Raw genomic sequence first — 43,204 nt, 5'->3', positions numbered from 1 at the left:
GTGAGGTAGCCGCGGATCAGCTCCACCAGCGCCATCATCGGCACCGGGTTGAAGAAGTGCATGCCGATGAAGCGGTCGGGGCGCGAGGTGGCGGCTGCCAGCTGCGTGATCGAGATCGACGAGGTGTTCGACGCGATGATCACTTCGGGCGCCAGCATGTCGTCGACCTGCTTGAGGATCTTGAGCTTGAGCGCGTGGTTCTCGGTGGCCGCCTCGATCACCAGTTGGGCGCTCTTCAGGTCCTCGTAGTTCGTCGAGCCCTGGATGAGCGCCAGTGCGGCTGTCTTCTGCTCGGCGGTGAGCTTTTCTTTCTTGATGAGGCGGTCGAGGCTGCCCGACACCGTGGCCAGGCCCTTGTCGACCGCCGCCTGGGCGATGTCGACCATCACCACATTCACGCCGGCCACAGCGCAGGCCTGCGCGATGCCGTTGCCCATCGTTCCGGCACCGATGATGCCGACCGTTCTTATCGTCATATGTCAGTTCCTGTCACAGACACACGCTGCACTCACCCAGAGGGCAACAGCGTTTGAAAGGAGAAATTTCGGCCGCCGGGGCTTACCGGCATGCGCTGATGTCCGGCGCGTCAGTCTGCTCATGGTCCGGTCTTCCAAGATCCACGACCGAGGGTCGGTACCCGGAGACAAATGCGCCGCGCGCAAAAGCCGCTATCTCTGATCTTGACTCAGTGTAGGAAGTGCCGGCCGCAGGCGTCCATGGCAATTTTCGAGAACTCGCGTCCCCGTTTTGCGAACGTTGGGCGCCCAGTCGATCTGCGCAGTATCAGATGGCTTCGCGGGGTAGCGTCGAGGCGCTGGTCCACCCGTCGACATGCTTGAGGAGCAGCTTCGAAAGCTTGGCCAGGCGCGGCCTTACATCGGCAGCAGGACCAACCAGCGTCACAGAAGCGACCACATCTCCCGTTCGGCCACGCACCGCAGTCGCGAGCCCCATCCGCATGCTGGTCGGGTTCGCATTGGTGGCGATGCGCGTTTTTGCGATCCCGCCCATCTCACCGAGGAAGACGTCCACCAGATTGGCCTCTTCGCGAGAACGCCTGCGCAAGTACGACTCGCGCTCGAATGGCGATCTGGCAGCCAACAGCGCCTTGCCACCCGCGGTGGAAAGCAAGGTTCGGCGAATGTTCGAGCGCGCTTCAAAGCCGGCCGCCTGATCGCTTCCCGCCTCGGCGATGTAGATCAGGTGGTCACCAGCCTGTACGCCCAGAAACACAGCTAACTTTGTCTCCGCATGCAACGCCGCCAAGTCTTCGTGCGTCACCGACCCGGCACGGATATGGCCGCTCGCAAGCGTGAGCCCATAGACGGCAGGCCCCAGGTAGAAGCGATGCTGATCCTCGTAGAGCCAACCCTTGGCCAGCAGCCCTCGGATAAACCCGTGCACGGAGCTCTTGGCAGCCCCCAGCGCTCGCACCAGTTCGGCAAACGTCATGCCCGGGTGATAGACCACCTCTTCCAGGATCTGCGTGACGCGGTCCACGGTGCGGTGGTTCTGCGGATCCGACGCCTTCTCCCGCAAGGGCTGCTCCATCTGGTGATTGCTTTCCTTTGGCTTCATCGTTGCGCCAGCTGTTGGACTCGCGCCAGTTTAAGGGAGGTGTGCAGCTCCCGATTCCGCTAGACAACATGCCCAGAAGTGCACACCGCCCAGGAAAGGGAACCACCGGTGAATCGCGCGCCCCGTTTCCAGATCGAACACCGTCTTCGAAAAACAAGCAGACAGCGTCCCGAAAAAAAGCATGGCACCACAGCCGCCCGGTTTCCTAGACTGATCCCACTTTCCGAAACCGGCACCAGGACCTCACCATGACGGCAGCCTCCGACACCAAGATAAACACACGCCCCGCACACCCCGATCTGGCCATCGATCTGGCGCGCTTTGCCTCCAGCCTGGATACTGCACGGCTCGACGATGCCGTGGTCCAGGCGGTCAAGACCAACATCCTCGATACCCTGTCCTGCGCTCTGGCCGGGTCCTCGGCCAAGGCCATCGGCGAGGTTTCCGGCCTGGTCCGGGAATGGTCAGGCACACCGCAAGCAGACATGTTCGTCTTCGGCGGCAAGTTCCCAGCGCACCACGCAGCATGGGTCAATGGCGGCATGTCACACGCGCGCGACTACGACGACACGCACGATGGTGCAATCCTGCATGCGGGGGTCAGTACCGTGCCAGCGGCCATTGCGGCTGGCCAGCTGCGCGGAGGCCTTTCCGGCGAGGATCTGATCGCGGCTGTCGCGGCCGGCCTGGAGGTCACCTGTCGCCTGGGCGTTGGCGTAACCGTCGACATTGTCGAAAGCGGCTTCATCTACACCTCGCTGCTGGGCTACTTCGGGGCCACGGCCGCTGCTGGCCGCGCGCTGGGCCTGAACGAGGAGCAGATGCTCAACGCTTTCGGCATTGTGTACAGCTCGGTGGCGGGCAATCACCAGGTCACGCGCGATGCCTCGCTGATGAAACGGTTGCAGCCCGGCCTGGCCGCACAGGCCGCAGTGGTGGCCGTGCAGCTTGCCCAGCGCGGCATCCGCGGCGCGCAAGGCGTGTTCGATGGGGCAGATGGTTTTATCCGCGTCTACCTGCAGGGACGCGTCGACCGGGAGGTCGTACGCAAGGAACTGGGCAGCCGCTTCGAATTTCTGAACCTGAGCTACAAGCCCTATCCCTGCTGCCGTGACACGCACGCCGCCATCGATGCGGCATTGCAACTGGCAAAGGAGACCGGCCGCCCCGCCGACGAGATCGAGAGCATTCGCGTCGGCGTGACGGCACCGGGATATCAAATGGTCTGCGTGCCAGAACATGTGCGATTGGCCCCTCGGACCATCGTCGAGGCACAGTTCAGCATTCCGTATGCGGTGGCGGCCGCGTGGATCGACGGCCAGATCGGTATTCGCCATTTCTCCGACGAAGGCCTCAAGCGCAGCGACATCCTGGCACTGACCGCGCGCGTGCAGCCCTACGTGGACGAGGACATCGAGCGCGACTGGAGCCGCTTCGTCACGCCCGCGCGGGTCATCGTGAAGTTCTGCGACGGCCAGACCGCAGAGACACGCGTGGACTACCCGAAAGGCCACCCGAACAACGCGATGACGAAAGCGGAATTCGCCGCCAAGTCCGCGGACTGCGCGACCTTTGCAGCCCGCCCCCTGCCCGACGACACGTCGAGCCGCCTGGCGGCTGCTGTGGACCGACTCGAAACCATCCAGGACATCGCCGAACTCGTGAGCCTGATGTCCTGACTCACCGGGGCCACGCCCCTGCCAGCAACGCCGGCGCAGACCGGCCCTCGGAGACACTGCAATGCTCGACTCACCCGCTGCCTACGCGCTCACGCGGCGCCACGCTCTTGCGCTCGGCGCTTGCGCGCTTCTGCCATCCTGGAGCCGCGCGCAAACACCCTGGCCTCAACGGCCGATCAAGTTGATCGTGCCCTTTGCAGCGGGCGGCAGCAACGACAGCCTCGCTCGGCTGCTGGGCATCAAACTGGGAGAGCGGCTGGGCCAGCCTGTCATCGTCGAGAACAAGGGCGGCGCCGGAGGCACGATCGGTACGGAATTCGTCGCCAAGGCGGCGCCCGATGGCTACACGCTGCTGCTGGCGTCCACCTCGATCACGACCAACGCGGCAGCCGGCAAGAAGCTGCCCTACGACCCAGTGAAGGATCTGCAGCCGATCGGCCTGATCGCTCAGAGTCCCCTGGTGATCGTCGTGTCCAACAGCCTCAAGGCCAACTCGCTGCGCGAACTCATCGCCCTGGCGCGCGCGAAGCCGGGCGGCATCAGCTACGGATCGGCCGGCACGGGCGGGACCAATCACCTGGGCACCGAACTGTTCGCCTCGGCCGCCAAAGTCCAGCTCATGCATGTGCCTTACAAGGGGATCTCGCTCGCCTTCAACGACCTGATGGGAGGCAACCTGCAGATGCTGGTCCCCAGCGTGCCTTCGGCCATCGGTCAGATCCAAGGCGGGAAGATACGTGCTCTGGCAGTCACCGGACCGCAGCGCTCGCCCCTGGCGCCCGACATCCCGACGGCTTCGGAAGCCGGTCTGCCGGGCTTCCGCCTGGAGGTCTGGTTCGGATTGCTCGGTCCCGCGGACATGCCGGCCAGCGTCGTCAAGCGACTGAACGAGGAGCTTCATGCCGTGCTCGCGACGGCCGAGGTCAGGGAAGTCCTCGCACGCGAAAGCTCCACCCCCCGCCCGAGCACGCCCGAAGAGTTGGGCGCGCTGATTCGCACAGACCTCGCGCGCTGGACTCAGCTCATCAAGGAGCGCGGCATCCAGGTGGACTGATCCCTGCGGAGGACGGGAAGTCGGACGCCGCCTTCAGGCGTCTGGCGGACGCGTCCGATCGAATGCCGGTTCGTTCCTGGCGAAAGAAGCCAGCCAATGCACGAGTCCCGGACAGGCTTCGCGCCACGCAACGGGCTGGCGACGGTCCAGGAATCCCAGTGCGCATGCCAAACCGATCGACACCGCATCGGTGCGCCGCGGATCGGGAGGGGCTGCCTCGAACATGGCCAGCGCACGTCCGATCTTGCTGCGCTGATGTTCCAGCCATGTCTTCGATCGCATGGCCGCGTCATGGTATCGCTCTTCGTAGATCACCAGGGCGCCAGCGTCGATGATGCCGTCGGCCAGCCGCGTGCGCGTGAGCATGTCGATGCGTTGAGGCCCATCGAGCGGCAGCAGCCGGTCCGTCCCTGCGACCAGTTGCAGGAACTCGAGGATCACGCTGCTGTCGTAGACGGCTGTGCCATCCGCACGCAACAGGCAGGGGTACTTGCCCAAAGGGTTCTGCTGGGGCAGAGGGTCGTTCGGGTCGGCCGCGTCGATCGGAAGCAGCGTGACGCGATCGACCAGCCCCAGAACGTCGACCACCATGCGCACCTTGCGCACGAAGGGCGAGGTCCATGAAGAGCGAAGAACAAAGGTTTCAGCGGAAAGGGACATGAGGACGCACCCGCTTTCAGTGGAAGGAGCGCCCACCGTCCACGGCCAGCGCAGCACCCGTGATGTAGGACGACTCGACGCTGGTCAGGAACAGGATGGCTCGCGCGATTTCCTCGGGCTGTGCAAGCCGCCCGAGCGCGTAGTTGCCCACGTTGCCCTGGACGCCCTCGGCCATCGGCGTATCCACCAGCCCGGGACACACGGTGTTGGCGCGAATGGACGGAGCGAGTTCGGCCGCCAATGCGCGCGTGAGATTCAGGACGCCGCCTTTCGAGGCCGAATAGGCCGTGCGATCGGGGGAGTTCGGCAACAGCGACTGGCCGGAGCCAAGGTTCACGATGGTGGCATGCGCCGCCTGCTTCAACCACGGCAGGCAGCAGCGCACGACGATGTAGCTGCCCGTGAGGTTGATCTCCAGCACGCGCCGCCACTGCACAACGTCGACCCCCAGCACCGAGCCCCGCAGCATCACGCCGGCGGCATTGACCACGCCATCGATGCCGCCCATCGCAGTTGCGCCTCGCTCGACCGATTGCGCAACTGCGCCCTCATCGGTCACATCGGCCTCGAACACATGGGCATGAGTCTCCCGTGCGATGCCCTGCAGGCCGTGCGCGTTCCGGTCGAGCAACGTCAGGGCCGCACCTTCGGCGGCAAACAGCCGTGCCGTGGCCTGCCCGATGCCGGAGGCGGCCCCCGTGATCACGATGCGGCGGTCGTGGAGGCGTTTGTTCGTTTCTTGCATGGTGGGTGCGCCTATTTCTTCGGGATGCCGGCTTGCTTCACCAGCCGGCCCCATCGGTCGATTTCCGAGTGCACGAAATTGCGCAACTCGCCTGGGTTCATGACCATTGGCGTCATGGCCATCTTCTGCACGGCCTCCTTTGTCTCTTGTTTCGAGAGACTCTTTCCGACCTCCTTGCTCAGCCTGTCGATGATGGCCGGGTCGGTCTTGGCGGGTGCGAACAGCGCCGCCCAGGTCACGACCTGCATGTCCTTGTAACCGGCCTCCGCCATCGTCGGCGCCTTGGGAAGCAGGGGATGGCGCACGCTGCCTGTCACGGCCAGGACCTTCAACTGTCCGCTGTTGACGAAGCCCATCGATGAATAGGGATCGCCGAGCAACGCATCGATCTGACCGCCAACGAGATCCGTCAGGGCCTGTGGCGTCCCGCGATATGGCACCAGCGTGATCTCAATTCCGGCGGCGGATTGCATCAACGAGGCGGCCACCTGACCGGACGTATTTCCGCTGCCGAAGCTCAGTGGCTTGCTGCCGGACCGCTGCTTGGCCACCTGCACGAAGGTCGCCATGTCGTCGGCCGGAAAATCTTTGCGCACCAACAGCGTCAGTGGGATGCTGATCAGCCCGGCCACCGGCTCGAAGTCCTTCTCGGGATCGAAGGCCAGATGGGAATAGAGCGTCTTGTTGACCGCATGCGCGGAATTTGTGCTCATGAGCAACGTATAGCCATCGGGGGCCGCGCGCTTCACATTCATCGCGGCGATGTTTCCGTCAGCGCCGGCCTGGTTCTCGATGATGACCGGCTGGCCCAAACCCTTGCGGAGGTCTTCCGCGATGACGCGCGCGGTCCCATCCGTTGCGCTGCCGGCCGGAAACGGCAGGATCAGCTTGATCGGCCGGTCCGGATAGACCTGTGCCGAGGCGCCAGGCAATGCCGAGGCGAACGCCAAACTGGCGAGAAACGAACGCAGAATTGGATACATGGCTTTGTCTCATTTGTTCATATATATGAACTTACTTTCTTTTATACGAACTACTTTATGAGAGAGGCGGAGAAAATGTCAAGCCTCGCACCAATTGCGAGCTGTGCCATCGCGCACTCACAAGAAAGAGCCGACGCTCAGGAAATGACGCCCTCGCTTCGCAGCGCCGCAAGCTCCTGTGTCGAACGGCCGAGCCAGGTGCCGTAGACAGTCTCGTTGCACGCCCCCATCGGCAGGCTCGGCTCGATCGGGCGGCGCTGCGTTCCCTCGAACACCAGCGGCGAGTGCATCAGCACCACGCGGCCAAGCTCCGGGTGCTCGATCCATTGCAGGTTGCCGCGCGCGTGCATGTTCTCGTCGACCATCACCTCGGGCAGGCTGCGAACGGGCGCGCAGGGCACCTTGGCTGCCAGCATTCGCCGCGCCACGTCGTCGCGCAGCTGTTGTCGGGTCCATTGCTCGATCAGTTCGTCCACCGCTTCGCAGTTCTGCACCCGCGCCGTGCGCGTTGAAAAACGAGGGTCGTCCTTCAGGTCGCTGCGGTCCATCACTTCGAGGATGGCCCGGAAATGATGGTCGGCCGGCGCGTTCAACACCACGTGACCATCGACCGTGGCGTAGACGTTGTAGGGCGATACCCCCAGCCCGCCGTGCCGGTTGCCCGTGCGGGCGGGCGCCTGTGCCCCGCGCGCATGCAGCATGCCGAGGTTGGACGCCAGAGAGGCATAGGTCGCGTCCTGCATGGACACCTCGACCACTCGGCCCTCGCCCGTGCCCTCCCGCTCGTACAGTGCCGTCATGATGGCCGCATACAGGTGGATGCCCGCCATGAAGTCGCACAGCGCAGCACCCGATTTCACGCCAGGCTGATCCGGGTGGCCCGTGGAATCGATCACTCCGCACATGGCCTGCATCACAAGGTCCATGGCCGGGTAGTCACGATACGGTCCTTCCCTGCCGTACCCCGAGCTGGAGCCATAGATGAGCCGAGGGTTGATCTTGTGCAGCTCTGTCGCACCAAGGCCCAGGCGATCCATCACGCCCGGTGCGAAGTTCTCTACGAGGATGTCTGCGCGCTGCACCATTTCCCTGAGCAGCTGCTTGCCCTTCTCGGACTTCAGATTCAAGGTCACGGGTTGCTTGTTCGAGTTGAGCATCGCAAATGGCAGTGCGACACCGCCGAGGTCGCCCCGGCTGCGCAGGTTCTCGCCCGTCAGGGGCTCCACCTTGATGACGTCGGCACCGGCCATGGCCATCAGGAAGGTGGCGTAGGGCCCGTTGTAGATGTGCGAGAGGTCGATGACGGTGATGCCCGACAAGGGGTAGCGCGTCGTGAGGTCAGACATGGAAGGCTCCGGAAGAATCAGTGGGAGGGTTGGACACCCGCTCGTGCGAGTAGTCGCTGGGCGGAACGCAAGTGGGGGCGGTCGAGCATCCGGCCGTCCAGGACCAGCGCGCCGGCCGCCGGCCGTGCTTCGAACGCTTCGACGACGCGCCTGGCCTGCGCGATCTCGGCTTCCGATGGCATGAAGGCCGCGTGAATGGATGCGATCTGATCGGGATGAACGGCCACCTTGCCCGAGAAGCCATCTCGTTGCGCTTCGTCCGCTTCGATTCGCAAGCCTGCGGGATCGCGAAAGTCCGTGTAGACCGCATCGAAGGCTGGCACCTGCGCCGCCGTGGCACCGAGCAGCGTGAGCGCACGCGCCATCTGGTAAGGCGCGGTGTAGCGTCCCGATGCATCGCGATTCACATTGGCGCCGATATCGGCCGCCAGGTCCTCCCCTCCCCAGAACAACCCACACAGGCGAGGTTCGGGCTGCTGTGCGTAGCTTCCCAGATGGAACAGGCTGGCTGCGGTCTCGGTCACGATCGGCAGAATCCGGATCGCGCCGACGTCCACCCCGGCGCGTGCTTCGCGCTCGCCCAAGAGCACGCTCAGCCGCACGAGCTCCTGGGCGCTCTCGCACTTCGGCAACATCACCCCGTAAGGTTTGGCGCGAACTACCGCGTCGAGATCGGCTTCGGCCAGGCCTGTCGACAGCGCGTTGATGCGCACGAACAGCCGCATGCGCTCGCAGTACCGTGCGACGAAGTCGCCGCAGAGCGCCCGTGCCCGTTCTTTCTCGGGCGCCGGCACGGCATCCTCCAGATCCAAGATCAAGGCATCGGCCTCGCTGGCAAGTCCCTTGTCGCACTTGCGTGCGTCATGGGCAGGGACGAAAAGAAGAGAACGCATACCGGGGGCCTTCCTGTGAATATCTTTCTGCAGCAACGGCGCGCGGGCTACCAGGCATTGGTCAGCACGGAAAGCAGCTCGCTGGCGTCACGCACGGGACGCGGGTTGCCTTGGACGAACCAGTCGTCCATCGATATCTCAGCCAGTTCGGGCAGCGATGCGCGCGTGACACCGATGTCGCGCAGACGTCGGGGCGCACACAGCTGCTCAAGGAGCTGATCGAGGGCCTGAATCACCGCATCCGCGGGATCCGCTTCGCGCACCGGCCGGCCGAGCGCAGCGGCCAGCTTTGCGAGGCCGGAGATGGCCGCCTGCGCGTTGAAGCGGACGACATGGGGCAGCAAGATGGCATTGGCAAAGCCGTTGTCAACATGAAAACGGGCGCTGACGGCATGGCCGAGCGGGATCGCGATGCCAGCACCGGTGTAGTCCGTGGCATGGCCGCACATCAGCGAAGCAAACATGAGATCGGAACGCGCCGCCGCCTCATCGCTCGTCCCCATGCCCGCGAGCCCCTGTGCGATCAGCCGCGTGGCGTGCATCAGAAGTCCGTCGGAGAACGGATCACCCGCGAGGGACATGAGTCCTTCGAGCGCCATGGCCAGCGTGTTCAGCGCTGCACTGATGACCAAGGTGCCCGGCGGTGTCTTGAGCAGATCGGGGTGAACGAACACCGCCTGCGCCCGCGTCTTGGGATCGAACAATGCGAGGCGCTTACCGTCCACTGGATCGAGGACGGCGCTGCCCGCTTTCAGGGTCGCGGTCGTAGGCGTCGTCGGCACGACCAGTTGCGCCAGCTTGGGGGCCTGCAGCCGTGGGCTGAACAGCGCGCCATCGCCATTGCGCACCGTGCACAGATCCCTCGCATCGCCCGGCTCCGCCAGCAGAATGCTCGCGGCGCGTGCCGTGACCACGGCAGAGCCCCCCCCCACCGCTACCACGGCATCCGCGCGCAGGCGCTTCAATTCCTGCACCGCAACCTCCACATCATCCAGCGGGCTGTGCGCCTTCACGCCTGCGAACACGCCGGCGCAGCGATCGCCCATGGCCCGGCGAACCGTGTCGAGCGCGGCACCCTCGCGCACCAGCGAGGCGCCGCAGAAAACCACGGCACGCAGGCTGCCCACTCGCGCCAGTTCGCCATGCAGCGCGGCCAGACTGTCCGCCCCGTCGAACAGCCGTAGCGCAGGAACGAAGTGCTGGCCGCGCCGCATCAGAAGGTTCCCTGCGACAGGAATCCATCAACCGGATCGAAGTCCTCGACCAGCTTCTTGCCGACCAGGTCCTTCAGGGCCTCGGTGGCACCACCGCCCAGCGTGCCATAGCGCACACCGCGGTAGATGCGAGAGATCGGGTAGTCGTTCGTGAAGCCATAGCCCCCATGCACCTGCAGCGCCTCGCTGGCCACGCGGATCGCCATCTCGTTGACGAACATCTTGGCAATCGCGGCCTCGTGCGGATTGGGGAAAGGATCGGCCGTCAGCGCCGCGCGATACAGCAGGCTGCGGCCCGCCTCTATGTCCCTGTACATATCGGCCAGCTTCCACTGGATGCCCTGGAACTCGGACACGTGCTGACCACGAATGGTGCGCTCGCGCACGTAGCTGATCGCCTCCTCGAAGGCCGCTTCGGCCATGCCCAGCGAGATACTGGGATTCAGGCAGCGCTGGGTGTTGAAAGCGGTCAGGAGTCTCTTGAACCCTCCTTCGCGCAGCAGCACGTTCTCCAGCGGGACCTCCACGTCGTGGAACTGGATCTCCGCAAGGTACTCTCCACCCATCGTGTGATAGCGCGCCGTCACCTCGAAGCCGGGGGAATCGCGGTTAAGCAGCACGCAGCCGATCCCCTCGCGCCCGGGTATCCCGTTGATGCGCGTGAACACCACGAACCACTGCGCCTCGTTGGCCTTGCTGATCAGGGTCTTGACGCCGTTGACCACCGCACGATCGCCCTTGATCACGGTATTGGTCTTGTAGTTCGGTACGTCCGTTCCGGCGTGCGGCTCGGTCATACACACGGCCAGTGCGATCTCACCGGACGCTACCTTCGGCAGGATGACGCGCTTCATGGCCTCGGGCGCATACGTGGAGATCACGCGGGTCTGGACACCCAGGCTGCTCATCACCCCCATCGCAGTGGGATAGCAATTCTTGGCGACCTCTTCAAGCACAAGGGCTGTATCGAAAACGGGCAGATTGGAGCCACCGTACTCTTGCGGAATCGACATGCCCAGCACACCAATGGCGGCCAGTGCCTTCAGATTCTCCGCGGGGTAGGTTCCGTCCAGGTACTTGATCGAATTGCCTTTGAAATTCTTGTCCTTGCACAGGTTTCGCACGGCACCGATCAGGGCACGCTGGTCCTCTGTGAGAAGCAGTCTCTGGTTGTTCATGTGGGGTCTCCTCTGGTGGTGGACGCGATGTTGAAGCGGCCTGAATGGATGCCGGCCTGAGCTGTGCGACTCGGCAGCTTCGAGTGCGATGCAGTGTAGAAATCGACGCCTCGCGATGTCCATGGCGATTCCTTGAACCATGTGTGCTCGAAATCCGAACCATCCGGTGAGTGCCCCACAATTGGCCACGTCGCCTCGCGCATTGCCTCACGCAAACGCTTGGCGTCTACTACCGTTGGAGACACATCGTGATGATTGACCTTGTTCAACTTCGCACCTTCGTTGCAGTTGCCGAAGAGCAGCATCTGACGCGGGCAGCGGAACGCCTGCACATCAGCCTCTCCGCCGCCAGTGCGCATGTACGCGCGGTGGAATCCACGTTGGACACACAGCTGTTCGTGCGCGCCAGCCGCCGGCTGGAGCTGACCCGCGCCGGTCAGTTGTTGCTCGAGAGGGCAAGGTCGGTTCTGAACGAAGCCACGCTGTTCTCGTCGTTCGCACGCGAACTGTGCGGCAAGATCGAAGGTCGCCTGGTCGTGGCGTCCAGCAGCGACCCTTCGTACAGCCGCATCGGTGAAATCATTCAGTCATTGCGTGTGCGACACCCGCTGGTGACAACGGACCTGCGTGCGCGTCCCTCGTCAGGCGCGCACGAAGGTCTCAAGACGGGCGAACTGGACATTGCGCTGCTTCTCGGTCGCCCTGCCGACAGCAGCTTCAACTACTATGAGCTCAGGACCATCATCTTCCGCGTTGCCGGCCCCGCCGCCTGGAAGGATGAAATCGAAAACGCCACCTGGGCCCGACTTGCTGGCCTGCCCTGGGTGACACCGACCGACAGCAGCATGGCCTACACGGTGATCCTGAAAGAGCTGTTCACCGACCGGGGGCTGACGCTCAATTCGGTTGCGAGCTTCGACAATGCCACGCTGGGCCGCGCGATGCTGGAAGCCGGCGTGGGCCTGTGTCTCGTTCGCGAAGACTACGCCCTCGAAGCCGAGCGACACGGCGACATCGCGCTCTCTCCTCTGGTCAAGGTCGCATATCCAAGCTACATCGCCCACCTGGCAAGCCGACGCGATGACCCGCTGATCCGCGCATTCCTGGACGCGGCATCGGACATCTGGCCAGACCTGCGCCAGGCCAAGCCATTGGCCTAGTGTGGCGACAGGCTGGCGCTTCCTGGAGCATCCGGCAGAACCGTCGACAGGTGCCGGCCGCTTCACAAAATCCGCAGCAAGCGTCCCGGAAATGAGCATGGACATGGTGCAAGGTCGATTTCTAAACTTGTTCGCATAACAAGGAATCGTGGGCCTCGCCGCGTTCCACGGCACCAAGGACCGGAGACATCGCAATGAAACGACGTGACGCCCTCAAGCTTTTCGGATTGACTCTGGCGTCTTCCGGAACTCACGCGCAGCCAGCGGGGGGGCGGTCCATCCGCATCCTCGTGCCGCTGGGACCGGGAACGCCGAGCGATTCGGTCACCCGTATCCTGACGCCCGGCATGGGCTCTTTCCTGGGACAAACGGCCATCGTGGACAACAAGCCCGGTGCCAACGGAGCAATCGCAATGCAGGAGCTCATTCGCTCCAACCCCGATGGGTCGACACTGCTGATGGGCTCCATATCGCCGCTGGCCATCAACGTGGCGCTGGTCAAGAACCTGCCTTACGACCCGCGGCGCGATCTGAGCTGCATCGGCGGCACCTACATCGGCAGCCAGGCCTGGGTCGTCAAGAGCAGCTTCCCGGCGCGCACGTTCGCCGAACTCATCGCGCACGCCAAGCAAAACCCCGCCAAGGTGCGGGCCGGCCACTATTCGTCGCTGACGCAGATCCAGTTCGCCACCTTCAACGGCAAGGTGCCCGGCGGCGAGCTGCTGCTGGTCCCGTACAAGTCGACGTCCACGACCTACACCGACTTCCTCGGTGACATCCTGGATCTGGTCATCATGGACCTGGCAACCGCCTTGACGCAAAGCAAGGGCGGCAAGATCCGGATACTGGGCGTCACGACCCCACGCCGCAGCCCCTTGGCCCCGGATTGGCCAGCGATCTCGGAGACCATTCCGGACTTCGACTTCTCGACCTGGTCGGCCCTCGTCGGCCCACCCGGCATGCAGCGCGAGACCGTCGAACGCATCAACGCGGCGTTGCGCCAGTCGCAGCGGCAGCCGGAAGCGATCAAGAAACTAGCGGAAGGCGGCGTCAGTCCGTGGGAAACAACGCCCGCCGAATTGAAGACGCGCATCGACACCGAGGTTGTCAAGTGGATTCGCCTGGCCCGCGAAGCCAACATCCAGCCCGCCTGACGCGCACGACAGCGAACACGCGACAGCATGCACACCATTTCATTGCAACAGTTGCGGTTCGCGGATCTGATCCGCGCCGACGAAGTGATCGCCTGGCCGCAAGGCCCCGGCGAACCCCTCGCGCTTACAGAGCTTCTGGTCACGCAAGGGCCGATGCTGCAACGCCCCACCTTGCTGTTCGGCCTCACTCAGTCGAACACCCTGCAGCCCGAACTCGGACGCGACTTCAAGTTCCGCGCGCTCAACGGGGCCGGCAACAGCCGCCGCGTCACCGCGATGGCGGAGATATTTCCAGCGCACCTGAGCGCGCTGCCCGGCCTGTTTCGAACGGGTGGACTGCAGGTAGACGTGTGCCTGGTGCAGGTCAGAGCCCTGCCGGACGGTGGATTCACGTTGGGGGTGATCTGCGACTTCACGCGCGCCATGATGCAGCGATCGCGCCTCGTCATCGCCCTGCTCAATCCCGCCTTGCCGTGCATGGGCGGGGAGGCCCGCGTTGAAAGCGCAGACATCGACGTGCTGGTCGATGGAGACGACAGAATCATCGACCTGCCCGACCCAGTGCCCACGAGCGTCGAGCGCAACGTTGCACGACACGTTGCCGAATTGATTCCCGACAGAGCCACCGTGCAGTTGGGCGTCGGCACCTTGCCCGTGGCCGTCGCCGAGGCCCTGCGTGATCATCAAGGGCTGGGTGTCCACAGCGGTGTCCTGTCCGATGCCATCATCGATCTGATGGAACGCGGCGTCGTGACGAACGCGCACAAGGGCATCGATGTCGGCAAGACCGTGACCGGTGGTCTGTTCGGCACCCAACGCCTGAGGACCTTCGCCGAGCGCTCAGGACTCTTCGACATGCGCAGTGCCGACTACACGCACCAGCCCGCGGTGATGGCCAGCCTGTCGACATTCCACTCCATCAACTCAGGCATCGAGGTCGACCTGAGCGGCCAGGTCAACGCGGAGGTGGCTGGCGGCCGCTACCTTGGCGCCGTTGGCGGATACCTGGACTTCATCCGCGGCGGCGTTGCTTCACCTGGCGGGTGCTCCATCATCGCGTTCCCATCGACCACGCCGAATGGCCGACATTCGCGCATCGTGGCCAGTCTCGGCGATCGTCCCGTCACAGCGCCGCGCAGCGATGTGCATCTGATCGTGACGGAATACGGCACAGCCAATCTGCTCGGCTGCTCGTTGCCCGAGCGCGCGCGCCGTCTCGTCCGCATTGCCCATCCGGCCCACCGGGAGGCGTTGGCGCGCGGCCTGAACCCGCTATGAAAGGAATACCCTGTGATGACCGATGGACCGGAGGTCGCCCTGGAGTCTTTGGGCGACGATATCTATCGCATCCGCCTGAGCCGACCCGAGCGATTGAATGCGCTCGGCGTGGGCACAGTGCAGGCACTGAGCGCGTGCGTGGCCGATGCGTCCGCACGCCATGCACGCGTGCTACTCGTGCAGGGTACGGGCCGGGCTTTCAGCGCGGGCGCTGACCTCAAGGAGCGCAGTGACATGGACTTGGCGGGCAAGCTGGCGCACAACGCGGGGATTCGTGCGGCGATCGATTCGCTGGGTGCTGCGCACTGTGTGACCGTCGCAGTGATCAACGGCCTCGCCCTTGGCGGCGGAACAGAGCTGGCATTGGCCTGCGACATGCGCATCGCCGCGGCGGGCGTTTCCCTGGGCCTGACGGAAAGCCGCATCGGTGCCTTTCCGGGCGCAGGCGGCACGCAGCGCCTGCCACGCTTGGTCGGCGTCAGCCGCGCGCTGAGGCTCATGTTGACGGGCGAGCCCGTGACCAGCGAATACGCCCAATCCATTGGGCTGGTCGACGACGTCGTTGCAGCCGATGCACTCGACGCCCATGTCGACAGCGTGGCCCGATTGCTGGCCAGCCGCTCGGCCACTGCGCTAGCCACCATCAAGCGGCTGGTCTATCAGGGGATCGAGCTACCGTTGGCTGCTGCGCTGCAGGTCGAGCGCGCTGCGCTGCCCGAAATCCTGAACTCCATCGACTATGCGGAAGGACTTGCCGCGTTCGCAGAGAAGCGGCAACCCAGGTTCACTGGCGTCGTACGGTAGACCGCGCTGTCGACTCGGCGCAGCGGCACCCGGACGGGCCGCAGCAAAGCTGCTGCCTCGCATCACAGCGTTTTCGCGTAGAACGTTGTCAACTTTTCCATGGCGGCGTCCACATACTTGGGGACCCAGTAGGTTTCGATGTGCGTGGCACCATCGATCTTGAAGAACTCCTTGTCCTTCGTGCCCGTAGCCTTGGCGAACGCATCCTCGCTCATGTACAGGCTGTCGGCCTTGCTGCCTGCGATCATCAGCAGCGGCTTGTTGATTAGTTCGATCTGATGAGTCGCGTCGAAGCGCATCAAGTCAAGCAAGCTGCTGGTGGTGTACTTGAAGGTTGAGTTGGGATGCGCGTGCGTCTTCCAGTAATACTCGTAGCCTTGGCGGTACATCTCGAATGGCAATGCGGCGATCTGTGCGTCCGTCATGTCGGCGTCCCCCGAATAGAGCACAGTCCCGCCGGCCGCTTCCTGGGCGCGCGCAGCCGAAGCCTGTTGCAGTCGCTCCTGGATGGAGTCCAGTTGCGAATCCTCGAAGCCATTGCGCCGCACCCGTCCGGAGTTGAACATGCTCAGCGTCGCAATCGACCTGAAGCGCTTGTCGGTCTGTGCCGCAGCCAGCGAGTAGCCGCCACCGCCGCAGATACCAAGCAGACCCAGGCGTGCGACATCGGCGCCCGCATAGCTGGAGATGAAGTCTGCCATGCCGTGGATGTCCTCGATGCGGAATGCAGGCTTGTCCACATTGCGCGGCTGACCACCGCTCCCGCCCTGGTACGCGGCATCCGCGGTGATCGTGATGTAGCCCTTTTCCGCCAAGCGCTGGGCATACAGGCCAGCGACTTGTTCCTTCACCCCGCCGTTCGGGTGCGCCACCACGATGGTGGGGTATTTCTTCTTCGGATCGTAGTTCGCAGGGGTGTACACGTTCGCTGCAATATCCAGGCCGTCGAGCTTGTACCTGACCGGATGGACGTTGACTTTACCCGGTTCGTTTTTCGAGATCGCGCCGTCGTAGGCCAAGGTGAACGCATTCTTTTTGTGGTCGGCCGCCTCGGCTTCGCCTCCCGACATACCAACCATGGCAGCCATGAAGGTCGCCTTTAGAACTGTGTGTTTCATATGCATATTGCTTGAGATGGAAGACGCGCGCTCCACAAAGATGCTCAGAGATCGGCACGACTGTCGTTCGTGCCTTCCGGGATTTCCTCGTATGCCTCGCCTCGCTTCTTCGCCGCGCTCGGTGCGCTTTTCTCGTCAGTCCAGCTTTTTCTCAGCGAGAAACTTCGAAACCAGGTCGGCAATCTGGACGTTGTTGAGGTCCGACATGGGGAAGTGGGTGTTGCCCTTGATGCCGGCCTCCGGCAAATGCACCACCGTCACATCGCCCCCATGGCGATTGACGACGTCGCGCCACAGGCGGGCCATTTGCAGCCGGGCGCGCCAGCTGTCCTGGGCCGGGAGATCCATGCGCTGTTCCGGGATGTTGTCACCATAGAAGATCAGGATCGGGATCCGCGTCAGCGCCATGAACTGTGGCAAAGAGGTGGCCTCTCCTCGCACGGTGTCGAACGCACTCGGGATGGGCGCCGGCACCTCGCCCTGCGGAAAGATGAAACTGCTGCCAGGCTCGAAGGAGACGATGGCCTTGACCTTGCTGTTCTTCATCGCGGTCAGCCAGCCCGGTCCACCACCCTGCGAGTGCGTGAAGAGGATGCCGGGGCCGACCTTGTCGAACACCGCCGACACCCCGTCGGACACGACGTTCATATCGAACGGGCCGGTGTTCGGCGTCATGGCTCGGAAGAACTGGTTGAGCGTTTCGGGGCTGCGGTCGACCTGCACGCCATTGAAGTAGTTCGGCCACAGCCCGACGCGGAATTGGTTGAACCAGAGTTGCTCGTCCGGAGTCGGCTTGAGGGTGGCTTCGACCATGCTGCGCCCGGCATTGCCGCGCCGCGGCTGATCGATCAGGTACACGCCGAACCGGCGACGCAGGAAGATGTTCTGGAAACCTTCGCGGCCATCTGCCGTGGTTTCCCATGTCTTGGAGAACTGGCCTGCGCCGTGCCACATGACGATCGGGTACTTCCGTGCATTCACGGGAAGTTGATAGAACGCGTAGGCATGGTCACCGTGGTAGCTCTGCCCCTCCGGCGCCATGGGTTTGCGTGGGTCGAAAGTGCCTTGCGCAGTGACCATCGTGCCGCCTGCGGCGAAACTGCCTTGCGCTTGAATCATCAAAGGGCCCGCAGTGCTGTCGGGGGCATTGGACTGGGCCGCACAGGCCGCGAGCAACGTCGCCAGGGCAATGGTCAATAGGGTTTTAGTGGCTTTCATGTTCATCCTTCCGATGTGGCGGCAGTCAATGCCTGCGTCAGTGCTGCGCCTGCACGTTTGGCGGCCTGCTCGTCGCCGCTTTCGGCCAACCCCTGGACCAACTGGCGCAGCTGCGCCGCGCTCAGCCCCACCCGCATGCTGGCACTCATGTGCGAGCGCAACTGCGCTTCCACGCCCGGCGTGGCCGCCAGCGCACCGACCGTGGCCAGTTCGCGGCTTTGCCAGTCGAGGTTGTCGCGCTCGAAGATATCGCCGAACAAGTGGGCCTGCAGAAACTGATTGATGACGGGCGCGAAATCGAACACCGGGCCCTTGACGGGAGCACCTGAAATACGGGTCTGGTTGGCCGTGCCCGCCGCCAGCAAGGCTTCGCCGGTGGGCGGGACACGGCTGGGTTCGCGTCCTGGCGCGTCCTGGATGCCGCGCTGCTTGCGGTCCTCCAGCACCTTCATCAATTCCCCCAACGCATTGAGGCTGCGCGGAAAGCCAACGTAGGCATACAACTGCACCAAGATTTCCTTGGCCTCGCCGATGCTGAGGCCTGCATCCAATCCCCGATTCAAAGCGGCGTTGAGCTTGGGCATATCGCTCGTGGCCATGAAGGCTGCGATCGACGGGATGGCTTGCTGCTTGGCGGAAAGTGCGTCGGAAGCCGATTGCGTGGTACTCATGGCTAGTGGTTCTTCCGTGTTTTGGGCGGCGCGGCTCGGCGCAATCGCCAGTACCAGGACCACGGCGGCGGCCAGCGCGACAGCCTCGCGATACCTGGGGGACGTTCTACGGATCATGGTCATTTGCTCCATCTGGCGCATGTTCTTGGCTGCACGCCAACAGGCCACGGCCGCGTCATGTTGAGACGAAAAAGGCAAATAAACGCGTGAATCACGGCCTGTCTTTGCTCCTCCTCGACTGAGAGAAGGATCGTACGGAATGCGGTGGCTTCGAGTAAGCCCGAGATCGCGCATTCACTGCTGAGCCGAGCTCATGAATGGCCGGGCACGGCAACGGGTGCAGGCTCATCCTGAGCTCGTCCCGCAAAGGCGCCTCCGGTCTACTCCCGATATCGCAATGCCTCGACGACGACGGCCATGGCACGAGAAGATTGGCGTCGGCTCGGGTAGTAAAGGTAGTAACCCGGATAAGGCTTGCACCAGTCGTCCAGCACTCGGATCAACCTTCCCGCCGCGATGTGCTCCATCACCATGTCTTCGGGAATGAAGGCCAGGCCGTAGTCCGCCAGCGCCGCCTTGACAATGGGCGAACTGCTGTTGAACACCCATTGGCCGCTCACGCGGAGCTTGACCTCCTGGCCGTCCTTTTCGAAGTCCCACGGGAGAAATCCCCCATGAGTCGGCAGCCGCAGACTGATGCAGTTGTGCTGAGCAAGTTCGTGCGGAGAACCGGGCCGCGGACGCGTCGCGAAATATCCAGGCGAAGCGACGACGGCAATCCGCAAGTCCGGACTGATGCGCACCGCGATCATGTCCTTGGCCACCTGATCGCCCAGGCGCACGCCCGCGTCATAGCGGGCCGCGACGATGTCCGACAGGGTGTAGTCCACAGTAATCTCGACATTGATTTCGGAGTGACTGTGCAGGACTCCGGACAGCTTCGGCCAGAGGATGCTGTTTGCGGCGTGCTCGGCCGCCGTGATGCGGATAGTCCCGACGGGCTTGTCGCGCAACTCCTCCACGGCTGCAACCTCCGCATCGATTTCGTCGAAACGCGGTGCCACGCTGAGATACAGCCTCTCACCTGCTTCGGTGGTGGAAATGCTTCGTGTCGTGCGTGCCAGCAGCCGCACACCCAGGCGTGTTTCGAGTCCGCGAACGGCATGGCTCAACGCGGAAGGCGAAACTCCCAGCAGTGCGGCGGCCCGGGTGAAGTTGCCTTGACGCACGACATGAACGAAGGCAATGACGTCGCTGAAGCTTTCAATGGCCACTTGCAGCTCTCCGCGTTACGCCCCAGTCGCAAGGGCTCATGACTCTTCTGCCGGATGGCGCAGCGCGTCGATCAGCACAGCCATCGCGCGGGACAACTGCCTGCGCTTCGGGTAGTAGAGGTGATAGCCGGGGAACGTCGGAGACCAGTCTTCAAGGACCTGCTTGAGCTGCCCCGTCGCAATGTATGGTCGCGCCATTTCCTCTGGCAAATACCCGAGTCCGAAGCCAGCCAGCGCAGCATGGAGGATCTGCCTTGTGCCGTTGAAGACGAGCTGGCCCTCGACCCGCACGTTGACGTTCTGCTCGCCCTTCTTCAGCTCCCAGACGTAGAGGTCGCCGTGGCTCATCAGGCGCAGATTGATGCACTCATGACCGGTCAGGTCCTGCGGCTTCACGGGCTCCGGGCGCTCCTGGAGATAGACGGGTGAGGCAACAATCGCAATACGCATGTCGGCACTGATGCGCACCGCGGTCATGTCGCGGGCCACTTCGTCGCCCAGTCGCACGCCCATGTCATATCGCCGCTCGACGATGTCAGTGAAGCGAGATTCTGTGTTGACCTCGACCTTGATCTGAGGGTATTTTGGAAGCAGCATGGCCAGCCTGGGCCACAAAGCCGTCTCGACCGCATTTTCTGTCGCTGTAATGCGAATGGTGCCCGCGGGCTGGTCACGCAACTCGCCCACCGCAGCCAGTTCCGCCTCGATCTCGCGGAACCGCGGAGCAGTATTTAACAGCAGTCGCTCTCCAGCATCCGTGGGGGAAACACTGCGCGTGGTGCGGGTCAGCAGCCGGACTCCCATCTTGGTCTCGAGTGCACGAACCGTGTGACTGAGCGCGGATTGGGACACCCCAAGTTGCGCGGCTGCGCGCGTGAAGCTCTGCTCGCGCGCCACTGCAATGAAAGCCAGCAGGTCGCTGTAGTTCTCTCTCGGCATTAATGAAGTCACTTCACAAGTCTTTGCCAATTCTGCCATCTAGTCGCGATGGCACGCGATCACTATATTGATTGCAAGCAGAAGTCGTGCGTCTGCGCGGATGACGAAGCGGATTGCTCCGCCGCAGGAGAAACACATGCAAAAGCGCAAACTTGGAAATGGCCGCCTTGAAGTCTCGGCCCTCGGCTTCGGTTGCATGGGGCTGAGCCACGGCTATGGTCCGGCCACGGGCACACGGCAGGCCATTTCTCTGATCCGGGCCGCAGTTGATCGAGGGGTGACCTTCTTCGATACGGCCGAAGTCTATGGCCCGTATCTCAACGAAGAAGTCGTCGGCAAGGCGCTCGCCTCGGTACGCGACCGGGTGGTGATCGCCACCAAATTCGGCTTCACCTTCGGCGACGACAACAAGCAGCAGATCCTCAACAGCCAGCCAACGCATATTCGCTTGGCCGTCGAAGGCTCACTCAAGCGCTTGAAGACCGAAGCAATCGACTTGCTCTACCAGCACCGGGTCGACCCCGATGTGCCAATCGAGGACGTGGCCGGCACAGTCAAGGACTTGATTGCCGAGGGCAAGGTCAAGCACTTCGGGCTGTCCGAAGCCGGCGCTCAAACGATCCGCCGCGCGCATGCGGTGCAGCCTGTGACCGCTCTGCAAAGCGAATATTCGCTGTGGTGGCGCGATCCCGAACATGACATCCTGCCGACACTCGAAGAACTCGGCATTGGCTTCGTCCCATTCAGCCCGCTGGGCAAAGGCTTTCTCACCGGCGCCTTCGGCACTGGCGCCAAATTCGGCAGTGATGATTTCCGCAGCATCGTTCCGCGCTTTTCCCCCGAAGCATTGCAAGCCAATCAGGCCCTGGTGGACCTGCTCGGCCGGATCGCAAGCAACAAGGGTGCGACAGCGGCGCAGATCGCGCTCGCGTGGCTGCTCGCGCAAAAACCGTGGATCGTGCCGATCCCCGGCACGACGAAACTGCACCGGCTGGAGGAGAACCTGAGCGCTGTTTCCGTGAGCCTTTCGGACACCGACCTCCACAATATCGAAAGGGTCCTCGCGGAAGCCAGGATCCAAGGTGATCGCTATCCGGCCGCGCTGCAGGCACGTGCAGGGCAATAACCCTATGGAGTCCCCACGATGGCATCGACGCACGACGCGGTCCGGCGCACGATGATGACGGCGTTCGCCTCGCTTCCACTGAGCAGCAGCGCAACAAGCGCCGCCCAGCACGGTGAGACGCGGCAAGCGTGCTCGAAGACCCTAGTGGCCTACTTCTCCCGGTCGGGCAACACGCGCGTCGTCGCCGGCCTGATCCATCGCGCGCGCCGCACCGACCTGTTCGAGATCAGGCCCGCACACCCCTATCCCGAAGACTATCTGGAGACAGTCGAGCAAGCTCGCATCGAACGCGACGGCGGCCATGAACCCGCCCTGGAGGCCAGGGTCACCCGAATGGCGGACTACGACACCGTCTTCCTCGGGTTCCCGATCTGGGGCGAAACAACGCCACCGGTGATCCGGTCCTTCCTGTCTGCGCACAGCCTGTCCAACAAGGTCTTGATCCCGTTTGTCACCCACGGTGGCTACGGGCTCGGCAACAGCCCATCCGTTCTTGCCAGCCACGCGCCGAAGGCGCGATTGTGCGACGGATTCGTCATGGAGGCGGATCAGGAGCGCCGCACGATGGATCGCGTCACCGGCTGGCTGGACGGGGTCACGATCACGCAAGGCAAGTAGCGCTCCGGCGCAGGCATCACCAAAGGAGCAAGGAATCATGAAGCATCGCAAGCTCGCAAATCAATTGGAAGTCTCGGCCCTTGGCTTGGGCTGCATGAGCATGAGTGCCCTGTATGGGCCGCCGGCCGACAGGCAAGAAATGATCAAGCTCATCCGTGCGGCGCACGAACGCGGCGTCACCCTGTTCGATACGGCCGAGTCGTACGGGCCGTTCGTCAACGAGGAGCTTGTCGGCGAAGCGTTGGCGCCGATCCGCGACCAGGTTGTCATTGCCACCAAGTTTGGCTTCGACATTGACCTGGCGACCGGTGAACGGCTTGGCGGCACCAATAGCCGGCCTGCGCACATCAAGGCCGCTACAGAAGCGTGTCTCAAGCGCCTGCGCACCGATCGCATCGATCTGCTCTATCAGCACCGCGTCGATCCCGAAGTTCCGATCGAAGATGTGGCCGGGGCGGTCAAGGATCTGATCGCCGAGGGCAAGGTCAAGCACTTTGGCCTTTCCGAGGCGGGCGTGCAGACCATCCGACGCGCACATGCCGTGCAGCCGCTGACGGCGGTGCAGAGCGAGTATTCGCTGTTCTGGCGAGGGCCCGAGCTGGAACTGCTACCGGTCCTGGGCGAACTCGGTATCGGCTTCGTGCCATTCAGCCCGCTCGGCGCCGGCTTCCTGACCGGCAAGATCGACGAGAACACCCGGTTCGATCCGACGGACTTTCGCAACAACGTGCCGCGCTTCTCGCCCGAGGCACGCAAGGCCAACCTCGCCCTGGTCGATGTCGTCAAAGCCCTTGCCGAGCGCAAGAGCGCCACGCCTGCACAGGTGGCACTTGCCTGGCTCCTGGCCCAGGCGCCCTGGATCGTGCCTATTCCTGGCACGACAAAGCTCCATCGCGTGGAGGAGAACCTGGGCGGCGTGGACCTCGATCTGAGCGCGGACGATCTCGATCGAATCAACGAAGAAGTGTCGAAGATCCAAGTCCAGGGCGAACGCCTGCCCGAGGCTGCACTGAAGATGACCGGTCGATGAGCTCTCGCTCGATCACGCAGGCTCATAGGCGTTCTCGCTGCGTTTTTCGGCGCCACCCGGGGACGACATCATGAAGAAGGCAACTTGGCGCTTCCACGCTCGGAAGTTGGCTGGAGGGATGCTGCCCATAGCCCTCGCATCTCCATGCACCGACGCCGGAGAAATTGCGCCAACTGTGACCGAGAAAATCACGACTCGTGCCACCCGGGAAGATTCCGCCAAAGGCGGGCATATGCACTTGCGTACGGATGACCACCTTGCCGACCTGCTGGGCCATCCCGCTTTTCGGGGTTTCAGCCGTCGGATGCTGCCCTGGGATGACCGAGCCTACGACGAGGCAATGCCTTTGCGGAACATCGGCGAACTCCTGCCGTATCACAGCCATGTTGATCCCGACCTCGTTGTCGCGTCGCTGAATCGCATGGTCGATGATGCCAATGCGGGGCACGCCGTTTTCTACGACTTCTACACGGATGCCCAGAAGCAGGCGAACCCGACGCTGAAGAATACGGGACTGTTCTTCTTTCGCGGAAGGCCCGGCGCACCTTTCGCCGTCGTTGCGCCCGGCGGCGGGTTTTCCTATGTGGGATCGGTGCACGAGGGATTTCCTTACGCTGCGGAAATCAGCCAACAAGGATTCAACGTCTTCGTCCTGAAGTATCGCTCAGGGCAAGGCGGCAGGGTGGCCACCGAGGACCTGGCCGCGGCGATTTCGTACATCATCCGCGACGCACACACGCTACAGGTGGGCACGACGCACTACTCGCTATGGGGCAGTTCCGCTGGCGCTCGCATGGCTGCGGCGATCGGCTCGCACGGCACCGCCCGCTTTGGCGGTCTGCCGCAGTCCAGGCCTTCTGCCGTTGTGATGGCCTACACCGGGCACACCGAAGTTACAGCGTCCGAGCCACCCACCTTTGTCGTCGTGGGCGACATCGACGGCATTTCCCCGCCCGCCCTGATGGAGACGCGGGTCGCCGCGCTCCGAGGAATGGGAACGCCGGTCGAGTACCACAAGTATTCGGGGATCGGTCACGGATTCGGCACGGGTCAAGGCACCAGTGCACAAGGTTGGGTCGGCCAGGCCGTTCGGTTCTGGGAAAAGGAAATCAACAAGGCACCATGAGTCAGTCCATGAGAACAATCGCACCGATGAGCGCTGTGGTCACATTGGTCGCCTGCGTGGCCCTCGTGCCCGCTTGCCAGGCACATGCCGAGCCCACCCGCGTCACGTTTCCCAAGCTCGACGAGTTGGTCCATTACACAACGGTCAGGCGCGGCAACGTAACCGAGCACATTTCGACCACACGCTCAGCCCTCGAGGCGATCCAGAAAGGGCTGCCGGTGCCGAACGGCACGCATTTCGTTCTGGCCGACTATCGCGACGAGAAGATCTACCGGTACTTCGTCATGGAGAAAGGTGCTGGCTGGGGCGCTGACTTCGAAGAGCGCCGACGCACCGGTGATTGGCAGTTCCAATGGTTTCAGCCTGATCGCCAGATCAACCTAAAGGAGAACACAGCACGCTGCATGTCCTGCCATGCAGCACAGAAAGAGCGGGACTACCTGTTCACAGCAAGGCGCCTGTCGGAGTTTCGCGGCACGCCCGTCGAATAGCCATCACCCAGAGGTACCGTCCGTTGAATCCCGTTCTCCTGTTGAAGATGGTGCTCGACTGCGTCGCCGCCGGGTTGCTGCTCTTCGCCTTCGCCTACTTCTGGCAAGGCAACGCTGCACATGAGCTGGCTGGCGTGGGCATCTTCTTGCTGGTCGTCGTTCACAACCTACTGCATCGCCGATGGTTCGCCGCGCTTTCAAGGAAACAACGCGAAAGACGCGGGAAGTTCAACATCGCCGTGGCCTTTGTTCTCCTGGCCGGCATGTTGGTGCTGCTGATCACGAGCCTGACGATCTCCGAGACGCTGTTTGCCGGCCTTCGTCTGGATGGCGATGTTTCAGCTCGGCAGATTCATGCCGGTGTCGCCTACTGGTTGCTGCTCGTGGTCGCCGTCCACCTCGGCTTGCGCTGGCCTCTGCTGACGGCTGTCGCCCGCAGATTGCTGGGGATCGAAGGAACGAACGTAGCCCGCACCGTAGTGCTTCGATTGATTGCAGCCGGCATCGCGTTGCAGGGCGTTCGCAGTGCACTCGCATTGAACCTCCAGGCCAGGCTCCTCTTTCAAACGTCGCTGGACTGGTGGAACTTCGAGGAATCGGTTGCAGGATTCTTTGGCCATTGCATGGCTGTCGCCGGCCTGTGCACTTTCATCACCTACTGGGCCATGCAATGGCTGCACCGCCGCAGACGCATGATCGATGCTGGATGCCTGGCGGCAAGAGGACCGGATAGCTGATGAACTGCAGCCTGAAGAAACCGCTGGAAGAATGAACACGAAATTGCCTGTGGCTATCGCTTCCGCTACGGAGCCGGACCCCATCAAGGTCACCCGTGTGGGTGCTCAGCCTTCCAGTGCCGGCACGGGAGAGAACTTCACCGGCCCGGATCCGTTTGGGGGGCGGCATCGTGACCTTCGAGCCCGGTGTGCGCACAAAAGGTCAGCAACACAATATGGGCGGTGATGATCAAAGGCAACGGTTGCATGAGGCGCATGAGCGTGCGAAGACGTCGCGCCGTCTGGACTGCCGCCTGACCTGAGCCGAGAAGGCCAAACCTCCGCGACGAACGAGCGCCGCGACCAAGTTTGCTCTCTCGCTCACCTGCTGATCCGGTGTGCTGCCGAGACTCTTGATCGTCCGCAAAAGCAGCAGCTCGTCTTCAGAAAAAGCCGATGGACTGCTTATTGCCTCATTTCTAAACTGGGTCTCACGCATGAAGGCACCGACCTCATGCCAATGCCCCGAGTGAATCGGTTCGATCGGAACTCCAACCGCTCTGGGTACGCCGGCCAACGAAGCCGGCAGCTGAAGAAGACGCGGAGATCGCCGAAGAGGTGATCTCGACTGTAGCGCCGCCTCGAGCGCTGTTGATTCCAGCTTAGAAAAACGGAGACAAGGATCCATGAAGAAAATAATTCTGCTGCTTCCCATCGTGGGAGCGGCAGTGGCCGCCCATGCGCAGTCGTCTGTCACCTTGCAAGGGACCGTCGACATCGGAGTGAACTATGTCAAGGGCTCCCGAACGAGCCTGACGCAACTGATGAGCGGCGGCAATGCCACCAGCAAGCTGGTCTTCCGCGGCATCGAAGACCTTGGTGGAGGCATGTATGCAATGTATTGGCTCGAGTCCGGCTTCAACGCGGACAACGGGACCTTCCAAGCGTCCAACACGAACAACCAGCCCAGCGGCGCGACGCCGGCAAACGGCATGAGCTTCAACCGCCGATCGATCGTCGGCATCGGTGGGTCCTGGGGCGAAATCCATCTGGGTCGGGACTGGTCGCCCAGCTATGAAACCTACACCGGCAAGTTCGACCCCTTTGCGCTGGGGGTGGGTCTAGGGCTGAACTACGCAGGCGGCATCAATCCGAACCAGGTGCGGGCGTCCAACGCCATCGCCTACATCTCCCCAAAGGTTTTCGGAGGCTTCAGCGTCAACGCGCAGCATTGGCGCGGCGAAAACGCCAGCGGCACTGCGACGTCCGGCGACGGAACCGGTGGCGGGGGGCGACTGATGTACGACAACGGCCCATTCGCTGCTGCAGCGACTTTCATGCGGACCAAGTATGCCGCCGGAAGCGCCATCTACCGGAGCTTGGCGGGTGCTTATGACTTCGGTCCGGCGAGGTTCTCGTTCAACGCAAACAAGGATCAGCAAGGAACTCTCAAGCAGAGCGGCTGGATGGTGGCCTTGACCGTCCCGATCGGCGTCACCCAATTCAAGGGGTCCTATTCCGGGATTCGCACAAACCAGGCGGGCGATCCGGAGGGCAAGAAACTGGCACTCGGTGTCGTCTACAACCTCTCCAAACGCACGGCTGTGTATTCCACGCTCGCAGTGATCCGCAACAGCGGCGGCGGGACCTACGCGTTCAGCGGGGTCACGACAGCGCCGAACCGTTCCTCCACCGGCTTCGACCTGGGGATCCGTCACCACTTCTAGCCGACAGGCACGGGGGTCGCTCCCTGCGTGGATGGATGGATAGTTTCACTTGGACAGTAGACGGCGATGAATCAGCGGGGTCATCTCGTCCAATGAAGCACCTCCATGAACATCTCTCGCAGATCCCTTCTCATCACCTCGGCTTCGCTTGCTCCTTGGAGAAAGACCCTGGCGCAGGAGAACTACCCCCAGCGCTCCATCAGGATGGTTGCCGCCCTTCACGGCGGGTGCAGCACGGATCGTTGCCAAAGCGCCCAATGACGGCCATACGCTGATGATGGGCGGCAACTCTTCGCACGCAGCCAATGTGCACACGCTCAAGAACGCGGGCTACGACCCCATCAAGGACTTCACGTCCATCACCCAATTGAGCATCAATCCCCTGTTGCTGGTGGTGAACTCCGAACTTCCGGTGCACACAGTACAGGAGTTCATCGAGTACGCGAAAGAGCACCCTGGAAGGATGAATTACGCAACCGGCAACTCGGGAATGCTAGTCGCTGCGCAATTGCTGAAGACGCAGACCGGGATCGATGCGCTGGCGGTCAACTACTCCGGGGGCTGCTCCGGCCACAACCGACCTGCTTGCCGGACGCATCAACTTCACCATGAACGACCCTGTCGTTTCTGCGCCTTTCATCAAGAGCGGGCAACTTCGCGTTCTCGGTGTCACGTCGAAGCAGAGACTCTCCATGCTCCCAGACGTCGCGCCTCTGGCCGAGCAGAGGTTGCCCGACTACGACTATGCCTCCTGGTCTGCAATGTTTGCGCCGGCAGGACTGCCTCCGGACATCGCTCGCAAGCTCCATCAAATCTTTGCCAGAGTGATGGCCGATACGGCCATACAGAAATTCGCGAAATCCGCAAGGATCATCCCGCTTGCTTCGACACCCGAGGGAGCTCCATGCGTATGTCCGAGACCAGATCAAACTCTGGGGTCGATGGGCCAGGGAATCCGGTTTGACGCCGAGCTGACCGCGGCGTCGCAACGCCTTCGCCCGTCGTTTTGAAAACAAGGATGCGGCGTACATGAAAAAGCCATGGACGCACGGCATGTCTGTTTTAGATACTCGGAGCCAGTGCACAAGCACACGCCTTCATGAAAACGTGGAGGCCGTCTCCACTGTCTCGAAGTCCTATGCATCCACATCAGAAGTCAGTTCGCTCCAGTCTGCCCTTGCTCCAGACGTGCGGCTGCGATGAACAACCAGTCAATCGTGGAGAGCAACGATGAGCTATCGTGCGCCCGTCAAGGACATGCTCTTCGTCATGCGGCATCTCGTGGACCTTGGCCACATTTCGGCGCTGCCGAACTTCGAAGATGCCAACCTGGAAATAATCGAAGCGATTCTGGACGAATCCGCAAAGCTGTGCGAACAAGTCATTGCGCCCTTGAACGGGATCGGCGACCGCGAGCCGGCGCGATGGAGCAACGGCGACGTGAGTGCCACGCCGGGGTTCAGGCAGGCGTTCGAATTGTTTGCCCAAGGCGGTTGGCAAGGCCTGGGGCATCCGTCTTCCTGCGGAGGCCAGGGGCTACCCAAGCTGGTCGCAGCCGCGTGCGCGGAGATGCTGCAGGCGGCGAATGTCTCCTTCGGGCTGTGTCCCATGCTGACCGACGGTGCCATCGAGGCGCTGATCACCGCAGCCACTCCAGCGCTACGCGACAAGTACGTGCCGAAACTGATCACAGGCGAATGGACAGGCACCATGAACCTGACCGAGCCGCAAGCTGGCTCCGATCTGGCCGCGGTGCGCACGCGTGCCGAGCCGCATCCGGATGGCAGCTACCGCATCTTCGGAACGAAGATCTTCATCACCTGGGGCGAGCACGACATGACGGACAACATCGTCCATCTGGTGCTCGCCCGCCTGCCCCACGCACCACCCGGGGTCAAGGGAATCAGCCTGTTCGTGGCGCCCAAGTTCCTCGTGCGGGAGGACGGTAGTCTCGGCGAGCGCAACGATATCCACTGCATCAGCATCGAGCACAAGCTGGGCATCAAAGCCAGCCCCACCGCTGTGCTGCAGTTCGGCATCGAGGGAGGTGCAAGGGGCGAACTCGTGGGCGAACCGCACCAGGGCCTGAAGTACATGTTCATCATGATGAACGCGGCACGTTTTGCTGTCGGTCTACAAGGCATCGGCGTGGCCGAGCGCGCCTACCAGCAGGCTCTGGCCTTTGCGCGCGAGCGCGTGCAGGGCCGTGATCTTTCTGGCAAGGGCGAGCCTGTGGCCATCGCGCAGCATCCCGACGTCAAGCGCATGCTGTTGACCATGAAGGCGCTGATCGAAGGGGGCCGCGCCCTGGCCTACGTCGCCGCTGCGGCCAGCGACGTCGCCCATCACACGGCCAACGAGACCGAGCGACGCAACAGCCAGACACTGTACGAATTCCTGGTCCCGGTGGTGAAAGGCCATTGCACGGAAATATCGGTCGAGGTCGCAAGCCTCGGCGTGCAGATCCACGGGGGCATGGGGTTCATCGAGGAGACCGGTGCGGCCCAACACTATCGCGATGCGCGCATCCTTCCGATCTATGAAGGCACGACGGCAATTCAGGCCAACGACTTCGTGGGGCGCAAGACCTTGCGCGATGGAGGTGCCATGGCAAGAACCGTGTGCGCGCGCATCGCGGCCACCGAACGCGAACTGGCGGAGCAATCGCACGAGGATTGCCGTGCCATGCGACAAGCCCTGCGAGCGGGTCGACTGGCCTTCGAATCGGCGATCAAATTCGTGGTGGACCACGGAGGCACGAACCCCGCTGTGGTGTACGCGGGTGCGGTGCATTACCTGCGGCTGGCCGGCATCGTTCTGTGCGGCTGGCAGATGGCCCGCACCATGCTGGCGGCGCTGACCTGCAAATCCGGGGATGCGGGCTTCCAGGCCGCGAAAATCGCCACGGCTTTCTTCTATGCGGAAACGCTGATGCCTCAGGCGCAGGCAATGGCGGCGGCCATGCTCGGCGCGGGCGCTGCAGTTGAACGCGTCAGCACCGAGATGCTTTAGGCATCCGACTACGCGCGTGAACCTCGACGATCACCAGCGAAGCGCTTGCGCAGGAAGCCCGCCAACGCCGCGGATGCGCTGTCTGACACCTCGGCTTTCACGACCAGCCCGATGCCCGGCATGGACGCAGTTTGGGGCAGGCGAACCTCTGCCAAGAGCCCGGACCTCAAGAACGGGTCAGCGACCGACTTTGGCATGAACGAAAGCAAATTGCGCTGATCGAGCAATCGCCACATCAGAACTGGCGCGCGTGTGCTGATGTTGTACATGGGCGGCAGTTTGCCATCCCGCAGAAACAACTCCTCGAAGCCCGCGCGCGCGGTCGTATCCAGAGGTGGTACCAGCCATGTGCTCTGACTCAATTCCGACCAACTCACCCGCTTGCGTCCCACTAGCGGGTGACGAGGTCCGGTCACCGCACAAAAACGGTCAGGCATGAGCGGTTCGAACTTCCAGCCATCGGGCAGCGCCTGCGTGGAACGGCAAAGGCCCAAGTCGACTTCGCCATGAAGCAACTTTCCTCCCAGCAAGGCGGGAGGAGCCTCTTCGATCTCCACGACGATCTGGGGATTCACGTCACAGAATGCCGCGATGCACTCGCACAAAACGGCGTGCAGCGCATTGCCTACTGCGCCGACTCTGACATATCCGCGGATGCGCTCGATGTGCGCAGCGGCTTGCCATGCGGAATCATCCAGAGACCGCAAGATACGGCGGCTGACCGGCAGCAGCCGCTCCCCGGCCTCGCTGAGCCGCATCCCTTTGGCATGCCGGACGAAGAGGTCGACTCCAAGCATCCCTTCGAACTCGCGAATCTGATGTGTGACCGCCGGCTGCGTGAGACCCAACGTCTGTGCAGCCTTGTTCAGCGAACCAAGGTCTGCTGTTTCCACGAAGGCCTGCATGTGGCGAAAACGCCCCTTGGCCTGCAGCCGATTTCGCAACGTCGAGGCGTTCAGAAGCGACATGAGATCGATAGAAGTTTCTTATAGCTGAATCGATTATTTCATTGGATTTTATGCCATTTGCTCGCGATGCTTGATCCCTGAACAGTTGCCCATGGCTTCTGCTTCGATAAAAAAAGGAGACATGGAATGAGATATGCCGCGACGCGCACCGGGCGCAGAGACTTTCTGATTCACGCAGCCGCCACACTGGCGTTGTTCCCCCACGTCGCGAGGGCACAGACGTTCACCGACAAACCCATCACCATCGTGGTGCCCAACGTCGCCGGAGGCGCTGCCGACCTGATCGGGCGCTCCATCGCGCAGCATCTGTCGAAGCATCTCAAGCAGACCGTGATCGTCGATAACGTACCCGGCGCCGGGGGACTTATTGCGTTGCAGAAGGTGCTCCGGGCTCCTCCTGACGGCCACACCCTGCTGTTGGCCAACAATGATCTCGTCACTACCTTGATCGCGAATCCCACCGCCGGGTATTCGCTCAAGAACGTTGTGCCGCTGGCCCGCCTCGCGTTGACGCCGCTCGTCCTCGTTGCCCGCTCGAGCTTGGAGGTGCGCAATCTCGACGACCTGGTGGATCTGGCGCGTGCTTCGCCGGGGAAATTGACTGTTGGCGTCGCGGGCAACACTTCGATCGCCGCCATTGCAGTCACCATGATCGAACGCAGCGCAGGCATCAAGCTCCGTGCAGTCCCCTACAAAGGGGGAGCACAGGCTTTGATGGATCTTGCGGGCGGCGTCATCGACATGGTGGTGACTTCGGCTCCGGCCGCCCTGCCCCAAATCGGGACGGGCAAGATCAAGGCCGTCGGTGTGCTCGCGGACAAGCGACTCGATGTGGCGCCAGAGATCATGGCAGCTGGTGAGTCCCGCCATCTGAAGGGAGTGCACGTGGATGTTTGGGGCGGGCTGGTCGGGCCTGCAAGGATGCCCGCTCAAGCCAGCTCCGCGATACAGGGGGCGCTGCCGGATATCTTCAAGGACCCTGCGTACCAGGAAGAGGTGCGCAAGCGAGGCGACCTGGTGACACCGGCCATGCTGGGCGACGAATTCGCTGCCTATATCAGCAATCAGGAAGCGCACATACGTGAAGCCGGCTTTATCTTCAAGGCGGAGTGATTCGAGATGACAGAAGCGTTCGACAATCTGCCGCTACGCTGCGCCCGCGTAGCAAGCGGTTTGGAATTCCACTACGTGCAAGCAGGTGAAGGACTGCCCTTGGTATTTGTCCACGGAGGCGCAGGCGACTACACCACGTGGAGTCCTCAATGGACCGCGTTTTCGGGCCGATATCGCACCGTATCCTACAGCCGTCGATTCAGCCAGCCCAACAAGAATCCGGAACCGGCGGTAGACCACCACTCTGCAGAGGCCGAAGCAAGCGACCTGAGGGACCTGATCGACGACTGCTGGCATGCGCGCCCGGCCATTCTCGTGGGAGCGTCCTACGGTGCCTACACGGCACTGGCTCTTGCCACATCGACGCCCGACAGAGTGCGAGCACTGGTGCTGATCGAGCCACCTCTGCTTCCTCTGGCCGGCGAGACGACCGATGGCATGAAGCTGCGCGACGCATTCGAGACGAAGATTCAAGCACCTGCGCGACTTGCCTTTGCCGCGGGGGACGACGCCAAGGCCATGAAGACACTCGCAGGAGGAATTGCAGGATCGCCCGCCTCCGACAGTTTCATCGATGCTCGGATGCAGGGCCGGATGCGCAATGTACGCGCTATGAGGGTCCTGACATCTTCCAAGCGTCAGTTTCCTCCTATTGATCCGCGGGCGCTGGCAAGCATCGCCGTGCCGACCCTGCTGATCTCCGGCGAACGCACAGAACCTCTGTGGCGCGAAATCTTCATGACTCTCCAGCGGCACATGCCACATGCGGAATCGGTGGTAATGCCGAATGCGGGCCACGCGGTGGCACGCGATCAGCCCGAGGAATTCAACTCCTGCGCGCTCGATTTCCTGGCTCGACACGGCCTGTTATAGCGTATCAACGAGAGGATGATCTATGACATACGTCGATTGCACGATGCCCAACTCTCTCGCAGATGTGTTGACGGACGCGGCCAAGAGGTACGGAGGGAAACGAGCCCTCGTCACCGGCGAGAGGGACTTCACATTCGAGGAATTGGACGCACTGGCCAGCCGCGTCGCCAACGGCTTGACCTCACTGGGGGTGGAGCCCGGCGATCGTGTCACCATCTATGGCGCCAACTCCTGGCAATGGGTGATCAGCTACTACGGCATCCTGAAAACAGGCGCTGTTGTGAATCCGATCAATGTCATGCTGACGCCTGAAGAGGTGCGATACGTCGTCCGTGATTGCGGCGCCAAGGCGTTGATCGCATCGCGTGAAAAGGGGCTGCCACTGCTAGGGGACGAGCAGCACGGCGAGCTTCCGCAGTTGATTCTGTATGGAGCCGAGCTGCCTTCGAGCGTGACGAGTTTCGATGCGCTGCTGGAGGCGTCCTCTGACCGCTTCCAGCCGCCCACGATAACGACCGATGCGCTTTCCACCATCTGCTACACATCTGGGACGACCGGTACGCCCAAAGGGGCGATGCTTTCCCACCGCGCGGTTCTGATGAATATGGCCATGACCGCCCTCATGCACGGACGTACTGCGAAAGATGTGGTGGTCACAGCTTTGCCATGCCCCCACGTCTATGGCAACGTGGTGATGAACAGCACGCTCCAGGTTGGCGCAACTCTCGTACTTCTCCCCTTGTTCAAGGAACAGGCCGTACTCGATGCGATACAAGGCTACCGGGCCACCATGCTTGAAGGCGTTCCGACCATGTACCTGTATTTGCTCGGCCATCCATCGACAGCACAAACGGACTTCTCGTCTCTGCGACTCTGCACCGTCGGCGGTCAGACCATGCCGACCGCAAAGATGCAGGAAGTTGAAGCTGCGTTGGGCTGCCCGCTGGTCGAACTCTGGGGCATGACGGAGCTGGCCGGATTGGGCACGACTTTCGCCTGGAACGGACCGCGAAAACCCGGATCGATCGGTGTCGCGCTTCCCTATCTTCGCGCAAGGATTGTTGACGCGATGGATGCAAGTTTGGAACTGAAAGAAGGAAACGTAGGAGAACTGGTGATCAAAGGGCCCGCAGTCATGACTGGCTATTTCGGCGATACGCAGGCGACGAAGGAAGCCATCGACGAAGACGGCTGGCTGCACACCGGAGACCTCGCCAAGATCGATTCAGATGGCTACGTCTTCGTGATCGATCGCAAGAAGGACATGATCATCACGAGCGGCTACAACATCTACCCTGCCGAATTGGAGCGCGTGATCGCGGCACATCCCGGCGTAGCAATGGTCGCTGTGGGCTCGGTGAAGGACGAGATCAAGGGTGAACTCGCCAAGGCATATGTCGTGGCCAAGCAGGGAGCTGACACCACTGCGGACGACATCCTCTCCCATTGTCGCGCACAACTCGCCGCCTACAAGGTGCCTCGCGCCGTGCAATTCGTTCCGGATCTTCCAAAGACATCCTCCGGCAAGGTCATGCGCCGAAAACTGCATGAACTTGACGCGCTGACGGGCTGAGCTGCCCCCTTCTCGAGTGACCGACTCTCGCGGACGCGCGCAAAGGTCCCGCCATGGACGATCACAACGATCGACGCCATAGCACCTCTCGGGCGTCGCCATGCGAAGACAACGAACTCGATAGCCACCGCGCACCGGCGTGTCGGTCCACGCGAGAGCCGCCATGTAGACCAACGGACGCCCGTATTTCTTCATCGCCAAAAAGTGTGCACGAGTTGCAGGGACATTCCGCATCGCGACGGCCATCAGACAAGCGGCACGGGCGATCTCGCCGGCCCGGCAAGTGCATGCCCACGATTGGCCGAGCTGCCAAATCTGGGCAGATACGCCACGACCCAACCCTCTACGAAAGGGCCGCACACGATGTGACATGCAAACCAAGTTGACAAAAAGCGCCGAGACGGCCGTCCGCCAGATCCGGCAAGAAGAAATAGAACCCTGGAGACATCATGAAAAGAATCCCTACCGCCTTGGCCCTGTTCGCCGTAGCAGGCGTAACCTTTGCGCAATCTTCAGTGACGCTGTTCGGTGTTGTTGATGCATCTGTCAGCTACTACGCCGCGAATAGCCGAAACCCTGTATCAGGCGTGCCCAGTAAACAGAGTCAGACGGTGCTTGCCAATTCCGCCTACAACTCAAGTCGCCTTGGCTTTCGCGGGACAGAAGACCTTGGTGGAGGTCTTGCGGCGAGTTTCTGGCTGGAAGCGTCGATCAAGAACGACGACGGAAGCCAAGGGATCAGCGCATTCCAGCGCCGATCAACCGTCAGCCTATCGGGATCATTCGGCGAGATCCGACTGGGACGCGACTACACACCGACCTTCTGGAACGACGCAGCCTTCGATCCCTTGGGCATCGTGGGTGTCGGCCAAAACGTCATCGCAAGCGTGAACGGAAGGCTCAGCAACTCTCTCACGGATACGTATGCACGTGCCAGCAACAGCGTTGGCTATTTCCTTCCCGCAAGCCTCAACGGCTTTTATGGTCAAGTGCAGTACTCGCTGCCGGAAAATACAAAAGTCGATGGCGTCGCCGATAGCCGATCCGCCAAAGGCCGATATACAGGCAGCCGCTTTGGCTATCTGAACGGGCCGCTCGATGTCGCGCTGGCATATGGCGAAAGCATCACGGCCGACATCGTGACGAATCGACGGAAAATACAGAGCCTGAGCTTCGGCGCGTCCTATGACTTCGGAGTCGCGAAGCTGTTCGGTGAGATCTCACAAGTGAAAGACCGGAACGCCACCCTTGTGCCTGCGTCGGGTTTTCTTGAAGCCACCGACACGTACAACGGCTATCTGGTCGGCACGACCGTACCGATCGGGCCGGGGCTGATTCGCGTTTCCTACTCGCACGTCAAATCAAAAAGCAATCTCCCGACAACGGCTGCCTTCAACGACGTTCACGAGGCCGAAGTCAACAAGATCGCATTGGGCTATGTCCATAATCTCTCCAAGCGCACAGCTTTGTACGCAACGGTTGCGCGCCTGAACATCCGTAACGGTCAGAACAATGCGGCGATAGCTGGCGTGACCACCGGTGGTGCGCCGGGCTATATCGGTGTGGCCAGAAACGCAACCGGCTACGACTTCGGCATACGCCACGCTTTCTGACACGAACGTGTGCGCCCGTCCGCTGGCGATAGGCGCCCATGTCGACCGAAAGAATCAGCTGCGGGCGAGCGAGGCCATGCGCTTCATGTCGGGCCACGCGCCGCCCGCGGCTTCGATGAACGCGCGTATCAAAGGATCGTTGCCCCGACTGGTCAGATGCGCGATGAACTGCGGGTACTCCGTGCGGGCGATTGGAGACAGGGCGAGATGGCCCTCGCGCACGCCCTCCAGCGCATATTCCTCACGCATGAGCAACATGCCGACGCCTGCTTGCACCAGCGCACGACCGAGCGCAGCGTTGTCGAAGCGGACCACGCTGTTGAGCTCAAGGCCTTTTTCCCCGAACAATCGCTCCAGCATGAACGAGTACGCCAGGTTGGTATCGCTCGGCGTGATCCAGGGAAGATCCGCCAGAGCCGCGAGGTCGGCGTTCTCGATCTTGTCCTTCCAAGCCACAGGGCCTGCCACGAGGAAATTGATCGTGGCGAGCTGGTAGTAGGTGAAGCCCGCGTCCACAGGGCGCCCGAGCAGCATACCGATATCGAACTCGCTGGTTTTGAGCGCCTGACGCGTGCCCGCAGACGCGCGAGCGCACACGTCCACCGTGATCAAGGGGTGCTTTTCTCTTAGCCCCGCCACCACCAGGCCGATACGGCTGGACAACGGATCGCTGCTGGCACCAACGATCAGGTTGCCCTCGATCTTTCCTCGGATGTCGCGCGCGAACGAAGTGAACTCCGCCGCGCCATTGAGCAGCACCTTGGCCTGGCGCAACAGCATCTGTCCGGCACGTGTGAGCTCCAGGCTGCGGTTGGTCCGCACGAACAGCTGCATGCCGAGGTTGTCTTCGATCGCACGCACATGGGCGCTTGCAGCCGACTGGCTGACATGCAGCCGTTCGGCCGCACGGGTGAGATGCTGTTCCTCCGCCACGGCGACAAAGGTGCGTAGCTGCACAAGGTCGATCATCATCAACCCATTTTCCCCAAGGAACCCGCGATGTCTATCGGGGTTCCTTCGAATGCGGCCGATAGAACTGCGGCCAATGCACACGCACCAGCTCCCGCTCCTCACCGTACGCATAGCAACTGTCGATCTTCAGTGGCCTGCCTGCGGCGTCTACCCGTTCGGCGCGCCCACGGTTGACCTGACTCAGGGACTGGAATGCAGTGGTCGCCATCGGAATCAACAACTCCATCAAGTGCGTGCAACTGCGCGAACCGGCCAGCCGGCTGCGCACCTCCTTGCTCCAGCCGCTGGCCATGCGCAGGCCTTTGAGCGATTGCAGCGCCTGACCGCCGTTGTGGCACTCGCCGTAAGGCGCAGCTTCGGTGAATGTCTCCACCGCATGGATCTGCAGGTCCGCGTCATACACGAGTCGCACGCCCATGTCGTGGATCGGCTCGCCGGCGGGCACACGCTCGCCGCCGCGCCAGGGTTCGAAATCATGAGGCTTGCGATCCGTCACCCGCCCCTCAAGCTCGAACAGCCCGTCGCTGCGTCGCCAGGCGCGCATGTCGACGCGCCGGAAATGCAGCTCTTCTTCGCGAGTCGGATGCTGATCGTTCATGGTTTGGCCGCTGTATCTCAGCTGAATCTTGGGGCTCGTTTCTCGAGGAATGCATCCACGGCTTCGGTGTGGTCCGGTGTCTTGTGGCAAACCGCCTGGAACACCGCCGAGAGCTCGAGCACCGTATCCAGCCGCGAATGGATGGCCTCGCGCATCAAGCGCTTGGTCAGCCGCACGCCATGGGCGGCGTTCTGCGCGATTCGGCCCGCCATCTCGCGTGCCGCCGGCAGCAGCTGATCGGCCTCGACCACCCGCGACACCAGGTTCCATTCCAGCGCCTGCCGTGCATCGATCATGTCGCCGGTGAAAGCGAGCTCGGCGGCGCGCGACATGCCGACGATGCGGGGCAGGAGCCACGCGCCGCCGTCGCCCGGAATGATCCCCAGCTTGATGAAGCTCTCGGCGAATTTCGCCTTCTCCGAGGCGATGCGGATATCGCACATGCACGCTAGATCGAGTCCGGCGCCGATCGCATGCCCATTGACCGCTGCGATCACCGGCACCTCGAGGTTGAACAGCGCCAGCGTCAGTCGTTGGACTCCGCGACGGTACTCCTGACGGATGTCCATCTCGCTGACTTCGGCAGACGCCTGCCGCTTCATCTGGCGAACGTCCCCGCCCGAGCTGAACGAGGGACCGTTCGCCGTGAGGACAACGCAGCGGACACCGCGATCGTCATGAATGCGGTCAATCGCCGCGAGGAACTCAGGTATGGCCGTGTTGCCGGTCAGCGGGTTGCGTTGCTCGGGTTGGTTCATCGTCAACGTGACAACGTGCCCCTCTTGCTCATAGATCAGGAATTCGGACATGGTGTTTCTCAAAGTGTGCTGTTGTCGATCACGAAACGGAAACGGACGTCGCCCGCGAGTAGCCGCTGGTAGGCGTCGTCGATGCCGTCCGCATGGATGACTTCCACCTCGGCTCCGATGCCATGCATTGCGCAGAAGTCCAGCATCTCTTGCGTCTCGGCGATGCCGCCACTGCGCGTGCCGGCGATGGACCGGCGGTTGGTCAGCAAGGCCGCAGCGGAAACATTCAAGGGCTTCGCGGGCACGGCAAGGTTGACATAGACGCCATCGCGCGCCAGCAAGCCCAGATAGCGGTCCAACTGGTCGTGAATGGGCACGGTCGAGATGATGAGGTCGAATACGCTGTCGAGTGCAGTGAAGGTGTGTGGATCGGTGCTCAGCCGATATTCGTCCGCTCCGAGGCGCAATGCGTCTTCGCACTTCGCCGCCGACAAGTCCAGCACCGTGGTTCGCGCGCCCAGCGCCCGGGCCATCTGCACACCGACGTGCCCCAGGCCACCGAATCCGATGATCGCGACGTTCTTTCCGGACCCAGCCCGCCAGTGCCGAAGAGGCGAATACATAGTGATCCCCGCGCACAGCAGAGGCGCGGCCTTCTGCAACGCGATGGATTCCGGAATCCGGACGACGAAGCGCTCGTCGACCACCACGTTCTGACTGTAGCCGCCATAGGTCGGCTGGCCATCACGGCCAATCGCGTTGTAGGCCAGGGTGCGCCCCCCGCTGCAATACTGTTCCAGGCCTGCCCGACAGTTCTCGCACTCGCCGCAGGCGTCGACCATGTTCCCGACCCCGACGCGATCACCGACCCGCACTCGCGTGACTTCAGCGCCCACGGCCGCGACGGTGCCGGCCATTTCATGGCCCGGCACGATCGGATAAATGGTCTTTCCGCGCAGGCTGCGTGCATGCTCGACGTCCGAATGGCAGATGCCGGCATAGGCGATGTCGATCAACACATCCCGCAGCCCGGGTGTACGCCGCTCGATCGTGGTTCGAACGAAGGACTGGTCGGGACCGCAGGCGCACCGTGCCTTCGAGAGGATCACTGCGAGCTCCCCGTGAACGATCGGTTTGCTTGGTAGCTGCGCATCACTCAGGCAGGATCTTGGCGTCACGCGCCAACCGCACCCATCGCGTGGTCTCGGACTCGATGAACGACTTGAGATCTCCAGGGCCCATTACCAGCGGTGTCGTTCCGTGATTGGCGAATTTTTCGATCAGCTCTTTCTGCTTTTGCACCTTCATGACCGCATCGCTGACGCGTGCAACCAGCTCACTCGACATGCCGGCCGGCCCGACGATTGCATTCCATGAAGGAAAGTCGAACCCGGGGAGCGTCTCCGAGATCGCCGGCCAATCCGGCGTGGTCGGATTGCGCTTGAGGGACGTGACGGCCAGCGCCCGCAGCTGCCCGGCCTTGACCTGGGCCTGGGCATTGCCGGGGTCGGTCAATGTGGCATCCAGACTGCCGCCGATCACATCGGTGATGGTGGCTGGGCTCCCCCTATAAGGGATCGGCAGCAGTTGCAGGCCGGCCAGATGATTCATCGTCGCGATCTGTGTTTGCACCGCCGTGGTCGAATAGCCGACACTGACCTTGCCAGGGCGAGTCTTGGCATAAGCGATGAACTCCGCGAGCGTGCGGATCTGCGAATCCGACTTGACCATCAGTACGTGGTTCGTCAGGCTCACGCCGGCAATGGGCGTCAGGTCCTTGCGCGGGTCATAGCCCATATTCTTGACGAATGCCACGTTGGCCGCCAGCGGTGAATTCGAGCCGCAAAGAAGCGTGAAGCCGTCCGGTACGGAACGCACCACATCCATCGTCCCGATACCGCCATTGCCCCCAGGCTTGTTATCGACGAAATAGTTCTGCCCGTTGACTGCGCCAACCAGGTTCAGCAGCACGCGCGTCGCATAGTCGTTAGAGCTACCCGCCGGCAGCGGCACCACAACGCGCACCGGGCGGCCATTCGCGGACTGGGACCAGGCCATGCTTTCGGGAAGCGCGAGAGCCACACCGAGCGCCTTGACGAAGCTCCGCTTATTCATTTTTTGTCTCCTTGCTCTTTTCCGGATCGCCGTCTCGCTTCACCCGATGACGGACTTGTATTCCATGAATTCCTCGATGCCGAATCGCCCCCACTCACGGCCGACGCCTGAGAGCTTGAAGCCTCCGTGGGTGCCGCGTTTGTCCAGGGGAGCACCATTGATGCGCACACGGCCGACACGCAACCTGGCCGCGATGCCTCGCGCGCGCTCCGCGTCACTGCACCAGACACCGCCCGCCAGTCCGTACTGGGAGTCGTTGGCGATGCGGATCGCATCCTCTTCGTCGTCGAAAGGAATGATCACCACCACGGGGCCGAAGATCTCCTCGCGGGCAATGCGGCTGTTGTTGTCACCCGAAAAGATGGTCGGGCGCACATACCAGCCGCGCGCAAGCCCCTGCGGTGCCTCGGCGCCGCCCGTCAACATCCGCACACCCTCTTCCTGGGCCGACCGGATGTATTCGCGCACGCGATCGCGCGCTGCCGAAGAGGAGACCGGCCCCAGCGTGGTCGACTCGTCCAATGGGTCGCCCAGCACGTAGCTTTGCGCTTTGCGCACAGCCAGTTCCTCGGCTTCCTGCAGGCGTTCGCGTGGCACCAGCATGCGCGTCAGACCACCGCACACCTGGCCAGTATTGCGCAAGGCATCCTCGATGCCGTCAGCCACCGCGCGCTCGAAGTCGGAGTCCGCGAGGATGATGTTGGGCGATTTCCCGCCGAGTTCGAGGTGCACGCGCTTGATCGACTCGGATGCCACTTCCATCACGCGGCGCCCGGAACGCACCGAGCCCGTCACCGACACCATGTCGATCGACGGATGCGCTGCGATCGCCTCACCCACCTCCGGACCGATACCGCACACCAGGTTGAACACGCCGCGCGGCAAGCCAGCTTGGTCGCACAGCTCCGCAAACATGAAGGCGGTCAATGGTGCGACTTCGGACGGCTTGAGCACGACAGTGCACCCTGCGGCGATGGCGGCACCCGCCTTCGAGATCACGGAGCGCAGCGGTGCGTTCCACGCCGTGATGGCTCCGACCACACCAGAAGGCTCGCGCCGCACATTGGTGTTGCCCACGCTTTCCACCCAATCAATCTCAGCCAGGGACTCGGCGATGATGTCGAGCTCCTCCACTGCGCCCAACGTCTGCGATCTGCGCAGCGCCGTGATGGGGTAGCCCAGTTCACTCACCAGCGTCTGCGTGATTTCGTCGGAACGCGCCTCCGTCAAGCGCGCGAGTTTGCTGAAGATCGCGATGCGTTCGGCCACCGAGGTCCTGGACCAGTCCGGAAATGCACGAACCGCGGCTTGCACCGCACGATCGACGTCCTGTGCAGTTCCGCGGGGCACCGTGGCCACCGGCTCTTCCGTCGCCGGATTGATGACAGTCAGCACTTCGCAGCCCGAAGAGGACACCCACTCACCGTCGATATAGATCTTGTTGCGTTCGATCATTTCTTCACCATGCCTCTTCCAGGATCTGTTGCAGTTCGGTGGCGCTGCGCACCGGCCGGGGATTGCCTCGCAGGAACCAATCGCCCATCGCATGCGCGGCAATGCCGGGCAGTGCCTCGCGAGGAACGTTCACATCGCGCAAACGCCGCGGCACTCCGAGGCCGGAGAAGAGCGAGGAGACCTTCTCGATGACCCGCTGCGAATCGGCCTGCGCCCCGGGGCGCTGCAGATCGAGCGCCGCCGCCACGTCCACCATGCCGGCCGCCGCAGCGTCGGCGTTGAAGCGCAGCACGTGCGGCAGGACGATGGCATTCACGGTGCCGTTCTCGATGTCGTGGCGCGCGCCGATCGCATGGCCCAGCACCGTGGTGATACCGGCAGCC

41 protein-coding genes and 1 pseudogene (1 of these 42 running past the window's edge) are annotated in these 43,204 nt (G+C 62.6%); 20 read left to right on the top strand and 22 right to left on the bottom strand.

Annotated features, from left to right (window positions below):
- Both BLW48_RS29695 and BLW48_RS29690 read right to left on the bottom strand, forming a co-directional pair.
- A partial coding sequence (locus tag BLW48_RS29695; protein WP_256331000.1) for a 3-hydroxyacyl-CoA dehydrogenase NAD-binding domain-containing protein occupies window positions 1–476 on the bottom strand: 476 nt, incomplete at its 3' end.
- Window positions 477–783: 307 nt separating this feature from the next.
- Window positions 784–1,578, bottom strand: a complete 795-nt coding sequence (locus BLW48_RS29690; RefSeq protein ID WP_218137539.1) for an IclR family transcriptional regulator — start codon at window positions 1,576–1,578, stop codon at window positions 784–786.
- A 248-nt stretch (window positions 1,579–1,826) separates the two neighbouring features.
- Between BLW48_RS29690 and BLW48_RS29685 the strand changes: the two genes are divergently transcribed.
- Both BLW48_RS29685 and BLW48_RS29680 read left to right on the top strand, forming a co-directional pair.
- Window positions 1,827–3,257: an MmgE/PrpD family protein gene (locus tag BLW48_RS29685; RefSeq protein WP_093179152.1), complete on the top strand. Its 1,431-nt coding sequence runs from the start codon at window positions 1,827–1,829 to the stop codon at window positions 3,255–3,257.
- Window positions 3,258–3,318: 61 nt separating this feature from the next.
- The gene (locus tag BLW48_RS29680; protein WP_093179150.1) at window positions 3,319–4,311 is read left to right on the top strand and encodes a Bug family tripartite tricarboxylate transporter substrate binding protein; all 993 of its coding nucleotides are present in this window, start codon (window positions 3,319–3,321) and stop codon (window positions 4,309–4,311) included.
- A gap of 33 nt (window positions 4,312–4,344) precedes the next feature.
- Here BLW48_RS29680 and BLW48_RS29675 read toward each other — a convergent pair whose 3' ends face one another.
- The 7 genes from BLW48_RS29675 to BLW48_RS29645 all read right to left on the bottom strand — a co-directional run bounded on the left by BLW48_RS29675 (window position 4,345) and on the right by BLW48_RS29645 (window position 11,330).
- Entirely contained in the window at window positions 4,345–4,917 is a 573-nt protein-coding gene (locus tag BLW48_RS29675; protein ID WP_218137538.1) for a glutathione S-transferase N-terminal domain-containing protein, read from the bottom strand.
- A gap of 70 nt (window positions 4,918–4,987) precedes the next feature.
- Window positions 4,988–5,716: an SDR family NAD(P)-dependent oxidoreductase gene (locus BLW48_RS29670; protein ID WP_093179147.1), complete on the bottom strand. Its 729-nt coding sequence runs from the start codon at window positions 5,714–5,716 to the stop codon at window positions 4,988–4,990.
- Between the two features lie 11 nt (window positions 5,717–5,727).
- Window positions 5,728–6,699, bottom strand: a complete 972-nt coding sequence (locus BLW48_RS29665; RefSeq protein WP_093179146.1) for a Bug family tripartite tricarboxylate transporter substrate binding protein — start codon at window positions 6,697–6,699, stop codon at window positions 5,728–5,730.
- Window positions 6,700–6,836: 137 nt separating this feature from the next.
- The gene (locus BLW48_RS29660; protein ID WP_093179144.1) at window positions 6,837–8,045 is read right to left on the bottom strand and encodes a CaiB/BaiF CoA transferase family protein; all 1,209 of its coding nucleotides are present in this window, start codon (window positions 8,043–8,045) and stop codon (window positions 6,837–6,839) included.
- A 17-nt stretch (window positions 8,046–8,062) separates the two neighbouring features.
- Window positions 8,063–8,938 carry an HpcH/HpaI aldolase/citrate lyase family protein gene (locus tag BLW48_RS29655; RefSeq protein ID WP_093179143.1) on the bottom strand — a complete coding sequence of 292 codons (876 nt, stop codon included), beginning with the start codon at window positions 8,936–8,938 and terminating at the stop codon, window positions 8,063–8,065.
- 47 nt (window positions 8,939–8,985) lie between these two features.
- Complete coding sequence (locus tag BLW48_RS29650; protein ID WP_093179141.1) at window positions 8,986–10,152, bottom strand: iron-containing alcohol dehydrogenase family protein; 1,167 nt, start codon at window positions 10,150–10,152, stop codon at window positions 8,986–8,988.
- The gene (locus BLW48_RS29645; protein WP_093179140.1) at window positions 10,152–11,330 is read right to left on the bottom strand and encodes an acyl-CoA dehydrogenase family protein; all 1,179 of its coding nucleotides are present in this window, start codon (window positions 11,328–11,330) and stop codon (window positions 10,152–10,154) included. The genes BLW48_RS29650 and BLW48_RS29645 overlap by 1 nt, the downstream gene beginning before the upstream one ends.
- A gap of 170 nt (window positions 11,331–11,500) precedes the next feature.
- On the opposite strand from BLW48_RS29645, the gene BLW48_RS29640 reads away from it, so the two are divergent.
- The 4 genes from BLW48_RS29640 (at window position 11,501) to BLW48_RS29625 (ending at window position 15,726) form a co-directional block, all read left to right on the top strand.
- Complete coding sequence (locus tag BLW48_RS29640; RefSeq protein WP_256330999.1) at window positions 11,501–12,490, top strand: LysR family transcriptional regulator; 990 nt, start codon at window positions 11,501–11,503, stop codon at window positions 12,488–12,490.
- A gap of 194 nt (window positions 12,491–12,684) precedes the next feature.
- Window positions 12,685–13,644: a Bug family tripartite tricarboxylate transporter substrate binding protein gene (locus BLW48_RS29635; RefSeq protein WP_093179137.1), complete on the top strand. Its 960-nt coding sequence runs from the start codon at window positions 12,685–12,687 to the stop codon at window positions 13,642–13,644.
- 27 nt (window positions 13,645–13,671) lie between these two features.
- Window positions 13,672–14,922, top strand: a complete 1,251-nt coding sequence (locus BLW48_RS29630; protein WP_093179135.1) for an acetyl-CoA hydrolase/transferase family protein — start codon at window positions 13,672–13,674, stop codon at window positions 14,920–14,922.
- Between the two features lie 15 nt (window positions 14,923–14,937).
- Window positions 14,938–15,726 (top strand): enoyl-CoA hydratase/isomerase family protein, encoded by a 789-nt coding sequence (locus tag BLW48_RS29625; protein ID WP_093179134.1) that lies wholly within the window; start codon window positions 14,938–14,940, stop codon window positions 15,724–15,726.
- Between the two features lie 62 nt (window positions 15,727–15,788).
- Here BLW48_RS29625 and BLW48_RS29620 read toward each other — a convergent pair whose 3' ends face one another.
- The 5 genes from BLW48_RS29620 to BLW48_RS29600 form a co-directional block, all read right to left on the bottom strand.
- Window positions 15,789–16,814 carry an alpha/beta hydrolase gene (locus BLW48_RS29620; RefSeq protein ID WP_218137537.1) on the bottom strand — a complete coding sequence of 342 codons (1,026 nt, stop codon included), beginning with the start codon at window positions 16,812–16,814 and terminating at the stop codon, window positions 15,789–15,791.
- A 165-nt stretch (window positions 16,815–16,979) separates the two neighbouring features.
- The gene (locus BLW48_RS29615) at window positions 16,980–18,062 is read right to left on the bottom strand and encodes an alpha/beta hydrolase (RefSeq protein ID WP_093179173.1); all 1,083 of its coding nucleotides are present in this window, start codon (window positions 18,060–18,062) and stop codon (window positions 16,980–16,982) included.
- A 2-nt stretch (window positions 18,063–18,064) separates the two neighbouring features.
- Entirely contained in the window at window positions 18,065–18,850 is a 786-nt protein-coding gene (locus BLW48_RS29610; RefSeq protein WP_093179171.1) for a carboxymuconolactone decarboxylase family protein, read from the bottom strand.
- Between the two features lie 263 nt (window positions 18,851–19,113).
- Window positions 19,114–20,007, bottom strand: a complete 894-nt coding sequence (locus BLW48_RS29605; RefSeq protein ID WP_093179131.1) for a LysR family transcriptional regulator — start codon at window positions 20,005–20,007, stop codon at window positions 19,114–19,116.
- 36 nt (window positions 20,008–20,043) lie between these two features.
- Window positions 20,044–20,946: a LysR family transcriptional regulator gene (locus BLW48_RS29600; RefSeq protein ID WP_093179129.1), complete on the bottom strand. Its 903-nt coding sequence runs from the start codon at window positions 20,944–20,946 to the stop codon at window positions 20,044–20,046.
- 136 nt (window positions 20,947–21,082) lie between these two features.
- Here BLW48_RS29600 and BLW48_RS29595 point away from each other — a divergent pair, with 136 nt between their 5' ends.
- The 10 genes and pseudogenes from BLW48_RS29595 (at window position 21,083) to BLW48_RS29550 (ending at window position 30,792) form a co-directional block, all read left to right on the top strand.
- Window positions 21,083–22,072, top strand: coding sequence for an aldo/keto reductase (locus BLW48_RS29595; protein ID WP_093179128.1), 990 nt, complete (start codon window positions 21,083–21,085; stop codon window positions 22,070–22,072).
- Between the two features lie 18 nt (window positions 22,073–22,090).
- On the top strand, window positions 22,091–22,690 hold the full coding sequence (locus tag BLW48_RS29590; protein ID WP_093179126.1) for a flavodoxin: 600 nt from the start codon (window positions 22,091–22,093) through the stop codon (window positions 22,688–22,690).
- A 37-nt stretch (window positions 22,691–22,727) separates the two neighbouring features.
- The gene (locus BLW48_RS29585) at window positions 22,728–23,720 is read left to right on the top strand and encodes an aldo/keto reductase (protein ID WP_093179125.1); all 993 of its coding nucleotides are present in this window, start codon (window positions 22,728–22,730) and stop codon (window positions 23,718–23,720) included.
- A 70-nt stretch (window positions 23,721–23,790) separates the two neighbouring features.
- The gene (locus tag BLW48_RS29580; RefSeq protein ID WP_093179123.1) at window positions 23,791–24,846 is read left to right on the top strand and encodes an alpha/beta hydrolase; all 1,056 of its coding nucleotides are present in this window, start codon (window positions 23,791–23,793) and stop codon (window positions 24,844–24,846) included.
- Between the two features lie 8 nt (window positions 24,847–24,854).
- Window positions 24,855–25,337, top strand: a complete 483-nt coding sequence (locus BLW48_RS29575; protein WP_093179170.1) for a cytochrome P460 family protein — start codon at window positions 24,855–24,857, stop codon at window positions 25,335–25,337.
- 23 nt (window positions 25,338–25,360) lie between these two features.
- On the top strand, window positions 25,361–26,074 hold the full coding sequence (locus BLW48_RS29570) for a DUF4405 domain-containing protein (RefSeq protein WP_093179122.1): 714 nt from the start codon (window positions 25,361–25,363) through the stop codon (window positions 26,072–26,074).
- Window positions 26,075–26,739: 665 nt separating this feature from the next.
- Window positions 26,740–27,780: a porin gene (locus tag BLW48_RS29565; RefSeq protein ID WP_093179121.1), complete on the top strand. Its 1,041-nt coding sequence runs from the start codon at window positions 26,740–26,742 to the stop codon at window positions 27,778–27,780.
- Between the two features lie 148 nt (window positions 27,781–27,928).
- Window positions 27,929–28,339, top strand: a pseudogene (locus BLW48_RS36105) (Bug family tripartite tricarboxylate transporter substrate binding protein); the annotation flags it as partial.
- The gene (locus tag BLW48_RS29555) at window positions 28,314–28,790 is read left to right on the top strand and encodes a tripartite tricarboxylate transporter substrate-binding protein (protein WP_093179119.1); all 477 of its coding nucleotides are present in this window, start codon (window positions 28,314–28,316) and stop codon (window positions 28,788–28,790) included. The pseudogene BLW48_RS36105 and the gene BLW48_RS29555, both read left to right, overlap by 26 nt.
- Window positions 28,791–29,010: 220 nt before the next feature.
- Window positions 29,011–30,792 carry an acyl-CoA dehydrogenase gene (locus BLW48_RS29550; protein WP_093179118.1) on the top strand — a complete coding sequence of 594 codons (1,782 nt, stop codon included), beginning with the start codon at window positions 29,011–29,013 and terminating at the stop codon, window positions 30,790–30,792.
- 8 nt (window positions 30,793–30,800) lie between these two features.
- Here the strand turns inward: BLW48_RS29550 and BLW48_RS29545 are convergent, their stop codons facing one another.
- The gene (locus BLW48_RS29545; protein WP_093179117.1) at window positions 30,801–31,760 is read right to left on the bottom strand and encodes a LysR family transcriptional regulator; all 960 of its coding nucleotides are present in this window, start codon (window positions 31,758–31,760) and stop codon (window positions 30,801–30,803) included.
- 126 nt (window positions 31,761–31,886) lie between these two features.
- Between BLW48_RS29545 and BLW48_RS29540 the strand changes: the two genes are divergently transcribed.
- The 4 genes from BLW48_RS29540 (at window position 31,887) to BLW48_RS29525 (ending at window position 36,932) form a co-directional block, all read left to right on the top strand.
- Entirely contained in the window at window positions 31,887–32,873 is a 987-nt protein-coding gene (locus BLW48_RS29540) for a Bug family tripartite tricarboxylate transporter substrate binding protein (protein WP_093179115.1), read from the top strand.
- A gap of 6 nt (window positions 32,874–32,879) precedes the next feature.
- Entirely contained in the window at window positions 32,880–33,746 is an 867-nt protein-coding gene (locus BLW48_RS29535) for an alpha/beta fold hydrolase (protein ID WP_093179114.1), read from the top strand.
- 22 nt (window positions 33,747–33,768) lie between these two features.
- Window positions 33,769–35,319: a class I adenylate-forming enzyme family protein gene (locus tag BLW48_RS29530; protein WP_256330995.1), complete on the top strand. Its 1,551-nt coding sequence runs from the start codon at window positions 33,769–33,771 to the stop codon at window positions 35,317–35,319.
- Window positions 35,320–35,768: 449 nt separating this feature from the next.
- Window positions 35,769–36,932: a porin gene (locus tag BLW48_RS29525; protein ID WP_093179112.1), complete on the top strand. Its 1,164-nt coding sequence runs from the start codon at window positions 35,769–35,771 to the stop codon at window positions 36,930–36,932.
- Window positions 36,933–36,986: 54 nt separating this feature from the next.
- Here the strand turns inward: BLW48_RS29525 and BLW48_RS29520 are convergent, their stop codons facing one another.
- The 7 genes in view from BLW48_RS29520 to BLW48_RS29490 are tightly spaced (at most 43 nt apart) and all read right to left on the bottom strand, a layout consistent with a single transcriptional unit that may run on beyond the window.
- Complete coding sequence (locus BLW48_RS29520; protein WP_093179111.1) at window positions 36,987–37,904, bottom strand: LysR family transcriptional regulator; 918 nt, start codon at window positions 37,902–37,904, stop codon at window positions 36,987–36,989.
- A gap of 31 nt (window positions 37,905–37,935) precedes the next feature.
- A complete protein-coding gene (locus tag BLW48_RS29515) occupies window positions 37,936–38,502 on the bottom strand; it encodes a DUF2889 domain-containing protein (RefSeq protein WP_093179109.1) in 567 nt (188 codons plus the stop codon).
- A gap of 17 nt (window positions 38,503–38,519) precedes the next feature.
- Window positions 38,520–39,311, bottom strand: coding sequence for a crotonase/enoyl-CoA hydratase family protein (locus BLW48_RS29510; RefSeq protein ID WP_093179108.1), 792 nt, complete (start codon window positions 39,309–39,311; stop codon window positions 38,520–38,522).
- A gap of 8 nt (window positions 39,312–39,319) precedes the next feature.
- Window positions 39,320–40,360 (bottom strand): NAD(P)-dependent alcohol dehydrogenase, encoded by a 1,041-nt coding sequence (locus tag BLW48_RS29505; protein ID WP_093179106.1) that lies wholly within the window; start codon window positions 40,358–40,360, stop codon window positions 39,320–39,322.
- Between the two features lie 43 nt (window positions 40,361–40,403).
- On the bottom strand, window positions 40,404–41,366 hold the full coding sequence (locus BLW48_RS29500) for a Bug family tripartite tricarboxylate transporter substrate binding protein (protein ID WP_093179105.1): 963 nt from the start codon (window positions 41,364–41,366) through the stop codon (window positions 40,404–40,406).
- Between the two features lie 39 nt (window positions 41,367–41,405).
- Complete coding sequence (locus tag BLW48_RS29495; protein WP_093179103.1) at window positions 41,406–42,821, bottom strand: aldehyde dehydrogenase family protein; 1,416 nt, start codon at window positions 42,819–42,821, stop codon at window positions 41,406–41,408.
- 4 nt (window positions 42,822–42,825) lie between these two features.
- Window positions 42,826–43,204, bottom strand: the 3' end of a protein-coding gene (locus BLW48_RS29490) for an iron-containing alcohol dehydrogenase family protein (RefSeq protein ID WP_093179102.1). It continues 794 nt past the right edge of the window; 379 of the gene's 1,173 nt are visible here — the last part of the coding sequence; the start codon falls outside the window, past its right edge; the stop codon is at window positions 42,826–42,828.

This window comes from Variovorax sp. YR266 (assembly GCF_900107295.1).
Taxonomy (GTDB): Bacteria; Pseudomonadota; Gammaproteobacteria; order Burkholderiales; family Burkholderiaceae_C; genus Variovorax.
This window is presented reverse-complemented; position numbering and strand designations above follow the sequence as displayed.

Coding starts and splice junctions, on each gene's coding strand:
- BLW48_RS29680 (WP_093179150.1), top strand. CDS start 3,319: ATGCTCGACTCACCCGCTGCCTACGCGCTCACGCGGCGCCACGCTCTT.
- BLW48_RS29620 (WP_218137537.1), bottom strand. CDS start 16,814: ATGGCTGCCATGGTTGGTATGTCGGGAGGCGAAGCCGAGGCGGCCGAC.
- BLW48_RS29610 (WP_093179171.1), bottom strand. CDS start 18,850: ATGATCCGTAGAACGTCCCCCAGGTATCGCGAGGCTGTCGCGCTGGCC.
- BLW48_RS29530 (WP_256330995.1), top strand. CDS start 33,769: ATGACATACGTCGATTGCACGATGCCCAACTCTCTCGCAGATGTGTTG.
- BLW48_RS29515 (WP_093179109.1), bottom strand. CDS start 38,502: ATGAACGATCAGCATCCGACTCGCGAAGAAGAGCTGCATTTCCGGCGC.
- BLW48_RS29510 (WP_093179108.1), bottom strand. CDS start 39,311: ATGTCCGAATTCCTGATCTATGAGCAAGAGGGGCACGTTGTCACGTTG.
- BLW48_RS29635 (WP_093179137.1), top strand. CDS start 12,685: ATGAAACGACGTGACGCCCTCAAGCTTTTCGGATTGACTCTGGCGTCT.
- BLW48_RS29600 (WP_093179129.1), bottom strand. CDS start 20,946: ATGCCGAGAGAGAACTACAGCGACCTGCTGGCTTTCATTGCAGTGGCG.
- BLW48_RS29670 (WP_093179147.1), bottom strand. CDS start 5,716: ATGCAAGAAACGAACAAACGCCTCCACGACCGCCGCATCGTGATCACG.
- BLW48_RS29615 (WP_093179173.1), bottom strand. CDS start 18,062: ATGAAAGCCACTAAAACCCTATTGACCATTGCCCTGGCGACGTTGCTC.
- BLW48_RS29590 (WP_093179126.1), top strand. CDS start 22,091: ATGGCATCGACGCACGACGCGGTCCGGCGCACGATGATGACGGCGTTC.
- BLW48_RS29660 (WP_093179144.1), bottom strand. CDS start 8,045: ATGTCTGACCTCACGACGCGCTACCCCTTGTCGGGCATCACCGTCATC.
- BLW48_RS29540 (WP_093179115.1), top strand. CDS start 31,887: ATGAGATATGCCGCGACGCGCACCGGGCGCAGAGACTTTCTGATTCAC.
- BLW48_RS29545 (WP_093179117.1), bottom strand. CDS start 31,760: ATGTCGCTTCTGAACGCCTCGACGTTGCGAAATCGGCTGCAGGCCAAG.
- BLW48_RS29645 (WP_093179140.1), bottom strand. CDS start 11,330: ATGAACAACCAGAGACTGCTTCTCACAGAGGACCAGCGTGCCCTGATC.
- BLW48_RS29650 (WP_093179141.1), bottom strand. CDS start 10,152: ATGCGGCGCGGCCAGCACTTCGTTCCTGCGCTACGGCTGTTCGACGGG.
- BLW48_RS29595 (WP_093179128.1), top strand. CDS start 21,083: ATGCAAAAGCGCAAACTTGGAAATGGCCGCCTTGAAGTCTCGGCCCTC.
- BLW48_RS29500 (WP_093179105.1), bottom strand. CDS start 41,366: ATGAATAAGCGGAGCTTCGTCAAGGCGCTCGGTGTGGCTCTCGCGCTT.
- BLW48_RS29585 (WP_093179125.1), top strand. CDS start 22,728: ATGAAGCATCGCAAGCTCGCAAATCAATTGGAAGTCTCGGCCCTTGGC.
- BLW48_RS29575 (WP_093179170.1), top strand. CDS start 24,855: ATGAGAACAATCGCACCGATGAGCGCTGTGGTCACATTGGTCGCCTGC.
- BLW48_RS29535 (WP_093179114.1), top strand. CDS start 32,880: ATGACAGAAGCGTTCGACAATCTGCCGCTACGCTGCGCCCGCGTAGCA.
- BLW48_RS29655 (WP_093179143.1), bottom strand. CDS start 8,938: ATGCGTTCTCTTCTTTTCGTCCCTGCCCATGACGCACGCAAGTGCGAC.
- BLW48_RS29665 (WP_093179146.1), bottom strand. CDS start 6,699: ATGTATCCAATTCTGCGTTCGTTTCTCGCCAGTTTGGCGTTCGCCTCG.
- BLW48_RS29690 (WP_218137539.1), bottom strand. CDS start 1,578: ATGAAGCCAAAGGAAAGCAATCACCAGATGGAGCAGCCCTTGCGGGAG.
- BLW48_RS29520 (WP_093179111.1), bottom strand. CDS start 37,904: ATGATGATCGACCTTGTGCAGCTACGCACCTTTGTCGCCGTGGCGGAG.
- BLW48_RS29580 (WP_093179123.1), top strand. CDS start 23,791: ATGAAGAAGGCAACTTGGCGCTTCCACGCTCGGAAGTTGGCTGGAGGG.
- BLW48_RS29630 (WP_093179135.1), top strand. CDS start 13,672: ATGCACACCATTTCATTGCAACAGTTGCGGTTCGCGGATCTGATCCGC.
- BLW48_RS29525 (WP_093179112.1), top strand. CDS start 35,769: ATGAAAAGAATCCCTACCGCCTTGGCCCTGTTCGCCGTAGCAGGCGTA.
- BLW48_RS29555 (WP_093179119.1), top strand. CDS start 28,314: ATGCGCTGGCGGTCAACTACTCCGGGGGCTGCTCCGGCCACAACCGAC.
- BLW48_RS29550 (WP_093179118.1), top strand. CDS start 29,011: ATGAGCTATCGTGCGCCCGTCAAGGACATGCTCTTCGTCATGCGGCAT.
- BLW48_RS29685 (WP_093179152.1), top strand. CDS start 1,827: ATGACGGCAGCCTCCGACACCAAGATAAACACACGCCCCGCACACCCC.
- BLW48_RS29565 (WP_093179121.1), top strand. CDS start 26,740: ATGAAGAAAATAATTCTGCTGCTTCCCATCGTGGGAGCGGCAGTGGCC.
- BLW48_RS29495 (WP_093179103.1), bottom strand. CDS start 42,821: ATGATCGAACGCAACAAGATCTATATCGACGGTGAGTGGGTGTCCTCT.
- BLW48_RS29625 (WP_093179134.1), top strand. CDS start 14,938: ATGACCGATGGACCGGAGGTCGCCCTGGAGTCTTTGGGCGACGATATC.